Source organism: Stieleria sedimenti (assembly GCF_025060895.1).
Lineage (GTDB): Bacteria > Planctomycetota > Planctomycetia > Pirellulales > Pirellulaceae > Stieleria > Stieleria sedimenti.
The window spans coordinates 1-54,516 of the sequence record NZ_JANZKV010000184.1 but is presented as its reverse complement, the minus strand read 5'-3'; the positions used below and the strand labels follow the sequence as shown (position 1 = coordinate 54,516).

The window sequence follows — 54,516 nt, the reverse complement described above, 5'->3', positions numbered from 1 at the left end:
GAGAGGACTAAACTGTTACGCCAGGAAATGATTCAAACGCGTCGACATCTTATCGGACGCGATGCTTTCCGAAGAAGCTTACGCCAGCTTCTGAAGTCTCCTGCACGCAGTTCATCCCCGTCCCGTGGCAATCGGCGTCTTGATCTCACGGGGTCTTTTCGAAACGCCACTGCCGCACGACTCCCAAACAATGGCGCGTCGTGCGTTCAACGATTTCGGTCTTTTAGTAAAAGAAAAAACGATTCGATCACGCAACGCCGGTCACATGGGAGGCGTGGGGCTGATGATCAACGCGTGGGCCACACGAGATCAAAACGCTGCAACGGGTTCGGCGCGGATGACCTGCGGCCAGAACATCTCAGAAGCTGGCGTTAGCCTCCGCTGTCCATCCGGCCGATCAGGTTCGCTGCAAACAGGAGCACCGGTTGCTATCATCTCATGCTCGCGCGACGCAAACGCCGGGCCGAACACTATTGCTCCTGACCCTTTTTATCGTCCTCAGCCATTCGGCGAGCCCGGATGGGTCGAAACGACGGCCCGAAAATACAACCTCGAGTCGACCCTGAGAAAGCGAGGTCGACCACGCAAGTTTCCCCAAACTGCCAAATAGGCTCCTGACCCTTTTTATCGTTCGCTACTTTTCTTGATCGACCCCGATTTTTGCTTATTGCTGAATAACAAACGCAAACTCAAGTTCTCCGTTTTCCGTTTCTCGAAAGAAGACATGAAGAATACCTGGGTCCCATGGATAGCTGTTAACAAAATCCACCCGCATTAGATCAGGTGTGTCAAACTGCAAAAGTTGCTTGTAACCTTTAGCGACAAGATCCGAGAATAAGTCTTCGCAAACACTACCGAGGCTTACTGCGGGACGACCGCCTATTTTTATTCCGAATTTCGCACCGCCTTCATCGCTGACATCTTCCCCTCTTCGGGCATGAGCTAATTTGTGGCAACTGACGACCGATGGGGTAATGTTGGGCATTGGTGCTTGGCCCTGATCGTGAACTACGGCGTGTATTAATTCGGAGGATGGCAAGATCCGGTTGTTCCAATCGAGCATATCTTTCTCCGCATCGGTTCCGGTTGGGTCAAGGCTGTAAAAAATCGACACTGCTAAACGGCCATCTATTTCGACCGTTGCAAAATACTTTTGGTCTGGGGTAGCGTACGACGGAAGCGGAGCAACTGGTGGCGTTCCACCAATCTTACTGCCTAGCTCGCTAGGAGCTTCATTCAAAATCAGGTCTACTGAGTATTCTTGATGGATGTCCTCAAATTTCATGTCGTTCCTTTTCCTATCTTTCTTGCATGTGTCAACGCGGCTCTGCGTATGGCTTGAACTGCCTCTTCAGCGACCCCGGCCTCTCTCAACACCTGGAGGTTTTTCACAATGATTTTAGTTCGGGAGAGTTTTCTCAAGTCTTTTGCAAACCAGACTCCATGCTTTCTTTGCAACTTCTGGATTAACGACGAGTGCAGTGATCGTGGAAGAGCAATCGCAGCGTTCCAACGAGAAGCTTCGCCGGCCCCTCGTCGGGAGGCAAGTCCCCGCAGTATCAGCGAGTTATTGTTGAGAACCTCATGGCCTGGAAGATCACTTGTAAATCTACCGATTTTGTACGGGAGAATGTCGAATGGCTTGATCGGAAGACCTTTTGCATGCCGAACAAGCGACCTGACTGGATAGCCTAGATCTTGCAGTTCCTTGACGACCGCTTTTCCTGCAGCATTGAGTCTTCCATTCGATTCAACGTAGGACGAAGAGTTGTGAACAAGTGTCCCAAGCTCCCCAACCTGAAACACGTGCTCGCCGTGGACTTCCAGGTTGAAAACCAAACAGGAGATTGAGTTTAGTGCGACCCGCTTTGGCCTCAATAGTCCACTCTGGGAACTTAAACGTGATGCGTAGGTCAGAGTTTCCGCGCGTACAAATACGCCTGAACGTTCATCCCAGAACGGGTGATCGGGGGTGGTTTGGATGGGGGTGGGTTCTCCTTCGATGGTGAGGGAGAGAATTTCAGTTGCGGTGTGGCGGAAGGTGGAGAGGATGACTCGGCCGGGGCCGGGTTGGATGTCGGGGTTGGGGTGGATCGCCGTGATCAGGGCTTCGTTGTGGGTGTCGGCGACCGGGATGTCCATCAGGGTGCGTTTGCCGACTCGGACGTCGTTGGTCCTCAGCCAGATGTCGGGCTTGAGCGTCGTCAGCTCCAGGACGTCTCCGTCGCGTTTGAAGACTTTGGCGGTCACTGCGACGTACTGGGACCAGTCGGGTTCTAACAAACACGCATCGGCGCGATCGATCAGCGGGTTCTCGCCCAACACCCGCTCGCCGACACGCAGTTGCTCGATCGGCTTGGTGGCCGATGCTTGCTGCGGGTCGTTCGAGGGGATGTGCACCGGCGTGCCGGCGACGAAACACTTGACCGTCAACGCCCCGATCGTGCCGCCGACCATTTGGCCGTAGAACGCGTATTGCAGACTGGTGCTGAAGTCTTGCCCGGTCAGCTGGCCATAGGCAAACCCGATTCCCGCGCCGCCGGCGTCGTGGGCCATCGCTCGGGCTGCATACAGGATCGACCCGCCGCGACCGGCCGCGGCGACTCCCGTCCCGGCGATCCCGCCGATCAGGCTGCCGAGCATGTAGGCTTCTGCGCCAGACAAACCGAGTGCATCCGCACCCGCGTAACCGATCACACCGCCGGCCAGACCTCCCACCGCCCCGATCGGGTCCAGCCAACCGAACGTCGCCCCGAGCGCGATCTCGGCGAACCCGGCCCGCTGACCACTCAATTCGCCTTGGATGTAGACATCGATCGCTCCGGCCCACATGCCCGCGACCAGCGGCAACGCCGTCCCGCCACTGGCGACCAACGCGGCCGCCGAACCGACCACCAACGCACCGGTCGCCACAACGACTTCGACGTCGATGTTGCTGAGCGTGTCCGCGACGGCGTTCGTTTGGCCGGCATACGTCAGTGCGCCACCAAGCTGAAACAGTCCGTTTTGAATCGCCAGGTTACCGACGTCGATCAACAGATGGTTGGTCGCGTCGGCGAGCTGTGTTCCGACCGCTCTGGCCACGCCGCTGGCGCTCGCCCCGACATCGGACGCGAACGACAGCAACGATCCGCCGAGCGAGCTTAACCACTGAGGCGACGAAACCTGAATCGACGAGACGGCACTCTCCAGCTGCGACAAATACGGTGAAGCGGCGTCGTGGGCGGCGTCGAACAGTCCGCTCGCATACTCCATCAGCTCCCCAAGGGCACTGTTGCCGTAGGCCTCTTGGGCCTCGGGGACCGGTTCTAATCCGTAGGTGAATGTGCCGAAGGATTCGTTGTGGACGAGAACAAAATGGTCGGTGCCTGGTACGCGGACGTGATAGTTGTGATGCTCGGCGACGCAGAAGTTGTAGACGGGAACGGGCGGGGATGGATCGCGGGTGATCGCGGTGATGGTCAGGGCAACGTTGTCGGCGGTGGTGAGCTGGTCGCCGGGGGTGAGGTCGGCGGCGAGTTTCCAAGTGCCGGGAGGGGAGCTGCAAGTTTCTGGTTTCAGGTTCCAAGTTGTTGCGGGGGACTGCGGGGACGCGGTGGGACGGTTGATGACGAAGAAGGGGTGGCCGGCGGTCGTGGCGATTTCCGTGTCGCCGATGTGGACGTGCAGGAGTTGCTGCGGGGCGTTGTGGTAGGTTTCGGTGACCGTGCCGGGGGTGGTGGAGGGGGAAGCATGGGAGACCCCCACCTCGCTCCGCTCGACCCTCCCGTACAGAGGTCGTGCGGTTTCAGAGCGTTGAAAATAAAGGGGTTTCGTCACTCTCCTCCTGGGAGAGTCGAGCGCAGCGAGGAGAGGGTTTGCCTTGGTGCGTTGACGGGGTCGAGGATCACTGAAGGGAACCTGGCGATTTACCGTTCGACCTCCCCTCGCTTCGCTCGACCCTCCTGCCAGGAGGGTGACTGTAAAACTGCACGACCTCTTCACGGGAGAGTAACGAAGCGGTGGGAATGTTGGTTGGGGGCGGGAGGCGACGCGGTCGCCGGGGGCGATGGATTGAATCGGTTTGGTGCGACCGTCGGCGAGGAGGATCTCGGTTCCGGCCGGGAAACAATATTGCTCGATCGCCTGGGCGCCTTGGGAGGCATAGCCGGCGATGATCGAGCTGCCGGACCACTCGCTGCCTGCGGCCACGCCGGCGACACCCGTGGACTGGACATCGCGGAATGCGGCGCCGGCCAGTGTTTCGGTCGGCGCGGCGGCGGAAGAGCCGATCCGGGATGCGGATACTTCGCTGAGCGATTCAGCTGCTCCGCCGGTCGGAAGCGATGGCGCTTCGCCCATCACCGTCGGCACACCGGTCGGTGAATGATCCAGGTTGCCCGGCGTGCCACCGGCGGAATCGGAGGTGTCGACGAAGTCGATCAACGAATCGTAGCGGCCCGCGCCGCTGAACGTGATGTCGACGTCGCCATCGATGTAGTTGCCCGCTTGGGTGACCACTTGATCGACCAGGTCACTGAAGCTGCCGGTCACACCGTCGATGGTTCGCGAGCCGGTTGCGGTTCCATCGACGTCGTTGGACCGCTGGAAGACGCCGGTTTCACCGTTGGCCGTTTCTGTTTCAGTGAACGTGTCTTGCCCCGTCAAGTCGACTTCGAACACACCGCCGGCATCGGAACCGGTTTGCAACAATGAATACGTCTCGGTTCCCGTGGTGATCTGCAACGCATCGCCGGTCAACGTGTTTTCATCGCGGTCGCTTGAGTAGGTTTGGACGCCGTTGCCGGACAAACTCGAATGTCCCGCGGCACCTCGATCGATGTCTTGGGTGAACGACCAGGTTGCTGCGCCGGTGCTCGTGACGTCGAACACCCCGGTGACCGTGTTGCCGTTTGAGTCGGTGTTGGCGATGTCGGTCGTGGTGGCGTCGTAGTCGACCGAGAGGCCGCCGACGGTTCCGTCTTGGGCCAGCGAAGTCACAACGCTTGAATCCGTCTTCGAAGCGATCACGCCGGTGATCGAGTTCCCGCTGCCGGTCGAAGCGGTGTCCGTCGAAACTCGATGGACGGCGCTGTGGTCGTGCACACCGTCGGCGGACAGGACCGTTTGAGTCGTCGTCTTGATGCCGTCGGATTCACTTGCGCCGGTGAAGACGCCTGTGATTTGGTTGCCGACTTGCGTGCCGGTTGAATCGTTACTGGCGGTTTCGGTGATCGACAATGTGGTGCCGTCGGCGTCGGTCAAGGTTCGCGACACCGAAGTGCTGACTTCGGAGCTGAATTCGGACTCAAACGCTGCGGTGACCGAATTACCCGAGTCGGTGGATTCCGTCGCGGATTGAACCTCGGACGTCGCGGAATACGATTCGCTGCGGATTCCGTTTTCAGTGATCGCGGTCGTGGTTGAACCGGTTGAAGATGACGCGTAGATGCCGGTGATGGAGTTGCCGGTCGCCGCAGAGGTATGGGTTGCCGTTCTCGTGATCGTTTTTTCGTCGCTGCCGTCGGCGTAGGTGGTGTTTTTGCTGTATCGGTAGGTCTCGCTGGAGGAGGAGTTGCTGGAATCGGCCGTTGTGATCGCGTTTCCGGTGGAAGCGGAGTCGCTGCTGGTCGACCTGGTTTCTTGGGAAGTAAACGATCGATCGCCGATGGTGCCGGATTGGTTTCGCGTGGACTGGCCGGTCGATTCGACGGTGTCGCTGTAGTCTCCGGTGATCGCGTTGCCGCTGCCGCTGCGGGTGATCGTGGCGGTGGAAGACGACGCGTCGGCGACGTTGCGATTCGTGTTGGTTTCGGTCAGCTCTTGGTTGGACGTCGATGTGGTCGTGGAGGTGATGTTGTAGAGGCCGGTGATGTCGTTGCCGATTTGCCGAAACACTTCTTCCAGCGCATCGGACGTTTCGCTGGAGGAAGACAGGGTTTGATTGGAGGAAGATCCGTTCGCAGAGGAGGTCACGGCCCGCGTCGCGTCTTCGGTGTATTCGCCGCTGGTTCGATTGCCGCTGCGGGTGGACGCCGTCACTGTGGTCGAACTGGCATTGGCAGAAGTCGAGCGGGTTTGATTGATCGATGCCTGGTTGGTGGCGACGGTGCGTGTCGAAGTCGTCTCGGTTTCATACACGTCGAAGCGAGTGTTGCCCGTTTCGTTTGTCCTCGACGAGGCGGTTTCGGTATGCGAGGTCGTGGTGACCGACAGCGTTTGGTTGACGCTGGTGCCGGTCACATCGGCCGAAGACTCCGTCACCGCTGTCGACGTGTAGTCGCCCGTGAGTTGATTGCCGGATTCGGTCGATGTGGTCGTTGAGTTTCCGGTTCGCTCCAGCGTGGTTGTCGAGGTTTGATTGGTCGTGGTTTCCTGGAGTTCGGATTGCCGCTCACTCGTTGACGTCGATTGGTAGGTGCCGGTGATGGAGTTGGCGGTTCCGCTGCTGGTGGAGCTTGACGTTTGTGTTTCCTCGAGCGTCACGGTCTGCAATTGATTCGTGTCGGTTTGCGAGGTGGTTGCCGACGTTGTGCCGGAGGATTCAAACGTCGACGCCCCGGTGAAATCGTTTCCGGAGGTGCTGGATGCGGCGGTCCCGCTGGCCGTCACCTCGATGATGCTGGAAAGTGTTTGGTTGGTGGTCGATTCGTTGCTGGTTGTCGAAGACGTTGAGGTGACCGATTCGGTGAACGTTCCGGTGACACGGTTGCCGCTTCGCGTCGTCGTCGCGGAGGACTGGGACGATGCGGTTGTGGCGAGTGCGAGCGATTGATTGCTGCTGGTTTCACTGGCCGACGCGTTGGACGTCGACGTTGTTGAACTGGAGTAAATTCCCGTCAGTGCATTGGAGACCTCCGTCGTGTCGCTGACGGAGGAACTGGAGAACGTGGTGGCGACGGTGACGATGTCTTGATTGTTCTCGGCCGTGGTGCCGGCCGACTCCGATTCGGAATGCGTGGTCCGGGAACGGTCGCCGTTGATCGTGTTGCCCGACGTGGTCTCGGAGATTTCGGTCGTGGAACTGGACGAGTTTGTTGCGGTCAAATCCAGATAGGCGTACGTTTCGGAGAACGTCGCAGCGGATTCGGACGAAATCGAAGACGTGTAGGATCCAGTCAAATGGTCGCCCGCCGTCGTCGCCGTCGACGTGGTGTTGTTGGTCGAGGCGTTGGTCGAACGGGGATCAATTTGGTTCGATTCGCTGTGTTGCTCGGTCGAGGTCGCGGTGACCGTCGATTGGTAGGTGCCCTCGACACGGTTTCCCGATTCCTGGTTTCGGGAGGTCGAAGTGCTTTTGAGGGTTGAATCGACGACGAGCACCTGATTTTCATCGCGGCCGGTTCCGGAGGCGGTGGTGTTGGTCGTGGCGTCGGACTGATAGGTGCCCGTGATCGAGTTGCCGGATTCGGTTGCATCGGTTGCCGACGTGCTTGTTGAATTTCCGCGGACAAGGAGTGTTTGGTTGGTTAGCGAATGCGTGACGTCCTGCGTTGACGTGTCGAAGGATTCAGTGTCGTAGGTTCCGGTCACCGAATTCGACGTGATATGGGATGAGGACGTTGTCGTGGTCGTCGTCGTCTCCGTCGTCGTCTCGGTTTGCACGTTCTCCGACGCGGTGGTTGTCGACTGGGTGGAGGCACTGTCGGACGAAGTCGCAGTCCCGGTGATGGAGTTGCCCGAGTGGTTCGACGTGGAACTGGACGAGTAAACGTCGGTGACCGTGGACGTGTAGCCTTGGTTGCTGGACGATTCGTCGCGTGTCCCGCTGGCGGTTGTTTGGCTGGACGAGGTGAACGCACCGGTGAATTGTGATTGGCTCGATTCGGTCGTCGTTTCAGACGTCTCAGCGGCCTGGATCGTGACCGTCAAGTCTTGGTTGGTATCGGTTTGCTCCAGGCTGCGGGTGATCTGGATCACCAGTTCCGACTGGCTGGTGCCCGCGATCGAGTTGCCGAGCAATGTTTCGTCAGCGGTTTCGCGGGTGATGTCGGTTGCGTGGATCGACAGCGGCCCGTTGGTGGATGTCGAGGCGCGAGTCGAGGTAGACGAACCGGCGGAGGTGCTGTTGAACTCGCCGGCGATCACGTTTCCATTGGAACGGTTTTCGTAGCTGCTGACTTCGGTGGTGGTGTAATCGACGGCGAGTGATTTGTTGGAATCCGATCCTACGATCGTCGAGACTTGTGAGCCGGAGTTTGAATCGTCGTAGATGCCGGTGATCGCGTTGTCGGTGCGTGTGCGATTGGACGAGAACGTTGTGGTTTCGTCGGCCGACGCTTGCAGCGTGCCGTTGGAGTGCGTTTCGGATCGTGTTCGTGTGCCGCTGGTTTCCGCGGTGCTGGTGGTGGAACCGGCGATCGAATCGCCGGTGAAGACTGAGGTTTGGGTGACCGATTCGACGATGGTCGACTGGACGTCCAGTGTTTGATTGTCCAGGGTGGTCGCCATCGACGTTTCGGTCGTGCTTTCGGAGGTTCCCGATCGCAGTCCGGAGATTCGATTGCCGGTGATTTGGTCCGAAGTGGTGACGGATTCGGTCGCCACGACGGTTTCGGTGCGGGTTTGATTGGTCGTGGTCTCGTCGGTATCGGCGGTGGCTGTCGAGTCGCTTTGTTGCCGGAAATCGCCGAGGATTTGGTTTCCCGTTGCGGTGACGGTTACCGAAGACGTCGTCGTGGTGGCGTTCTCGGTGGTTTCGGTTTGGTTGGTCGAGGTCGTCGTGCGGGTGGAGGTCACGGCAGAGGTCGACGTGTCGGAATACAGCCCCGTGACCTGGTTTTCGTCGCGTCGGTTGGTGGTCGTCGACGCGGCGGTGATGGAGATCAGAGCCGAGTCGAACGCGTTGGCGGAGGTGTCGGTTTGGGTGGAGGATTCGGCGACGGTGTTGGAGGTCGAAGCGGTTGTCAAAATCGCATTGCCGACCGATTCGACGGTGCTGGAACGGGTGACCGTGAGCGCTGACGTGGTCGTCAGTGGTCCGTTGACCGTGGTTTCGTTCCGGGTGACGGTCTGTTCGTCGTTAGCGGATTCGATGTAGTCGCCGGAGAGACGATTGCCGGAGAGGGACCCGGTGGAATTCGCCTGGACGAGGCTTGCGATTTCGGTGGTGCGCGACTGGTTGGTGATCGTTTGCCTTTGATTTGACGTCGATTCCGAAGACTCAGAATCGGTGAAGTTTCCCGTGACCGAATTGCCGCTCCGCTGGGTCGTCGAATCGATGGTCGTCGTCGAGGTGGTTGCATCGGTCAACGACTGGTTCGATTCGGTATTGGAATCTGTGATCGATTGATGGAGTGATTCCGATCCGTCGTAAACGCCGGTGACCGAGTTGCCGGTGTTGGAACTGGAGGACGTAGTTTCGGTCCGCGTGGTGCTCGACCGACTGAGCGTGCGATTGCTTGCGGTCGCAGCCGTTTCCAGGGTGCTGGTGGCGGATCGCGATTCGGAAAAGTCACCGGTGTTTTGATTCCCGGTATTGATGATGGTGACTTGTCCGCTGGACGTCGTCGTTTCGCTGGTCGTGAGTGTTCGGTTGACCGCGGTCGATGACGTGTTTGAAGACTGCTCGGTGGTCTTGGTCGAATCGTTCTCGCCGGTGATCTGATTGTGGTGTGCGGTGACGTGGCTGGTTGAAGTGGACCGGCTGTGTCGGGTTTGCGTCAGAGTTTGATTGGTGGTCGACGCATCCGAGACCGTCTCACGGGTGGAATCGGAGGTTTGGTCGACGATTCCCGTGATCGTGTTGCCGGCGACTTCCGTGGTTTCGTTCACCGTCGTGGTGTTGGTTTGGGCTCTGGTGATCGTTTGGTTGGTGTGGGTTGAACTGTCGGTCGAGCTGGAGGTCTGGGTGTTGGTTCCCGAAAAATCTCCGGCGATCGAGTTCCCACTGGAGTCCGAAACGGTCGTGGACGTCGATTGGGTTTCGACCGACGTCACCGAGCCTTGGTTTTCTCGCCTGGACCGCGTTTGCACCGTGCTGGACGTCGTTGACGATTCTTCGAACAGGCCGCTGATGGAGTTGGACGTGGTTGTCGATGATCCGTTGCTGGTGGTGCTGGAGGCATTGACGTGTTGTTCGGTCAAGCCGACAAGTCGGCCGGCGTCGATGATGATGGTTTGATGGTCGGCGAGCGTCGCGATGGGGGAGTCCGGATCGGCGGGAAAGACGATGGGCTCGGTGGTCGTGACCAACTGCTGGCCGTTGAGTGACACGCCCAGCGACGTCGAGTTGCGGGTGAAGTGATTGGTTTCGGAGTGATCGCCGATGATGGAGTTGCCGCTGGCGGTCGAGGATTGTGTAGAAGTTCCGCGTCTGGAGTTGATGGCGGTGGACGATTGATTCGTCGTGGTCGATTGTTGGTCGACCTCGCTGATCGTCGACTGGCTGGTTTGGAAGGCGCCGGTGACCGAGTTGTGTTCCGATGAAGCGGTGGTGCGTGAAGTGGAAGTCCCGATCGTCGTGGAGGTTTGAGTCAGCAATTTCGACGAGTCTTCGGTTTGCGAGATGGAGACGGAGTCGGACAGGCTGGTGGATTTGCCGGAGATGCGGTTCCCCTCGGTCGTCGAAACCGTGCTGCTTTCGGAGAACACTTCGGACCGGGACGAAACGTCTTGATTGGTCACAACCGTCTGGGCGTCGGATCGGATTCGACTTTCGTTCTCGCGGGTGTAGTCGCCGGTGAGTGTGTTGGTGATCGAGTGGGTGTTCCCGAAGGATTCGCTGGTCGAGGTCCGTGTCGACTGGAGTGTTTGGTTGGTCGTGGTTTGGGTTGAGGAAACGTTGGAGCGGTTTTGTTCGTCCTTGACGACCTGTGCGGTCTTTGCGCTGCCGGATCCTGAGTAGGACGACTCGCTGGTCTGCGATTCATCGGTTTCGATGCGTTGGATTTGACCGGACGGTTGGGTGTTGGTTTGAACTTGGTGGGTCGTCGTCAGGCTGAACCCGTAGCCTTCGAAGGAGAAGTCGCCTTGTTTGGCGTTGCCCCATTTTTCGGCATCGGATTCGGATTCCGCGTGTACGTTGGACTCGTTTCGACGGGTCTGGTTGTTTTCGACGATTTGGGTGTCGCTGATCGAACTTGATTTGGATTCGATCAAAAAGTCGCCGGTCTTCTTGTTTCCCTGGCTTTGTTTTTCGCTATCGGTGGTCCCGGTTGAATGGGCGGATGACGTGACGGGTCCGTTGGTCGTGACGGATTGCGACGTCGTGGTTTGGTGGGAGCGTTCGTCATAGGCATAGTTGCCGCTGTACAGATCGCCGGTCTGGACGACGACGACCGATGTGGTGCCGCTTTGGGACGTGGTGGACAGGAAGTCCGAGTCGACGGAGTTGGTGGTTGTGGTGGTGGATTGAGAGGCCGAAAGGAGCTGGTTGGTGAAGTTGAAATCGCCATCGAGATCGTGGCCGCTGCCGGTCAGCGTGGAGGTCGACGTCGTTTGGCTACTGGATTCGTTCGTTTGCGTTTGGTTGGTGTCGGTCTGTTCGCCGCTGGATTGGCTGGTCGAAGCACTGGAAAGTTGAAATCGTCCGCTGGCGACGTCGTAGGTTTTGTGTGCGTTGGTGGTGACCGTCGAGGAACCGCTGGAGACGGACCGCAGCGTTCCGTTGGTTTGTGATCGCTCGATGATGGTCGACGTGGCGACGGTTTCGATCTGCAACGAGTAGTCGCCGAACTTCGGGATCAGGCCGTGGACGTGGTAGTCGCTGGTCGACTCGGTCACGTCGGTGAACTGAAACTGTTGTCGTCCGCCGCGGTGATCGACTCGACTGGACGTGACGACCCTCAGGTCCTTGGTCACATCGTAGGTTTCGTTGCCGAACTCGTGCAGCGTTTCGGTCGTCGATTGACTGCCTTGCAAGGTAAAGTCACCGACGAACGAGTTGCCGCCGCCACCGACCAGGCTGTCAATCTGGCCTGCTAAATCCCCGTCGATAAAGCGTTCTCCGACGGTCGAGTAGCGGGTGTTTTTTTCTGAGGAGCGTTTCCAGTCGAAATACGGGTCGGAAACCGCGTCATCGAGATCTCCCAGATCGTAAACGACGGTTTTCTGGTCGACGAAGAAGCTGGTCACGGAAGCTTCGGTCACGGAGGATTCGGCGAAGGAGTTGGTTTCGCTGGTGAAGGTGTTATCGAGTTTTCCGTCGAAGGTGGTTTGGTAATCGGCAACATAAAATCCGCCGGCGGCAAAGCTGACGGTATTGATCAGGCCTCGCGCGACGACATGGCGGATCTTGATCTCGGATCCGTCACCTTGTTGGGTGAAGTTCGGCTCGCCCTGGCCGTCGCTGCCGGCGGTCTCCAGCCCGAACGAATAGGTGAATCCCGCGCTGCCGACCGCGGCGACTTCGAAGGAGCCGCTGTTGTGGTCGATCGCGACGAAGGTTTTCAGGCCCAGCGAGGAAGGCGTCGGTTCGACCGCTTGTCGCGGTTCATTCACGGTCGAAGGATCGTCGGTCTGGGCGTCGTCTTCGTCGTCGGGAGATTCAAAGTCGATGAATGGGAAGGCGAAACTTTGCACTGTCGGCTCGATCGCGTTTCCTTCCTCGTCCAGCAGCGCCAAACGTTCGATCTCTTCTTCGGTGGTGACATCGATGACGTTGGCAAGCGTGACCGCCAGACCGCCGTTCTCGTTTTTGGTGTCGGTGATCAGCACGGTGATCACGTAGGGACCTTCGCGGAGGTAGTGGTGTTCGGTCACGACTTCGAAGGTCAGCGGGACGGAACCGCCGCCGGCACTCGATTTTGGGATAACCAGTGCGGGGATCGGTTCGTGGCTCGCCGCGTCGCCGCGACCTTCGGTTGGATCGTGCAGCGGTTCATCGCCGAAGTAAACCGTCGCCTGGAATTGATCCGCGGAGGCATCGGGGTCACCGGCGATGAACGTGGCGACGGACGCTCCGACGAACAACCCGGATTCATCGGGTGTTTGGTTGCTGCTTCCGTCCGGTTCGGTGGGAACGGGTTGATCGACGAGGCGTCGGAAGACTTTGTTGTCGGTCAACGAGCGGCCTTCGAATGCGTAAACCACTTCGCCGGAAGTCAACGGTGGCGGGGTGGCACGCAGCACCTTGTCGTTGGTTGCAAACGCGATTTGTCCCGAGTTGTTGATGATGTCGAAGCCTTCGATGGCATCGATGCGGCCCGCTTTGGGCACCAGGTCTCCGATTTCGGCGACCACCGAATGCCCCAAAAATTGACTCGGCGGCAGCGGGGCCTGTTTCAAGTCGGGCGGGAAATAGAACCGTGCGGTGTGCAGGCCGGTCTTGCCGCCGCTGCCGATTGCCATGAAGGCGACGGTCAGGAACGGAGTTCCGGCAGCCGCACCGGACGTGCCGTCGATCGTCCCGACCAGTCCGCCGGCGACTGCGACCAGCGAGTCGTCGTGGTTTTCTTCGTCCTCGTCTTCGGTATCGGAATCACCGTCGCTGGAACCGGAGGCTTCGTCGAGTGATTCCAGTGTGACCAGTCCGTTGATTCCGATGGCACCTTCGACGATTTGTGAGACGCCGCCGATCCCAATCTCGTCCACGTTGACTTCGTTGGGGTCGATGTAGGCGTCTGCCGACTCGCCGACGACTTTGATCCAGTTGTTGTCTTGCGGGTTGATCGCATAGATCCCGCGTCCCATCGGCCCCTCAGCGGCCGCGGCGATGATGCCGGTGTCGCTGATGGCGACGCCCTTGTCGAGGGCTCGGAAGTTTTCGAGGCGTTGTGTGTTTCCGTCCAGGTCGATGGTGACGATGCGGCCGTCATCGACATAGACGCCCCAGCCGACGTCCGAAAGCTGAATGTTTTCGACGGGATCGTTGATCGGGATTCGGACGTAGGGCTGCGCGCGATCTTCGCTGTACGTGACCAGGCTCAGTTCCGCATCGACTTCCGAGTTGTTGGTTTCGGCGACGAAGATCGACTGGCCAAGATTGTTGACGGTGACACTGTCGGGATAGATCGACGTGAAGGGTGTCACATAAAGTTGTTCTTCGTAGATGGAGGCCAGTGATGTACCGAGGGCGACGCTACGGAACAGTGAAAAATCAAAGTTGTCGGGGTCTTGGAAAACGTTCCAAACGGGATTGGCCGGGGTGAAGTAGGTGCTGGACCAGACCGGGTCGAGCGTCCAGACGCGCGGGACCAGCGTTTGTTCGCCCAGCAGTGCCGTGCCGGAGATGGGGGGCAGGACGGCGGCGAAGCCTGAGAGTTGCAGGTCCAGCAACTTGGGGTCGCCCCATCGCAAACCCGAATTGGCCAAGCCCGAATCGCCGACTGCGTATTGTTTGGGCGTTCCATAGCTGTCGCCCGCCAAGACCCGTTCGGCGTTCCAGAGTTCCGCATAAGACAGCGCAACGTCGGCCAATTCGAGCAATGGATAACCGACCTGGATCACGCCGGAGACCGTGCGGGCGTTCAGCTGACGTTGGACCAGTAGACGATTGAAGTCGGTCAGCTGCACGCTGTCGCTGAATCGCAATGCGGGCGTGTCGGTTCCCGACCCGCGGGGCGGTGAAGAGACGGTGGCTTCGCCGAACAGGAACTGATCGGGGATCAGTGGTTTCGCCGCGCCACTCTGGTCGCTCCAGATGAACGGAGTGTCGCGTCCCGATAACGTTGCGGTGTAGGCGACGTTTCCGTGGTTGTTGATCGAGACGCCGGAACCGATTCGATCGTAACCCTTGCCGACGACGTCAAAGCTGTATGCAGAGGGACCGCTGCGCACGATGATCTCCACCACGCCTTCGCTTGTGGATTGGGTGGGCGCGGCGGGGCTTTGGATTTCGCTTGCGGCGGGTGCCGCCGACGACGAGACCTCCGTGAGCGTGTAGGTGAAGCTGTCGATGACGTCAACGCCGGCGGCTTGCAGATCGCGGAGTGTTTGACTGGACGTCGGGTCGTAGCTGAAACTGCCGTCGGGTCGGACGATCACCCGTGCGCCGTATTGGCTGAGTCCGTCGAAGGAGGCTGCTAATTCGGTGCCGCTGGACGCCGAGTCGGGATCGTAGTCGTTGGTCAAAACACCTTCGTCGGCGGGGACTTCGATCGTCTGTGACGCGACGGTCCAATAGCCGCGTTCGATGTCGTCGATCCCCGCGATGGGCGCGTCATCGACGCCGTGAATCTCGACGGTAACGGTCGCGGTCGACTCGGCACCCTGATCATCCGAGACGACGTAGGTGAACAAGTCCAATGCCGTTTCGCCGGCGGCAAGATGATCAAAAACACCCTGCGGGTCGTAGTCAAACGTGCCATCGGGACGTAAGGAGATGGCCGCGCCGCCGGCGGAACGCGATGCGGTTTGGCTGGGGTCGACGATCAGCGGCGGCGCTGAGTCGTGGTCGAAATCGTTGGCGAGCAAGCCGTTGCCGATGTTGGTCGTCAGCAGGCCGTCTGCCGGCACGCCGGCGTACACGTCATCGACCGCAGTGGGAGCGTCGTTGGTGCCGACGACGGTGAGCGTGATCGTTCGAGCAGCGGAGGCGTCCAATCTATCCGTGACGCGGAACAAGAACGTGTCGTCGGCGGTTTCGCCACTGGAAAGCGATTGAATCGCGACGACGTCGGAGGAGTCATAGGTGAACGTTCCGTCAGGCCAGATCGAGACCGTGGCGCCGAGCGAGCTGGTGACCACTTCCTCCACGGCGGCCAATTCGGGATCCGAGGGCAGATGATCGGTATCGACGGCACCGGCGAGTAGCGAATCGAAGGTCGCCGGCTCGATCACTCCGTCTTCGTCCAGGCGAGCCGTTCCCGACGCGGCGGTGGGGGCGAGGTTGATCGAGCTTTGAACCCAAACGCTCGCGGTCGAAGAATGAGTCACGCCGTTGGGGTCGACGATCGTGTAGGTGATCCGATCGATCCGATGGTCGCCGGCGGCCAGCGAATCCAACGCGGCGATGCCGCTCGGGTCGTAGACGATCGGGTCTGCAAACTGGCCGCTCCCTGACCGAGTGACGGCGGCACCAAGCAAACTGGTCGGTTCAACCGAGACGATCGCGAGTGTATCGTTGACATCGGGATCGATGTCGTTTCGCAGCAGATCCGCCGGGTCGATGGTCGACGACGTTCCGGCGCGGGTAAAAAGCGAAACCGTCGCGCCGGTTGGTTCGTCCTGGACGGCTATCGGCGGTTGGTTTTCGCCAGCGATCGTGATCCAAACCGTTGCGGTGTGCAGGCTGAAGTCGGCGGCGCGGACGGTGTAGGCGAACGAGTCCGTGATCGATTCCCCCAGGCCGATTCCGATGTACGTATCGGCCGGAACGAGTGCAAAGCTGCCATCGGCGGCGACCGTGATGCTTGCTCCCCAGCGCGTCGCATCGTCGGCGCTCAACACGCCGGTGATGCCCGAGGCATCGTTGGCGAGCAGACCCAGGGGAGCGTTGACCGAGAGCGTTTCGGATGCGTTGCCGCGGAAGTAATCCGTCACCGCGATGGCATCGGTTGCCGAGGGAAGTGCGAGCGACACGGGGGCGTGCCGCGTCGTAGCGCCGTTTGCCAGGTCCGCCATCGTCGCGGTGGCGGTCGTTTGGGTCGGCGCCGTCGTCGCGGTGAAGCTGAACGTCAACTCGCCGGTGCCCCTGAGTCCGTCGGCCGCGTCGGTGGGTGAAAACTCGATCGCGGAATCACCGAGTGAGTAGGCGACGGACCAGGACGCGGGGACGACGAAGTCACTTGCGACGACGCCCGTGGCCATCGGTAATGTGATCGCGTCGAGACGCTGACTGGTGTTGACGGCGGCGGTTGCGGTGATCACGTAACGGAAGTCATCGCCCAGCGGCGTGACCGAGCTGTACAGCACAGCTTGGTCAGCCGTGTCTCGGGACCAGACCAACGACGTCGGCTCACTCGTTCGGCCTTGATCGTCGGTCGCGCGAAAGTACAACGCGTGATCGCCGTCGACAAAGGGCGCGCCATGGATCGCTTCGACGTCGAACGGTGTCAACACGAACCGATCGGCGGTGGTGTACGCCGCCAAGTCAACGACGCGACCAGAAAAAGTCGGGTCGGTGCTGACTTCGGCGACGGCGATCGCCGTTTCGCTGCGGAGTCGCCCTTGAATCGTTGGCGGCGTGATCGCGTTCACATCGACACTGGTGAACGTGAACTCCGGCGGCAGAACGGCACCGCGTGTGAAGACAAAGGTATGTTCCGACCTGTTGCCGGCGGGATCTTCCGAACTGACCAGAAACTCATTCGAACCGACCGGCAGATCGGTGACGAAGAAGAACGTGCCGCCGGCATCGGCGATCGGTGTTTCTCGCTGCCCGGTCATCGTGATTCGGCTACCGGGTTCCGCGGTTCCGATCAAGCTGACTTGGGCATCGGTCGTGTGATTGGCCCGCACGGTGCTTTGGTGCAGCGGCATCAGTTCCAGCGTGACGTCCGCTGGCGGGATCGAGTCGATCGTCAAAACCAGTGGCTCAGACGGGCCGGCCACGTTTCCGGCGGCGTCTTCGATGGTGGTGGTAACGTTGTACGTTCCGCTGTCGAGACTCGGTAACGTGTACTGTGCCGCGCCGGTGGAATAAATTTCGCCGGACAGTGTTCCATCCACATAGAACTTGACGAGCGTTCCTCGCTGCGCAAACACACGTACCACGGGCTCGGTTTCCGACGTCAAGTTATCTTGATCGCTGTGGCCGAGATCGCTGGATGTCATCAGGTCCGGCGGGGTTTGCAACGGCGGGCCTTGACGGTCCAGGTCAAACTGAAACTCGGTGGAGGATTCGTTTCCGGCCGCATCGGTTGCCCACAGGGTCAGCAGATGGCGTCCGTCCGTTACGCTCTGGCCGGCAATGGATTCCAGTGTCGCCAAGTCGATCGTCAAGGCGTCTTCGACCAGGGTGGCTGTGATGTCGAGCGGCGGCGATCCGTTTAAAGATGCGAACAGCGACACGATCGCCGACGCGTCGCGGACCGTACCGGCGATCGTCGGATCTTGGGTGCGTCGATCGGTGGCGCTGCGCCCGGTATCGTTGACCAGATTCACGTCGAATGCGGGACCGTCGATGTCGACAAAGGTCAATTCGATTTCGACGTTTTGAACGTTGCCCGCGAAGTCCGTTGCCGTGACGACCAGCGGGTTGACGCCCGCGCCGAGACGGACATCATCAATCATGAAAGCCCCGAAGTCATCGGCATCGGCAAAGTTCGGTTTCCCCTGGATCTGCAATCGAGTTCCCGGTTCGGCGCGGCCGACCAGTGAAACGATGGATGAATCGGTATGGAAGGGACTGCCCAGGTCATCACGTCGCTGGGTTTCATTCAGCCCGATTGTCGGTGCGATGAAGTTGTCGTCAAAGGTGATGAAGCGGGCCGCGGTGAAGGGGCTGGCATTTCCAGCGGCGTCAACCGACTGGGCGACATAGCGGTGCCGACCCGGCAGGCTGCGGGTGTGAAGCGAAAGGGATTCGGCAGCATCGGCCCGATCGACGGCTTCTCCGTCGACATACAAGACGACTTCTGCATCCATCGCTCTCACGCCGGTGACGAACGTCAGTGTGTCACGATTGGTGATGCCGTCGCCGGGCGTTCCCGAATCGCTGGCCGCGTCCAGGACGAGTGGAGCCGGGACATCCGGGCGTGTGGTGTCCAGCTGAAACGTCAGCTCGGCGATTGCCGACGCATGCCCGAGCACGTCAGCCGCTCGCATCCGAACTCGCGTCTCACCGTCGCCCAGTCGGTGCCCGGCGATCGTCTCCAGAATGCTGCGAGAGAGCGTGAAGGCGTTGTCGCGCAGTGAACCGAGCGAATGGACAAACGGTCCATCGTCGACACTGATTTGGAAACTCGCGATCTGACTTGCGTCATCCACCATTCCCAAAACAGTCGGATCGTTGGTCAATCGATCGGTATCGGAAACTCCTGTGTCGCGTTTTAATGCCAACTGGATATCGGGCGGGGAAAGATCGGGTGCGTCGTATTGCGCCGTGACGTTGGTCTCGATGGCGTTGCCGGCGATGTCTTCGGCCACGACGCGAAACCGGTTGACGCCATCGGCAAAACGAATGCCATCGATCTGGAAGCCGCCGTCACTCGCTGCGATGGTTTCCGCGATGGCGGTTTGTGAGTCCAGCCCGCGGTAGACTCGCACCGTCGCATTGGCTTCCGTCGAACCCGAAATCACGCCGGAGTCCGAGTTCAGTGGCGGCAGTTGAAGATCAGCGGCGATCGAATCCGGCGGCGTCGTGTCGATGGTGACATCGAGTGCGACAGTGACAGGGCTGACGTTCCCGGCAACGTCGGTCACCGACGCGGTGATCGCGTGGTTCCCTTCCGGGACTCCCGCCAACGTGACTTCGCCGACGCCCCGGGGCAACAGGAATTCGGCATGCGGATTCCCATCGACGAAGAATGCTACGTTTGCCAGTTCGGGAACATCCAGCGAAACAACCAGCGAGGTTTCGCGGGTGATTCGATCGGTTGAATCGCGGCCGCGATCGCTGTCGGCAGAAAGCCGCAATTCCGGCGGGATGTCGGGTGCTGTGCGATCAAGGACAAACGAAGAGGATTCCGCTCCGGACGCGTTGTCGTATTGGTCGACCGCAACCAGGGTGAAGGTCACGTTGCCGTCGTCGAGTTCCGTTCCGATGGCGTCTTCGATCGCGGCGGCGGTGAGCTGAAACGTGTCGCCGCTGATCGCGCCGGAAACATCAGATGGTCCGGTTGTTTGTTGCGTCGAGTGTTCATCGGATGTCGATGCGACCGTCAAGAACAACCCCGTCACGTTCGATTCGTCACTCAAGGCGCCGCTGAGGGACGGTGAGGAGGTGACGGCGTCGGTTTGGTAACGCCCGGTATCATCGACCAATCTGAAAGCGATCGTTGGGGGATTGGATTCCAAGCGTGGACGAAACACGTTGATGCTGCGTGCTCGTTCATTGCCCAAAGCATCGGCTGCGCTGACGGTCAATCGATTGGAGCCGAAACGCAGCGGAATGCCATCGAGCTGAAAGGCACCGGTGGCATTGGCAAGGGAGGTTTGTGGACTGCCCGCGACCGAAATGACCGCGCCGGGTTCGGTTTTGCCGATCAGCGAAATAAAATCGCTGTCGGTCGTCCGATCACCCGGCGTTCCGGTGTCGCTTGCGGGATTTAGTTGCAGGGACTCGATCAGCGGAGCGGTGGTGTCGATGGTGATGGAGAGTGATGACGAGGTTGCGCTGCGATTGCCTGACGGGTCTTCCGCAGTGGCGGTGAACGAGAACGTTCCGTCGCCGAGCGATCCCAGATTCAGCGGGAAGTCGACGGGGCTTTGTGCGACGCCCAATCCGACTTCGCGACCGTCGCGGTACAACCGAACGATGCTGCCCGTCTCGCCGACCGAACGGATGACGACACGCGGATCCGCAACGGTCAGCGTTGACGTGACGTTGCCATCGGCGTCCAGCAACGCTGGGGTGATGGGACTCGCCGGTGCGGTTTCATCGATCAAGAATTCGACGTCCACCGGATTCGACACGTTGCCGTACTGATCGACCGCCGCGAAGGTCAGCGTGTGGTCAACCGGTGCGAGAGTGTGGCCGGCGATGGAATACAACTCCGTCAGTGGCAACCGCAGCGCATCTTCGTCAGACAGACGATCGACGAGTTCGATCGTCTGGGACCCATCAATGGAAACCGTCAACGAAACCACTTCGCTGACGTCATCGACGACCAACGACAACTCCGCATCGGTTCGAAAGGCGTTGGTCAGTGGCAATCGGTTGTTCGCAAGCGTGACGCCGGCCAGAATCTGCGGTGGGTCTTGATCGGTCGTGAACCCGAGTCGATTGCGCCAGACGACAAAATCATGCCGATCGATCATCCCTTCACCCGTCAGGTCGCGATGGCGTTCATAGCGTGGGGATTCGACGTTGGAGTTCAGGCTGATTCGGATGTCCCGCCAATCGTCGGTATCGACTTCGTTGTTACCGTTGACGTCCCCGAGCAGTCGGAAGAACGGCAGCGATAAGAACTCGCTGCCGAACTCTGGCCCACTGGCCATCGTTTGCAAGCGGTTTGCGTTGCTGGCGATGCCTGCATTGCGGAGCATCAGGTAGTATTGGTCGTCCTGGTGGATCAACCCGTCGACGTCGATCGTTAACGTGAACGTATCTGGGTCGTACGAAAAATTCTCGCTCGGGATCCTGATGACGTCGCCTTCGGTGTTGGAAATCGAAAGGTCTGCCGAGGCGTCGGCGATCCAGGCGTCCTGGTTGAAGGTCACCGCAAGGGTGTGGAGGCGAGAGCGTTGGACTTCACCGGCGTTGACTTCGAACCCGCTGATTGACATCGGGTTGACGAACACGCTGCCGACGTCCAACCGCAGTTGTTCTTTAGCGGACACGGGATCGGCGGATAGGTCGTTGGCCGTGACGGTGACGTCCAGCATCGCTTGCCCGCTCCAACCCGCCGAAGGCATCAACTGCAGCCCGTTCAGGTCTTCAATCGCCAACAGATACTGCCCGTCGGCGATGCGTGCGCCCTGATTGAGCGTTGCGCCGGGCGGCAAGGACGCGATCGTGACCGAGACGCGTTCACTGTCGTCAGCATCGGTTGCCGCGGCATCGATCTGCAACGGCAACGGCGTGTCTTGATCACCCCTGGCGGTGTGAACGACCAACGACGGCGTATCGGTGATCGGCGTCACGTTGATGCTGACGAAGGCTTCGTTGGAAACGTAGCCATCGAGGTCTTTGACGGTGTAGGTGAAGGAGTCGTTGCCGGAGTAGTCGGGATCGGGCGAATAGGTAACGATTCCCGATTGCGGACTGACGAACACTTTTCCGTGCTCAGGTGGCGTCACGATGGTCAACGATGAGGGAACCAGCGGCGATTCGTGATCGGAATCGTTGGCCAGCACGTCCAAGTTGACCGGCACGTCTTCTTCGGTCGCGGCCAAGTCGGTTCGGGCAACTGGCGCGCGCAGTCCTTCGGAAACCAGGAACACGTCGTCGATTCGTGCGTGACTGTTTGGCTGGGCAAACCCAATTAAATCGATCGACAACAAGGCCAGGGTTCCCGCCGGGACCGCACTGACGTCGATCTGCAGCAGCATTCTGTCGTCGGTGAAAACGCCGGTCAGGTCTTGCGAGGGATCTTGGGATCGGGTGTCGCCGACGGTGACGCCCGATGCGCTGCGGTAAGTCCCGTCGGCGGCAAAACCGAGTAATGCATCGGTCTGACCCAGTGAAATCACGCCGACCAGTGGGGCAAACGTATTGGCATCGAGCAGCGCGACTTCCAACGCATCGGGCGCGCGGTTGGGGTCCGCGGAGAGGTTCAGGTTGGAAATCGACAGTCGCAGGATGGAGGCATTGTCGGGAACGTAAAACGTTTGGCGAAGTGACGTTCGCTCGGCGGGGGATTCCGAGAGTTCGGCGGCGCCGTTTTCAAAATCGACGTTTCCGGTCGTCGTCCAGGACTCGCCGTCGGCATCGAACCATCCGTTGCGAATGTTAAACGTCGCCCCGGCCGACGGCGCCAGCGCAGTCGGCGTCACGGTTGGTGGAGCGACGGTCCGCGGCAATTCGGGGGCAGGCGTGATCCGAGTCTCATCGCCGCTGGAGGGATCAATGGGGGGATCGAACGGTGGCTGTGAACTGTCGCCCTGTGGCGGTGTGGTGGTTGGAAAGTCGGTGGCGGTGACGAAGCGGTCGTGCCATGCAATTTCGGTAAAGTCTGACGTGAACCCGAAATTCGCAGCGAGTAGTTGCGAGTCGGCGATCGTGATCGCGCCGTCGGCATTGAAATCCGCGTCCGCGTCGTAGGTTCGGTCGCCGATGAACGTTCCAATCGAACTTGCCAACGCCACGCTATCGAGTCCATCGACGACGCCGTCGCGATTGATGTCACCCACCACACTCAAAGACAACCGGTAGCGCCCCGCATCATCGGCGGATGCCCCTGCGACGCTCAGCAGGTATTGATCGGCACGCCGAATCGCAAACAGCGCGACGGTTCGATCGCCGTCGACGCTGCGGGCGATCGGATCGAGTCCGGCGATTCGTGGCGTGTCGGCGATGAAGGGGCTGCGATAACGCTCGATGATCGCACGCACCCAAACGACGTGTTGATCGGTGCTGTGCAACTGGGCGTCGTCGATGGTGAAGGCGTACTGATCGGTCTGGCCGGCGTCGAGTTTGCCGATGATGGACGATGCGGCGAAATCAACGGCGCGTCCAAGGTCCTCCGTCAGTGGTTCGTCCGCGGGATAGACGCGATGGTTTCCGTCGACGCTGACCGCGACTGACAGTGTTTCGCCGGTTGCGGATTCATAGCCATAGCGGTGCAACGACTGCGTGACATCGGACACGGAGGCGATTTCCACGAGTCGGCCGGCGTCGTCGTAGCGGTAGTGCAGATCCATCGTCGACGTGCGGAGCGATGCGATCATGCCATTGGCGTTGTGAACGATCGAAACAAACTCGCCCGAGGGAAGCAAAATGCCGCTGTCGCTGATCTGCACGATTTGGCCGCCGGGCCATTGCTGGCGCGTGGTCCTGCCCGCTGCGTCGATCCGGTCGACCCTGCCATCGGGATGCACCAACTCGTACACGTCATCGGCTGAAATAAAATTGGCGGGATGGTAGGGCTGGCCGGTGGCTTGGTCGTAATAGCGCTCTCCGCCGCGGACCAGCAAACGATCGATGGATCGCAGTTCGTAGTCGACACCGGCATCGGCGGTCCAATGCGGTTTGTAAAAGACCAGGGAGTCGCTGGCAGGCAAGTGCCGAATGAGTTGCGGTTCAAACGTGAACCCGACGCGTCGTCCGTCGGGCAAGCTCAAATAGACGCGATCGCCGACGGACAGAGCCGGATGGACGACTGCCGACGACGCGTCAGCCGATTCGGTGAAGGCTTGCAGGGCTACGTCTTGGAACGTGAAACGCCAGGACTTTCGGAGCGAATCGTATTGACGCGCGATCTGAAACGTCTGGTCGCCGAACGGGATTTCCGCGTCAACATCCGTCCTGACGAAGGCGTCGGTTTTCGCGTCCGAGTTGACCTCCACGTCCAATGTGGTCTGTGATCTGCGACCGCTGATGTCGCTGGCGGTTAAGCGAATCGTGTAGAAACCGTTGGCCAGCGATTTCGGATCGAGTGTCGCGAGCGCCAGATCATCGCCGGTCGATTGACCACTTGCCAGCGTTTCAAACTTGCCCGATCCGTGAGCGGCGATTTCCAGCGTCCAATGGTCCAGGTTGACGTCGTTGATCTCGGCGAGCAACTCGGTCGAATCGGTGATTCGTTGGGAAGCATCAAGCGACAGGGCCACTCGGGGGGCGTCCTTGTCAGTAGCCGTTCGGACTCTGACCGTTTCGGTGACGGTCGCGACAAAGCCGTCGACGTCCGTCGCCGTGGCAACCAGCGATGTTTTGCCGTGGGAGCCGGCGATGATTTCTGCGCGACCATGCTCGTCCAGCGTGACTTCGCGTCCGTCGTAGGCCAGTGATAGCGACTCGATCGGCGCAACGCCGTCGGCGATCACATCGACGCGAATCGTCTGTCCCGGCAGCGCGGGAAAGCTGGGCGTGGTGACAATCCGAACATCGGGCAACCGAGGTGTCGCCACCGATTCCAGCACCAGATTGTGTTTCGTTTCGGCCAACCCGTCGCTCGCCCGGACGTCGATCACATAGCTGCCGAGTTGGCCGGGGTTAGGAATCCACGTGATCCGGCCGGTGGATGGATCCAACGCCGCCCCAGCGGGTAATCCGTAGGCGGCAAACGTCAGCGTGTCATCGAGATCAGGGTCAGACGCGGCCAAATCGAAATCAAGCAACTCGCCGACAAGCACTTGATGGTGCCGGCTTTCGATGGTCGGCACTCGGTTGACATCGTCCACGACGATCGGGACGCGGATCGAATCGGAGGCGTGTTGCGCATCGGTCAGCGTGAAGACAACATCGTAGACGCCGGCCTGGTCGAACGCCGGTTGCCAGCGGAACAAGCCGCTGCTGGGATCGAACAAAGCTCCGTCGGGCAGCTCGTCGGCGGTCAACGTCAACGGTCCGCCATCCAAGTCGTCGCCGCTGATTCGAAATTCCATCCAGACGCCTTCACGGGCGTATTGCGGTGCGGGGAAAGCGAGTTGCGGGACGCGGTTGACGGGAATCACGTCGATGGAAAACGATCGGGTGTCGGATGCCGATCCATCGGTCGCAACGATGTCGACGGCGTACGAACCGGAATCGTCAAACGAGGGTATCCAATCCAACACGCCGCGGATCGGATCCAGGGTCGCGCCCGCGGGCAAGTTCGACGACGTGTACCAGATCGAATCGCCATCGAAATCGTTTGCGACGAATTCGAGCGTCAACGTATCGCCTTCGTCGATGACCGTATCGGGAATCAGCTCCAAGACCGGAGCGGTGTTGTGATCGCGGACGTCGATCAGGAAGCGTTGCGATGACGAAAGCGCTGCCGCCGCACCGTTGTTTCCCGAATCGGTGGCCGTGACGGTGACGTCGTAAGTCCCGATGTGGGCCGTTTTCGGATCCCAGTTCAACAACGCTTGGCCGTACGTGCCGGAGTCGACGATTCGTGCGTCCGCGGGTAGGCCGCTGAAGGTGTAGTGCAGCGGCTCTTGATCGATGTCGATGGTCCTCAGCGGCAGCCGAAGTAAATCACCGACCAAGACCACCGTCGACGGAATGGGCGAAAGTTGTGGCGGATCGTTGGCGGATTCGACCGTGACGACGAAATCGTATTGCGTCGTTTCGATCCGTCCGCGGCCGTGACCGTTGCCGTCGTCACGGGCGATGAGCGAAAGGGTGTAGTTGCCTCGGTCGGCAGTTCCCGGCGTGAAATGAAAGAATCCCGTTCCGTTGCCGTTGTCGCTGAACGTCACGAAGTCCGGCAGTGGCAACCCCGGCAACCCGCTGGCTGCGGTCAGCGTGATCGCATCACCGTCCCGGTCAATCGCGGCGACAGGAAGATCGACCATGTCACCGCGCGACAGGGTAACGTTTTCGATCGGGGCGATTTGCGGACGCCGGTTGACATCGCGGACGGAGATCGGAACCAGGGAACCAATCGTGAGGGGAATGCCGGTGCCGTCGCCGTCATCGGTCGCTTCGAAGTGAACGGTGTATTTGCCCGCTTGGTCATGATTCGGCGTCCACGTCAGTGTCGCGGTTTCGGGATCAAACGACGCCCCGTCGGGCAAATCGACCACGCGATAATCAACCGGTGAGACCAGATCCGGCGGAAGCAGCGCGCCGTCATCGGAACGGACCGGCAATCGAAACTCGGGATGGTCGGGATCAAACGCGAACACTTCAATCACCAGCGTTTGGCCTTCGTCGACCGACCAGCCGTGCATCGATTCGAACACCGGTGCTCCGTTTGCATTGAGCACGTCGACGACGATCTGGTCGCTGACGGATTGGCCGCCCGCGGTGACCGTGATCGGAATGTTTCGGGTTCCCGCCTGATCAAATCCGACGGTCCAACGCAACGTTCCGGTATCGGCGTCCAGCGTCGCGCCGTCGGGCAGGTCATCGCTGGTGAACGAGAGTGGGTCGCCATCGGGGTCGCTTGCCGAAACACGATAGGTCCACTGGTCGCCTTGGCGGAGTGTGAAGGGCTGCGGCGAGTCGATCCGCGGCGGTCGGTCGGCATCGGCGACGACGAGGTCAAACGTGTGCCGGGTCGTGTTGACGCCGTCGCTGGCGAGGAGCGTCAGATCGCGATAAATCCCCGCCGCGTTTTCAGCGGGCGACCAACGCAACGTCCTCTGGGAAGCATCAAAGAACGCGCCCGGGGGAAGGTTGTCGGCCCAAACATCGATCACTGCGTCGTCGCGGTCGAGCACGTTGACGGGAACGACCAGAGTTTCGTTCTCCGTCATCGAGGCGTCCGTCGGGGGCAAGATGAACTCCGGTGCCTGATTGCCGCCGGCAACCGTGATCGTCCACGGCTGAGACGTAAACCCGCCGCGCGAGTCGAAGGCATATAAAACGACGCGATTCTGCTCGGCGGTCTCGGTGCCGGTTTGCCAATCGATGACTCCGCTGTCCGGATCGACATGCATCCCAGCCGGTGCTTCATGCAACCAATACGCGACCGAGTTGGAATCCGGATCATTGGCCCGGGCGTCGTATCGATAGATGGACCCCGCGACGACGTGTTCCGGCGGTGCGGAATCGAATTGCGGACGCCGGTTCGGCGGTGCGCTGGCGAGAAAACTGGGGGCGAAGTCCGCGGTGATGTCTCCCGGTGTCAACCAGCGAATGGTTTTGGCCGTGGTCGACTCACCGGAACGCAGTCGAACGCCATCGGGAACGTTGGCGGCCAGATCAAAGAACCAGCGCCCGTCGGCCGACGGCGTCGCGGTTTGCCCAGGAACCGCCTCAATGGACGACGCACCGCTATTTCTACTGTCCGGAGTGAGCACCAGGTGGGCTGGCAGAATCAGCTCCTGATCGCCGCGGTTGGTGATCACGACGTCATAAGTGATCGATTGCGATTGTCGATCCAGCCGTGTGCCGGAGAGTTCGATATCGACGATAGCAGAGAACTCGCTGATCGTGGTGAAGTGGATTTCGTAGCCCGCGGCGAGTGAAAATCCACCAACGCTCTCGATGCCTTTGCCGACGTACAACGTTTGCTCGCCGACGGAGAATCCTTGGGCAGACAGGTAGGCCGTACGCGATGCCGCGTCGTAGCGGACTTCGGTAATTTGCGGATGCTCGCTTCCGTCGGTGCGAATTGCGTAGTTGCCGGGGTTCAAGACCGAATGCGGTTCCGTCCCCAACCCCGTGAACATGTCTTCGCTGAATGTCACACGGACCCATCCCAACGGCAGGGCGACGACCGTTTGCTGGGCGGGGTGGGTTGCGATGAGTTCGGGGACCGCGATCGGACTGAGCACGTCCACCGCATCGGATTGGCTGATCAACACGCGGCCGTCCCGCGTCGTCACGATGACATCGCCGCGGCTGCCACCGTTGGCCAACGCGACACGACGCAGGGTGGCGACGTCGACCATCGTCAATTCGCTGCCGGCGTTTGTAGTGCCGGCAGGTGCGGGACCGGCGTTGTGAGAGACGAACAACAGGCCGGCAAGTGGCGAGTCGCTTTGCCCAAACGCCAGCGAATCGATCGGCGTCGTGAACGACAGCAGCGTTTCGGCCCGACCCGTCGGCGAAAATTTCAAAACGGCGTTTCGCTCCGGCCATTGCACGCCATAGAGCGTCCCGTCGTCGGCAAACGCGAGACTGCCGACACGCAGGTTTCGATCTCGACTGAATCGTGAGAACGTCCCGCTGTCCGGATCGAATCGCTCGACGCCGTAGCGTGAACCGACGAGGATGTCACCCGATGCCGGATCGATGGCCAGTCCCAACGTCAGCCCGTCGCCGTACTCGGCCAACAGACTGCCGTCGCTCGGGTCCAGTTCCAGCAGTGGACCGCCGCCGGTCGTGGCCCAAAGTCGTCCGGTCGCGTCGAAGCTGACATTGAAGATCGGATGATCCAGTTCGGCCCAAACACCGCCGGCAGTTCCGCCATCGGAGGTGAAGCGATAGAGTTGATTCCGGGCCGGGCCGCCGCTGACGAAGATGTCTCCTGCGGGCGTTTCGGCCAGCGCCATCGGGCCGATCCCCGAAGCCGCCGCGGCGCCGACCGCCAGATCAAAACCGTCGGCGAAACGTGCCGCCGTGAACGGTTGCAGGACCGCGTCAAAGGTCGCGGGGTTGTCGCGTTGAGTTGGTGTCGGAACCTGCCGTTCGGCGGATGCAAACAGCGGGTGAATCGACGGCGTGGACGATGGTTCGGCGGGTTGTCCGAAATTCGGAATCGTCGTTTCTTCGACGGCGGGCAAGACGCCCAGCGACGTGGTCGAACCATCGTCGTCGGCGGTCGCTCCCGATGGCGGTGTTTCCCGATTGCCGGCGCGGTCACTGGCCAATGCCAGGAATTCGTAGGTCGTGCCGACGCGGCCGATCCACACCTCCTCGCCGCCGGCGCTCTGCAGTTGCCGTTTCCAAAGCTTAAATGCGCCGCCGTCTTCGGCCACGTACAAGCTGACATGTTTGAAACCGCTGCCTGCTTCGTCATCGACAACATTCCAGCGGACGACGAAATCGTTCTGATCGTTCAGCGGGGTGACGTCGATGTGACTGGTCGGGGCAATGGCATCGACCTGGTACACCAGATCGTCGGCATCTTCCGGTGGGGCGTTGTCCAGGATGACGCGGGCCTGCGACGTCATGATGTCGCCGGTTTCGGCCGTATCGGACAACTGGACGCTGTAAGAGACGAACCCCGCGCCTTGACCGCGGGCATTGTTCGGTGGCAGCAATCCGCCGTCGGGATCCGAACGCACTTCGCCGGTCAACAGATCGATCGCCTGGATCAACCACGTCGCGGTACTCGATTTGATGTCGACTCCACCGCTGACCCGTACGTTGAATCCAAGCGTCTCGCTGAAATCAAAATCACCTTGGTACAGTGACCGTCCGCCGGGCATTCCAATCGTGATGTCGCCGATCTGAATGTCGCCGAGTCGAAAGCTGCGGGGGTCGACGGCGTCGTCCAGCGGCACGACGACTCGCACTTCGTTGGCGTCGCGGGTTGTGTTGGGATCGTTTTGAAAGTTGACGGTGTACGGAAGCGGCTCATCGGCGGGCACGAACCCGCCTGTTTCCAACGTAAACGGGCCGGTCTGCGAGACGGTCCCCGAGTGCGCGTCGGCTTGTTCGTAATAGCCCTGCAGATTGAGCGGAAAGAAAACGTTTTCATCGTTGGGCGTGATCCCCGTGATCTGATACTCCGGCGGAATTCCCGCGCCGCGATTGGCGAACGGCACCCAGGGCACATAGACACGCATCGTTTGGAAGTGCGTGTTGGCATCGAGCATCAAGTCATCGTCGTCCAAGTTCGGCAGCGCGGCGACCGGATTGGGACTTTGCAAGATGCCCAGAAAGGAGAGCGAATCCGAAGTGAAGTTGACTTGGCCGGGTTCGCTGGGGGCTTTCAGCGATGCGTCATGTCCGTACCATCGTCGCACGTCGTCAAAGAAGTCCGACAGGTCTCCGCTGGCGATGATCCGGTCGCCTCCGGGACCGGTCAACACGCCTCCGGCAAGGGTCGCCATCAAACTGGCCAGTTCCTGATCGCGGCGCGTCGGCGGGATGGCGTCGACGGCGCGCAGACGTCCGCTTTCAGTTAAATGGCTGACATACAGCGATTGCCAGGCTTGCCGATCGCCGGCCAGATTGACCAGTGCCGCATCGGCGTCGTTATCGTCCAATATCCCTTGACGCAATCGATCCGCTTCGTCGAGCGCGTGCTGCAGGAATTCGTCGCGGGTCATCGTGGTCGCCGATGCGACGACGTGAAATTGGAACGGGATCAGCGGCTGAATCAACAAGTCCGGGACGGCGCCGAAGGCTTCCCAGACCAGAGCCAGGCCGGGCGAGAGCTTGTCGAGCGACGACGGCCCTTCCGCTAAGAAATCGATCGCCGCGTATTCCGGAATTGCGTCGTAGAGCTTTGCCTTGAACGCCTCCCACGCATGATCATGCAATTCGCGCAGGCCCGGATAGGTTTGGACTTGGAAGGTGAATCCGGCGAAGCCATCGGCAGGTTGGTCGAACAGATACCCGCTGGCGGTCAGGTGTCCGTTGGTGTTGACCGCCGAATCGAGTTCAGCCCAAGGCAGATCGGCAAGCGATCCTTCGGGGCCGCCGCGCAGGTTGGACGTGAAATGGTTGTAGGGCAGGTTGTAGACGTTTTGATTGATACCCAGTTCGGGAATGCCGACGTTGTAAAACACGTACGGGGCGTCGACGTTGCCTGTGTTTTGCAGCGAAACGCCGTAGGTGCCATTGTCGCCGGCCAGCACAAAGCGTGGACCGCCGACGCCGATCGTCAACTCGGGCTCGATGGTGCGTTCGACCTGGAATCGATACGGGACGACAGCGACGTCGCCGCCGGGGTTGATCACCTGGACGTCATAGAGTCCATGCGGCGCGTCTTGCAGGTCAAACGTGACGATTAACTGCGACGCAGAAACGTAGTTCTGACCGGCAGGAATGATTTCGGCAAAACCGGGACGGACCAGTTTGACGATTGCGTCAGGATGAAACCTCGCACCGGAAATCACCGTCGTTACAAAACCAGAGTCGCCGCCGATGTCCGTTTGAATGTCGGTGATCGCCAGCGGCAACAACTCCGCCAAAACCTCCACGGCCGGGTCCCCGTCCTGGGGCGCAAACGCATGGACCAGAACGTAATAGGTTCCCGCGTCGGTCGAGGGAATGATCGCGGCAGGCGTGTCGGTGAGGGCGCCGCCGGAACTAGCGTCAAAGGAGCCTGGCGTCGGCGACTGATTGTGTCGAAGGAAGACTTCATAGGTCGAATCGTCGTCGGCAGTGATCGTGACTCGCAGTGCGCGATCGGCCGGCACGTCGACGGCGAACAATTTTTGTCGGCCGGTTCCCAGCGTCGTTTCCAGCGGAACGCCCAACGTCAACGCAGGCGCGGTCAGTTGCATCGTGGATGCCGACGCGGTCTGATTGTTGCTTTCGCCGACGTCCTCATCGACTTGATCAAAGATGTCGGGGCGGACGATGACTCGATAGCTGCCCGGCGTCAGCGGCGGCGTGACGACTTCCAGGCTCGAGGTGTAGCTTTCACCGGGGGCTAGCGTTCCGCGAAATTCGGTGCGTCCGGCCGCCGTGTCATGAATGTCCCACGTCGCGTCGCTGCTGAAAAACAGGCTGTCGGACCAACGCCCTGAAATCGTCGCGTCGCTGGTGTTGGTCACCGTCCATTCGACTTGCGTCGGCGCGCCGGCGGTGACATCGTGCGGGGCGGCGATCTCGGTGACTTGCAAGTCCACCGGATCAGGCAATTCGATGACCATCGGCGTCGCCGGGGCGGCGGCATTGTTGCGCTCGTTTAGGCCTTCGAACACGACACCGGTCGCACCGAATCGATCGGGATCGCTGATGACGAACACGTAGTAGGAACCGGTCAGTCCAGCCGGCAACGAAACGGACGTGCTGTTCTGATAGGATGCGCCGGCCGCCAAGCCACCTTCGTGTTCTGACGACCCCAGGTAGATGTCGCTGGCCAGATCCAAGAAGGTGTCGCGCGAAAGGTACAGCAGGTCTGTCCAGCCGTTTTGCCCCTCGACCGTGTCGCCGCCGCGGTTGGTGACGGTGTAGTTGACGTCGATTTCTTGTCCACGATCCGCCCGCACCGGGGCGGTGATCGACGAGACCTGCAAGTCCGGCAGATCGGACAGGCTGACCGATAACGCTCGTACGGCGATGTTGTTGCCTTCGCCTTGATATTCCGAGATTTCACCACGGGCCGATTCGCGGGTGGCCGACGACGCCAGATCCCACGGCGCGAGTACGCCGGGCAGTTCAAACTCGATCCCGACCCTTCGGAATCCGATGTCGCTCGGTCGTCGCGAACGGTCTTGCTCGGCCGCCGAATCGGTGAACAGCAGCAAATTGAAATCGCCCTCGATGCCTGCGGGGATTTGGAAGGACAGGCGTCCGGTGTAGGACTCGCCCGGTTTCAGTGAACCGAGGTGCGACGTCGATGCGAGTTGCGTATCGAAATTATCCAGCGACGCGTCACGGGAAAGAAACACACGGTCCGACCAGGAATCGACGCGTGTTTCTCGGGAACCGATGTTCTGGACCGTGTAGACCAGTTCCACGGTTTCGCCGGAGGTTGCGGATGTGGCGACTTGAAGATCCGTGATCGACAGATCTGCTTCTTCGTACCGGATCGGAAAGTCGGCGCGGGCGAGGTTGTCGGTGGGATTTTCATAGGCCCAGTGCCCGAAATGCGATTTCCAAACCTCGTTGTCACCTTCGACGGCCGGATACCAATCGGTCAACAGCAACCGCGATTGATAGGGAAACAGCAGCGGCGATCGGTCGTTGTTGGCATTCAAATGAACCCACAGCGAATAATCACCGCCGGTGCCTTCGGGCAGGGTCGTGGTGAAGCTGACGGTGTATCGGTCGCCCGGATGGATCATTTCGGCGGGCGCATGAATCGACGCCCCCAAGTACGATGCCCGCTCGCGAATGAACGTGCCGTCGGGTGAAAGCCACAAAAAATCTTTCCAGTAGCTCGTGCCGCTCCAGACGGGATGCTCGCCGATGTTTTCGACGGTGTATCGAAACGTCACCTCTTCGCCAGACTTGGCGTCGGTCGGCAAGTCAAATCCGACGACTTTCAAGTTTGCCGCGGCGGAATGGATGCTCGTTGCCACCGCCGCGACGTTGTTCGTTTCGTCGACCTCGTCGACGGGGACGTACGACTCGGTTCCGGTTGCCGAACCGGGGAAGAAACCCGAAAGATCGATCGATGGCTGAGGCGGCAAATCGTCATCGGTGATGACAACGATGTAGTGCCCGCTGGAGGCCGGCGACAGGTCGACATCGATCGACGTGGTGTAAGAGGCTCCCTTGGCGAGCGGCAAGCTGCGTTTCTTTTCGCCCAACAGCAACGTCCGGGCGCCTTCGGCCTTGGGGTCGGGATGGTCGCTCAGGTAAACGCGATCGAGCCAAGCTCCCGTGTCGGCATCTGCCAACCCACGGTTGTCGACGGTCCAGCTGATCGTGACGGAGTCGCCTCCGGTGGCAACCGCCGGTGCCTTGAGTTCGCTGACGACCAGATCCGGCTGCGCCCCGAGCACCTGGATCGCGCGAGCCTTGTAATTGTTGTTGTCAACGTTGTCGGGGTCGTCCGGATTGTTGTTCGACGCCAACGTGTCTTCGGGAACCACGTCCAACGGGTCGACCCAAGGCGTCACGTACCACGTGCCTGATTCGAGTTGCCGAGGGATTCGTATCGTGATTGAAGTTTCGTAGCCGGACAAACGGTCCAGCGATCCGGTGTGGGTGGTCGTCTGCAACAGCAGGTCGCCCTGTCCGGGATGCGGTCGATTTTGGTCACGCGTCAGCCAGAGGTTTTCGGTCCAGGTGTCACCGTGGGTCGCGCCGCTGCCACGATTGGTCACCGTGTATCGCACGGGGATCTCTGCTCCGGCAACGACTTGCCCCGGCGCAATGACATCGCTGACCACCAGATCGGCCAGCGGTTCGGGTTCGATGAAGATCGACTGATACGTGATGTTGTTCTGATTGTTGGGCCATTCGGCGATGTTGTCCGTCGCGTCGGTTTGCACGATCACGTAGACGTCGCCGCGGTAGCGGATGGGGATCACCACGCTGCCGGCTTCGCTGCTGTAACGCTCACCGGTCGCCAAGGCCGAACCGTTGTCGAGCTCACCGATCAAAATGTCCGCCTGGTCGACCACCGTATCGAGCGACAGATAGACGCGGTCGATCCAGGTGTTTCCGACCGTGCCGACGGCGCCTTGATTGACCACCGTGAATTGCGGTGACAGTGTCGTGCCCGCAGTCAGCCGCTCGGGGATGGTGATCGAGTCGACTTGCAGATCGGGTCGAGGACGCACGTTGACGATGATCGGCTCAGACGCAGTGTTGTTGACAATACCGCTGCCCTCGTAAAGGAACTCTTCGAAATTCGTGCGAACGAACAGATTGAAGACGCCCGTGGATTGGACCGGAATGCGAATCGCTTCGTGGCGCGTGTAGCTTTTCCCGGGTATGATGGGATCAATGAACGGAAACGTTCCCAACTGAATGACCTGGCCATCTGGATCACCGGCCGGTTGCAAATAAACGCGGTCGATCCAGCCACCCGACGCGGAACCGATTCCGCTGTTGGTGACCGTCCAGCTGACATCCAATAGCGTCCCTTCTTCGGCTACGCCGGGCACCACGACTTCACTGACAACCAAATCCGGTGGCGGCAACAACGTGACCGGAAAAGGCACGCTTGCCGCACGGTTGTTGTCGTCGAAAATAAATTCAAACGGTCCGCTCTCTTTCGCCGCGTGGACGATCAAGTAGTGATCACCGGACAAACCGTCGGGCACGATGAAATGGCCGGTCCGGGTATAGTTGTCGCCCGGTGCGATTTGTCCGAAGTGTTGGAACCGAACTTCGCTGCCTTCGATCGGCTGTGTCCCCGCGGCGTCCTCAGCCAAGTAGATCACGTCGTACCAATCACCGCGGTTGGTGATCCCGATCCCCGCGTTGTCGACCGTCCACGTGACGCTGGCGATGGATCCGGCGTTGACGGGTTGCAGCACGTCAATGTTGCCGACGACCAGATCGGCGAAGTCGGTCGGCATGATGTCAAGCAAGTCAGCGTGCGCGACATCGTTGTTTGATTCATGACCGTTTTCGAAAACATTGCCGCCCAAGTCACTTTCCGAATAGTCACTGCGCACCCACAACGTGAATCGCCCGCTGATTCCGGGCGGCAACGGGATCGATTCGCTGCGCGAGTAGGAGCTGCCCGCTTCCAGGCCATCCGAATAATCAAACGTCGCGATCACCAGGTCATCATCGTCGCCGATGGTCGCGTCGCGACTGAGCACGATCGCATCGGTCCACCGATCGGTCAGTCCACGGCCGGTGCCGACGTTGGCAACGGTCCAGTCGACGGTCAGCTGTGTGGGATCGCCGATCACCTGCGTCGGCGCGCTGACGTCGGTCACGGTCAGGTCTGCGTAGGGCGACAGCGTCAACTCGATCGATGCGGTCTGCAAGTTGTTCGCTTCACCGGCCGCACGCTCTCCCAGTTGCTCCAACGCATCGGTCACGAGCAACACATATTTCGCACCTTGAGAGTCGATCGGCATCACCAGATCTCGGGTCACCTCGCGGGTATGCTGGGGATCGAGCGGCTGGATGATTTCAAATTGGTCGATCAGACGATCGTCTGCGGAAACCGATGGATCGTCGGACAGATAGATGCGTTGTTGCCAGGCCGAAGCGACGCCGCTGCCTTGATTGACGAATTCGAAGCTGAGGGGAAGTGATTGACCCGAGTTGGCGGTGGCGGAGACGGTGAGGTCTTGGACGACGACATCGGGATGGTCGATCCGGATCGTGCCGCCGACCAAGGTATTGTTCGACTCATACGGGCCTTCGAACAATCGATCGGTGTCGTCGGATGTCAGGATGATTTGGTAGTCGCCGTCCGGCAAGTCCGGCAAGTCGACCGTCATCATCGACAGATAGCTCTCACCCGGTGCGACGGGGTCGGCTTGAAAGACGCCGCCGACCAGGTGCGGAAATCCGCCGCCCGAGGTCGACTGCAAATAAATTCGATCAAACCAGCGATCGGGCGTCGCCGCGTCGCCTTGATTGATCGCGGTCCAGGTGAACACACTCGGCGTTCTGGGTTGACCGGTCGCTGGACCGCTGACCGAGGTCGGCAGCAAGTCGACCAGTGGCGGAACTGTCAATTGCAGCGGCGCCGAGACGAACGTGTTGGTTTCATCGGTCTCATGGATCTGGTTCCCGTCATCGATCGATGCGATCAAGTAATAGGTGCCGGTCGACAACGACGGGGCCAGCGGCAGCGAAACATTGATCTGGGTCGCGTAAGAATCGCCGGCAGCGAGCGGTGTGTGACGAATCGATTCGTTGAGCAGTAGATCGCCGGGGTCGAAAACGCTGTCGGTGGAAAGATAGATGCGATCGGTCCATGAACCGCCACCGGCGGCCGCAGCACTGACGTTCTTGACGTCGAACAACAAGGGGACTTCATCGCCGAAGTCGAATTCAGTGGTGGGGGTCTGCAAAACGCCGCCGACCAGCGTCAGATCCGGCAGCGCCCAATGAATGTTGCCGGACCATCGGTCGTCGTCGGGTTCCCCGTTGATTTCGTCGCCGTCTTGATTCATCGGGTTGCCGACCCAGTCGAGCACATTCGGCCCGATGGCGAGCGAGTAGTTTCCGTCGGCGTATTGATCCATCACCGGGCGGACGATGAATCGAGCGTTCGAAGCGTCCAGCGGAAAGATCGATTCGATCGCGACCGATGCGTTGTTCGGACCGACGAGTGCCATGTCATCGGCGGACAACGAATCGCGTTCGATCGGCTCACTGAATTCGATGACGAAGAACGGTCCATCGGGATCAACGGCACTGTCCGAGGGACGGATCGAGAGGACTGCGGCGCCGCTGGAAAATCCGGTCACAAATTCCAGCGAGGTAGGTGACAGTTCTGGCGAAAGGATTTGGCTGCCGAAATCGAGGCCCCCGTAACTGGGCGAACCGCTGCGTGATGCGTGTGTCATCACGACGTAGCTGTCACCCGGTTGTGGGGCGTAGTCGTTGACGCGGTTGGTTCGGATGATGCCGTCGAGCGTCGCAGAGCCGGTGATTTCTAGAACGTCATGCTGCTCGGTCGGTATCAATCCGCCGACGTCGAAGTTCAACCGGCCACCGCTGAGCAGCGTCAACGAACCGTCCACGACCAGATGTCTCTCGGGATCAACGATTCCGCCGACAACGAGATCCGCTTGCACGACACCGTTGCCGGTGAGAACCGAATCCGAGTCGAGTGTGAACTTGCCGACGAGAATCCCGGCTTCGCCCGCCGTCACGTGGACGCCGCCGAGCGATGCGCCCGACGTCTCGTTGCTGCCCAGATCGACGGTCGCTCCGTAACGGGAAAGCACGCTGGAAAATCGATTCGAGCCGGTCAGCGTGCCGGAGGAATGGTCGGTGAAGGATTGCAGGTTGCCCAGATCGATCAGACTGCCAACGCCTTCGCCGAGCAGTTCGATCCGCCGCTGAGATGTGTTACCGGCATCGGGGTCTTCGATGGTCTGCACACCCGACAAATCAACAACCGCGCCAGACAACGCTTCGATGAAGACACGTGAGTTGTAATCGTCACCGTTTTGGATCGACCTAACCGCGGGCAGATCGAGGCGACTGCCAAACCCTTCGGCACGCAGCGTCGCGATTTGATTTGGCGCCGTCGTCTCGTGTTTGATCGAAGTGACCGCGGGCAACGAAAGCGTCACGCCATCACGGATGATCAGCGTTGCCGAGTCGATATTGCCCAACAGTGGTACGATCGCGGTGCCGCCACCCTGGACGAAAAGCGATCCGGCGGATAGATCCGATAGCGCGGGAAGTGATGCAGCGTGTCCGTCGATCCGAATGGCGGTGCCCACGGCAGAGGCGAGAGATGCGAAGGAAAGCGTCCCGTTGCCGGCGGCCTGCAAGATGCTGTTGGTGGCATCGGCGATCGATTGAAACGAAAAATCACTTCCTGAATCGGCGACGACGTGTACACCGGTAGTCGTCGATAGCACAGGTGCCGCGATGGTTCCGCCGCGAGAAACGATCAATGAAGAGTGCCCACCGGCGGTGCCGTGAGAAGCCGGAGACTCGCCGATGTCGGTGAAGGTCGTCAGGGATGAGAAATCGAGGACGCTGCCGAACACGTCGGCGGTGAGGTGAACACCGCGGCTGGTCGTGTTTCCGGTCGCGGGTTCAGAGATTTGCGAGACGCGCGACAAGTCGATCGCGCCGCCGTCGCGGGCTTCGATCGCTAACGACGATCGAAAGTGTGTGCCCCCGTCGATCTGTGTCAGGTTGGGGAGTTCGAGGCGACTGCCGAGGCCGGATGCGACCAGCGTTCGAGTCTGGTCATTGTCGGTCGACGCGTGCGAATAGGATGTCACCAAGGGCAGCGACAGCGTGATCCCGTCGGCGACACGGATGCTGCTTCCATCGATCGTCGCAAGCAGCGTCGTGTTGATCCGCCCGCCGGACCGCAATTCCAATCCCCCACCGGTCAAGGTCGTCAGTGCGTTGCTGTCGATGAAGCCGTTGTCGGCGGTGAAGAGGGTTTCGTTGGCGGACGCCAGTGCGGGCAAGGCGACGGATCGATCGGTGACTTGCAAACGGCCATGATCGAAACTCGATACCGTCTCAAGCGGCACGTCACTCAGGGCGTCGACGAAAACGGCGACGCCGTCGAGGGTGGTGAGTGAATCGAGTCTGATGACGCCCCCGTCGCGGGCGACGAGATCGGAATAGGACGCCGCGTCGTCGGCAACCGTCTCTCGATCTTGAAACGAGTTTAATGACCGCAGGTCGATCGTACTGCCGGTGTCTTGAGCCGAAATTGAAATGCCGCGGCGTGCGGTGTTCCCGCCGGCGCCGTCGGCGATCTGCGTCACGGCAGCGAGGTCGATGTGCCCACCGGAATGGGCTTCGATCATTAGCCGGTTGCCGTAGTTTGTTCCTCCGTTGATCGACTGCAACGACTCGAACACCAAGCGGCTGCCGCTGCCTTGGACGATCCAGTTTCGCTGCGTGTTGTTGGACGTTGCGTCGTGGTCGTAACGGGTCACGTGTTTGAAGACCAACTCGGCACCTTCGTCGACACGCAAGTTGCCACCGTCGATCGATTGCGGGCCATCCACGATCAATGAGGCATTCGGGCCTTCAACGGCCAGCGTGCCGCCGTCGCCTAGATTGAATGGTCCGGTCAGTGTGGACTCGGCAGCGACAGTCAATGACCCGCCGATGATGTTCAAACCGCCGGGGCCATGGATGCTGCGAACGAGGTGGTCACCGCTGATGGTGACGGTGGCACCGGAGACCGAGAGTTCGACATCATCGTAGATGCCGGGGACGATGCCGGCGTTCCAGTTGGCCGGGTCGTGCCAATGCCCGTCGTCGCCGATCCAGGTGATCGTTCGAGAGGACGGAATGGATTCGGGCGGGGATGGCGGGACGTCATCGGCAAACGCAGCGGCCCGTAGGCTCGCGTCAAACGACTGATGCTCGTTTGATATCAGCCGGTTCGCGCCAGCGTCCGGGCCCCTGTGCTCGGGTGGCTGTTGGCTCGCGGCAGGCGGCGGACCGATCAATTCCGACGTCACCGTTGTGTTGATCGCGGTGGCCAACTCGGACGCAGTGATCTGGCCGCCTGCGGTTTCGGTCAGTGCCGACAGGGCGTTTCCATTTCGATCGATCACGTTTGCCAGCGCGTCGAGTTGGATTTGCGATCCCAAACCGTCGGCGGTGAACGTCATGCGACGACCACCCGTGTTTCCGTTGATCGGGTCGACGACTTGCATCACGTTTCGCAAATTCACCGATCCGCCCAGCACCGCTTCAACATCCAGCCCCGTTCCCGATTCCGTCCCGCCGCGGATCCAGCGCAAACCGGAAAGATCGATCTGGCTGCCCGTTCCCTCTGCGATCCAAGAGCGAATTGAATGGATTTGCGTGGTGGCAAGATCGTAGGATTCGATTTGCGGAAATGCGATTCGAGTTCCGCCGTAGGCTTGGAGACTTGAACCATCGATGCTGCGAACATTTGGCATTGCGACCGCGGCGGCGGAATCGGTGACTAGCGTGTTGTGTTCGAACCGCGTGATTTGGTTGAGCCGTGCATCGGTCGCTGACAGAACGAGTCGCGTGCCGGCGATCGTTTGCAAGGCATCAAAGTCACTCGGTCGGGCATCGATCGTGATGGCACTGTCTTCGATGGTCACCAGCTTGGCGACGTCGATATCGCCGGGGGAATCGACCGTGGCCTCCGTACCACGCAGATTCGCGAGTTTTGGTGCGATGATCTCACCGCCGCCGCCGGCGTCGATGCTTGAATATTGACCGGGGCCGTTGCCATTGCGATCGATGATCGAAATCAATGCATCCAGTTCGATGCGACTGTTTGCCCCCGACGCGGTGATTTCGAACGAGCGAAAATTGAGGTCACCGTAGGGTTCGTCGATCAACTGTTGGACGGCGGGAAGTGCAATCACGGCCCCGCCGTCGGCTTGGATCACGTGATCGTTGTTGTATCCCCAGCCGCCGGTGATCGACAACACGTTGGGCAGTTCGAGTCGTGAGCCCGCACCGCTAGCTGACCAGGAGCGATCAATGCTTGACGCATCGCCGAGGTGTCGATAGCCGGTGACGCCGGGCAGGGAAAGCGTCGCGCCACCGCGAACTTGCAAATCGGTTCCGTCGATGTTCGTCAACTGAGACGCGGCAAAGTCGCCGCCGCTGCCGACGGCGATCGCTCCGTCACGCAGGCTATCGATCAGCGGTAAAGCAAGCTGGGCACCCGCGATGTCGAACTCGGACCGACTGGCCGACGCAAGTTGCGACAGCGTCAGATCGTTGTCCCGGAGGATCAATCGTGAATCGATCAACGTTTGCAATTGAATCGCCGCAAGACTTCCCGAACCGTCAAGCCGGAACTGGGTCGCTCGGGCATCGGTCAGGGAGGCGATCTGGATCGAAGCGCCGTCGGTTGCGGAGAAGCTTGTTCGCTGGTCGGCGTTCTGGTCCGTCACCGTCACGAGCGCGGACAGGTCGATTCGGCTGCCGGCATCTTTGGCGATGAAGGAAAACGATCGGCGGCGCGTGTCACCTTCGACCGGGTCGATCACGGCTTGGACGCCGGACAGATCGATCACGCCGCCGTCGGCGACTTGAAACAGGGTGCCGGAGTTGTAGTGCGTCGCGCCGGTCAGCGAACGCAGGCCGCCGAGTTCGAGCCGGCTGCCGGTCCCGGTGGCGAGGAATTGTCGCGATTGATTGTTCGCCGTCGCTTGGTGCCGGAAACGCTCAACCGAGGGCATGGAGATCACGCCTCCGCCGCTGGCGGTTAAACTCGCCTGGTCCAGGTTCACGCCGCCGTCGACCCGCAGCTTGGCATCGGTTCCGTCGGCGACGAGTGTCATCGGAGACCGGAGCAGCAAATCACCTTGGACGTGCAGGTTGCCCAAGATCAGGAATTGGCTGGCGGCAGCGTCAATGGTCAGGCGATCGGCGATGGTCGCGGCAAGCGAAGACTCCTCCGGCGGACGCAGGGTGGCATCGTCGAGGATCAATTCGTCGACCACCAGCGACGTGGTCTTCAGTTCCGCTCCCACCAGATGGAGTGGTTCGCTGGAAAGGACCGTCGCGACGGTGGTGTCGGCATCAATTCGAACGAACAGGTCATTCGAAACGCCTTCAATCGTGACGTCGTCGAATGCGGTCGGCACCGCGTCGCTGTCCCAATTCAAGGGATCGTGCCAACGGGTTCCGTCGCCGCCGCCGTCCCACTGGACGGTCGCCAGCAGGTGACGGTCTTCGAGTTTTTCAAACGGTGATGGAATCAACCGCTGGCTGATTCGCTTGCGGGCCAACCGTGCCGCTTTGATGCGACGTCGGTTGCGCAACTGGTGTCCAAACCCCGGCCGCGTCTGCGACCGATCCTTTTTCCGTGCCATCCGAGATGCCTATCAATTCGATTCGGCACTGGAACGAGGAAAGGCGACGTCATTCGCTGTCGCGATCCAAGCGAGACGTTCGCTACGCGATCTGCAAAACGTGGCCCTTATTCCGTTCCCAACCGAGAAACGTGGGAATAGGATCGCAAAGAACGCGACGCGAAACCGAAAGGAAACGCCTGTCCCTCCCTGCGACCCCCAAAGGTTAGTGGTCTCGGACCCAATTGCAAGCTTGCTTTTGATCCCCGCTCGATTTAGCATTGAGGCATTCAAATCCTCAAGGCTCACTCGGACCCATGTTCCATCGATTGCTTGATCGTCGATCCGTCTGGCCATCGCTGATCGGCATCGTTGCGTTTGGCTGGTTCGGATGTTTGAGCGTCCAGCCTTGCCCGGCGGACGTCGTCGCTTATTTGACGCCGTCTCGGGCCGCCACCGGGGAACGTTTTGAGACCGATCTGGTGTTTTCCGGTACGGCCGATGCCGTCGGCGACATAGTCGAATGGATCAATTTGGATATCGTCAAGAGTACCATCAATGCGGTCCCGCTGACCGATTACGGGCGGGTCCGATTCGATGCGACTGCCCGGTTTGCGTCCTGGTTCGACGGACGGCAATTCGGCAGCGGTTCACCGGGTTTCGAATCGCAAATTGTGTTGGAGTCCTTTCTGCCGGACCCGCCAGTTCCGTTTGAGATCACCAGCACTGACGCGTTTGAAATCGGAACGCTGACGTTTGATTACAGCGGGCTCGGCTTGCAACCCGGCGACACGATCACGTTGGACATCTTCGGCGGAAACGACGGGTCATCGACCCGGACGACATCGGTCGCGATCCGGCCTTCGGGAGCTCAACAGACGATGCTGGTCGATCCCCTGTTTTCATCGCCGCTGGGATCGGAAAGGAGTGTCTTCACGATCCCGACCGCGATCCCGGAACCCAGTGCCACACTGTTCTTGTCATTGACACTGCTGGGCGTTTGTGTGCGGCGATCTCGTCGAGGTGGCAAAATCGGTTAGAATCGAGCAGCGCGCGAGACGTGATCTTCGTCGCTGCGCTAGATGTAAACCTGTACGCAAACCTGACCAGTTGAACCCAACCGTCAAGTCTTGATTGATGTCATCGTCGACACCACCTTCGCCGTCATCCGATGCAGCCCCCGCCTGGGAATTGGCGAGGTTGTTTCCGCTTCAGGGGCAATGGACAGACGAGGACTATTTTCGACTTCCGACCGACCGCTTGGTCGAATTGTCCGAAGGATGCCTGGAGGTGTTGCCGATGCCGACATGGATGCATCAAATGATCGTGGATTTCGTCGCCGGACTGATGCGATCGGCGAGCGCTGCAGTCGGCGATGGCGCGCGCGTCCTACAGGCACCGCTGCCGGTGACGCTGTTTGCCGGGACCATTCGTGAACCCGATCTGTTGTATTTGACGCCGCCCTGCTTTCCCAGTTCACCGACGGATTATCCCAGTCGATTAGACATCGCGGTGGAGGTGGTCAGTGAAGGTGCCGAAGCGAGGCATCGTGACTATGTTGCCAAACGATCCGATTACGCTCGAGGCGGTGTCCAAGAGTACTGGATCATTGACCCCTTCGATCGCACCGTGACGGTGTTGAGACTCAACGGTGACGCCTACGACGAAGTCGGGGTCTTTCGAGCCGGTGAAACCGCGCGTGGATCGTTCCTGCCGTCGTTCGAGGTGCCCGTGAACCAGGTGATGCGGTTGGCGGACGAAGTGGTCTGACAAAGGTGGACGCGAGTGAGTGAAAAAGGGTCAGGAGCCGTTTTTACTCCGACCCTTTTTTGCTCCACCATTTGCTGATGGGTGCGGATGGGCTTTTTTCTTGCCGGCGCTCTCGGCGAACCGAGTGAATTGATTCTCTCCGGCTGAGATGTGGTAGACTGATTGGCGATGAGTCGTGCCGCTGACGCGACTTGTTCCCCGCCCACCAGCCTCCCCCCACCGCGCCAGGCACCTCTATGACTCGCTCGCGCGTCATTGTGATCTTTGCGATTGTCATCGGCAGCATGGCAGTTCACTCACAAACGCTCCAGGCCGGCGACTCGCTGCATGTCCAGGTCGATGCCCTGGTTTCGACGCATTCCGATTTCCAAAAGCCGTCCGCGATCACCGACGACGCGTCTTTTCTGCGACGAGTTTCTCTAGATCTGGCGGGCACCATTCCGACCGCCAAAGAAGTGCGTGAGTTTCTCGCGGATTCGGCACCCGACAAGCGGACAAGACTCGTCGACCGACTGCTCGGTTCGCCGCAATACGCGAGACGGATGCAATACGTGTTCGACACCATGTTGATGGAACGTCGCCCGAACAAACACGTCACCGCTGAGCAATGGCACGCGTATCTGAAGGATTCGTTTTTGCAAAACAAGTCCTGGCGACAGCTTTCTCAGGAACTGTTGTCGGCCGATGGAGCGGACGAACAATCGCGTGCCGCCGCCCGATTTCTGCTCGATCGCGAATTGAATGTCGACCAGGTAACACGCGACATCGGACGCATCTTCTTGGGCAGGGATTTGGAGTGCGCCCAATGCCATGACCATCCGGCGCTCGACGACTATCTGCAACGACATTACTACGGTCTGGCCGCGTTCATCAAGCGGAGCTATCTGGTTCAAGATCCCAAAACAAAAAAATCGTCGATCGGCGAAAAAGCAGAAGGCGATGTCGAGTTCACATCCGTGTTCACGTCGGAAACGGACCAGACGGCGCCACGAATGTTGGACGCACCTCCCATCATCGACCCGCCACCGGGCGAACAGCTTTACACGGTCAAACCCGAGAAAAATGTACGGGCGATTCCGGTCTACAGCCGACGACTCCAACTCGCCAAATCGATAACAGACGACGCCAACCGAGCGTTTCGAGAAAATATTGCAAACCGAATGTGGGCGTTGATGATGGGACGTGGGTTGGTGGATCCCGTCGACATGTGGCATGCCCAAAATCCGCCGACACATCCAAAACTGCTCAATCTGCTCGCCGATTCGCTGCTGGAACACGACTATGATCTGCGGTACTTGCTTCGCGAACTCGCTCTGACGGACACCTATCAACGGAGCAGCAGACACGACACGCCGGATCATGACCTAAGCTCCAACCGTGCAACGACCTTTTCGGTCGCGTTGCTCAAACCGCTTTCGCCGGAGCAACTGGCATTTTCAATGATGCATGCGACAGGCGTTGCCGAGCAACAGTTGGCCGTCGCGATTGCCAAGCAAGAAAAGACCAATGATCCACAGTTGGCGCTCGATCCGATCTGGCAAGAAGAAGCACTGAACAAGGCGCTGGCAAATGACACGAAGGTGTTTGTTAACCTCTTTGGTTTCGAAGGAGTTCAGAACACAGCGTTTGACGCGTCGGCAGATCAAGCTCTGTTTCTTCGCAATGGCGCGTTGGTTCAACGTTGGGTGACGCAAAAGAATGGGCTGGCGGATCGCCTGAATGCACTCGATGACAACGCGGTTGCCGAAGAGCTGTACGTGTCGGTTTTCTCGCGACTTCCCGACGCGGATGAAACCATGTTTATCGACGAGATGCTCGACGCGACCACCGACCGCAAAACGGATCTCCAGCAATTGGTATGGGCAGCGCTCGTTTCCACCGAGTTTCGATTCAACCACTAACCGTTCACGATTCGACGGAGAACATCCATGCGACGAAATCAAGACTGCAACGGCATCGATCACTTGATCGCCCGGCGAGACTTTTTGTGGGGCTCCGCCGCCGGTGCGATCGGATTGGGAGCGCTCTCCAGTCCTTTGAACGCCGCCGCTCTACAGCGACAACAAAAGCGGGTGTTGCAGATCTATCTGCAAGGCGGGGTGAGCCAGTTGGAATCCTGGGATCCCAAGCCGGGCACGCAGTACGGTGGCCCGTTCCAAGCAATCCCGACGTCGGTTCCCGGCATCCACATCTCCGAATTACTGCCGCACACGGCCAGTCGGATGCATATGCTTTCGCTGGTCCGGGGCATCAATTCGAAGATCGGCGATCACCGACAGGGCATGTTGTTCATGGAAAAGGGACGGCGCGCCGGCGACTATCCCTACCTCGGTTCGGTTGTCTCAAAATATCTGGCTCCGGCCGATGCCGAGCTACCCGGCTACATTCACATCAGCAAACGCGGCATCGTTGATTCGACGGCTGCGTTTTTGGGGGCACGGCACGCCGAACTGAAACTGTTGGGCGATCAGGCACCGGCAAACCTCGCCTCTCCCAACACGATCGACGAAACGGCTGACGAGGCTCGCCAACGGCTGCGTGTTCAATTTGACCGTCGGTTTTCCCAGCAACGCTCACGTGCGCTGACGGATGTCTACAACAGTTCGTTCGAACAAGCTGAGAAACTGATGAAACGCAAGGCGATGTTTGAGGGCGCGGTCGGCGAGCAAGACCTGGACCGTTACGGCCGCCACGATTTCGGTCGTCATTGCATCCTGGCGCGTGACTTGCTGGAGAACGGAGCGACGTGCGTTAAAGTCACGCATCATGGATACGATACGCACGCCGAGAATTTTAATTTCCACCTGGAGCAACTCGGCGAATTCGACAAAACGTTTTCGATGCTGCTCGACGATCTCCACGATCGCGGAATGCTCGACAGTACATTGGTGATCGTCTATTCCGAGATGGGCCGCACGCCGAAAATCAACACGAAATACGGTCGTGATCATTGGGGAACGGCGTGGTCCGTTGCGATGGGCGGGTGTGGCATCCAGCCCGCTGCCGTGATTGGCAAAACCAACGATGAGGGGACCGAAGTCGTCGAACGCGAAGTCGACGGCGGACATCTGTTTCATACGTATCTGTCCGCGCTCGGGCTTGATTCCACGACGGACCACGACGTTGCCGGAAAATCGATTCCGATCGGCGACCCCGCCGCCGCGCCGATTGAGGAGCTGTTGGCATGAATTCAAACGCAACCATCGATCCGGTTCAGACGCACCTTATCAGCGAATTGAAGCATTCCCGGCCACTCACCACGCTGCGCGTCGATCCGGAGTCTCGTTATGTCGCCGCGGGCGCGCAAGACCTGGATGTTCAACTCTGGGATCTTGAGGACGGCAGACTCAGAACGTTGAGTGGGCATCAAAGCTGGGTTCGATCCATCGATTTTTCAGCCGACTCGAAACAGCTCTACACGGCTTGCTGGGGCGGAGTCGTCAATATTTGGGACCTCACCCAGGACGCTGCTCCGATCATCCGCAGCATCCCCGCTCATCAGGGCGCCGCCCGCTGGGTGCGAGTCAGCCCAGACGGCACGCGTCTGGCGACGTGCGGCAACGATTTGCTCGTCAAACTGTGGAACATCGAAACCGGAGAGCAAGAGCTGGAGCTGAAAGGGCACGAGCGACACGTCTACGGTGTCGACTTTCACCCCGACGGCGGGCACTTGGTTTCCCAAGATCTGATGGGCGCCATCTTCATTTGGGATCTCAAAACGGGTGGTCAGCAACGCAAAATCGATGCCGGCATGATGACGGGCTACGACAAGAAATTTGCGGCGGACATGGGTGGCGCACGAGACATGCAATTCAATGCCTGTGGAAGCCGATGGGCCAGCGCGGGGATCACCAAGGTGGTGAACTCGTTCGCCGGGATTCAGGATCCGATCATCGTGGTCTTTGACTGGGAAACCGGTGAAGCGACGCGGCAGCTTCGAGCGGCCGAGAATTTTAAAGGAGTTGCGTGGGCGGTACGGTTTCATCCCCAGGGCTTCCTGGTCGGCGGCGGTGCGGACAAATCAGGCAAAGGCGAACTTTGGTTTTACAACGATGGCAGTGACGAGGCATTTCACACCTTCAAAATGAAAAGCGCAGCCCGCGGCGTTGATCTTGTCGGAGCCGACCGACTGGCCGTCGCCCATGCCGATGGCCATGTCCGGCTGTACCAGATGACCGCCGAAGCCACCGAGCCGGACGACATCGGGTCGATACCAGCTGTTGATCGTGACATCGCTGACTCCGACGATTTGGATTCGGGTTTGCCGGCAGAGCGAAGTGTCTTAGGCCCGGAGGGTCGGTAGAGTGTCTGCCGGCCCTTCGGGCCCAGCGACCCTCTTACCGGACACGATGAATACCGCACCTAGATTTAGCTTCAGGAAAACTCAAAGCTGACAAAGCACTACCGCTCGACCAGGTCCGCCAGCTGTTTGGCGGCGGCGGCGATGGAGTGCTTTTCGTCGACGCCGCGCCGGCCGGCTTCGGCCAACACGCGTCGTCGGTTCGGATCCGCCTTCAGCTCTTTGATCGCGGCGGATAGGGCGTCGATGCTGTCCGGGGCAACCAATACGCCGCCACCGGTGGACCGAACCAGCTCGCCGAAGGCGCCGTGGTCGGGCATCACCACCGGTGTTCCAGCCGCCAACGACTCCAACACAAACAATCCTTTCGGGTCTTCGTATTCGGTGGGCACGCTCAACAGATCGATGCTTTGCAGGAAACGCACCTTGCCGGCCAGATCGGGACTGCCGTGATAGGTGAACCGGTCGGCCAGTCCCGCATCGTGCAAACGTTTTTGGAGCGAGCGCAAGTAGGATTCGTTTCCGTTGCCCAGCCAACCGGCCGCGTGCAGTGTGATGGTCGGGTCCTCGGCGGCGATGCGTTCAAAGGCTTCGACCAAGCGATGCAATCCTTTCTCCGGTGCGATGCGGGCCAGGTATCCCAACCGAAATTCGCCCTCGGCAGAATCGTCGCGTCGTTGGCCGGCGGTAAACGGTGTCGGATCGATCGAGAGCGGCGTGACGACCAGTTTCTCGTCGGGAATCTCGAACAGCGCGGCCATTTTTTGCGCGTAAAACTGGCTGTGGACGCAAAAGTAATCCACAAACTGAACCAGGTGGGTGCAGAGTTCGATCGCCGCACTGCGGGCCGCTTGGGGGAGATGATCGAGAAAGATGTCATCGCCCTGCAGCATCACGATCAACTTGGCGTCGGGTAACCGTTCGCGCAGTTGCGGCAGTCCGCCGCCGATCAAAAGATTCGTCAGGACGACGGCATCGGGTTGAAGTTCCGTGGCGATCCAGTCGGTCAAACGTTTGAATTCTTCGGCTTGGCGGCCGTCGGCTCCTCGCAACATCGAAACAGACAGCTCGCCGAGTTTGGCCGGATCGATGCCGCCGGCACGCCGCGTCGCCCAGCGGATCAGCGTTGGAGAATCCAACAGACCGCGCACCGGGCGGGGCAGAAACCGCAACCAGGGCATCTGCTGCAACAAATAGACGTGAATGCCGCCAAGAAACACCTTCCCATCGGCAACACTTTCTTCGTCCGTGCGAATCGGCGTGTACACCGGCTGCAGAATGCACTCGACATCGATGGAGGCCAATGCCCGGGCAATCGCATTGTCGTGCATGCAACTGCCGCAAAACATTCCTGCAGCTCCAGCGGTCAAATACACAACTTTCATGGGGGGGGTACGGATTGGGGGGAAACTGTGGGAAAACGCTCGTTGTGACTATAGCGGACCGTTTCTATACTCCGCCCTGTCAGATCCACTACTGTCAGATCCGATCAACCGGCAAATCCAATCAACTGGCTACCGCGATGAAGCGGCCGCCGCGATCCGCCGGCGGCAACCGTAACCCACTCGAAACTCTGGGGGCGATGCGTCGGACCGTTTCTCAACCAAAAACGCAACTATGAGTCTTTCCAGCGACCCGGCGCCCGTCACGTCGTCTCAAATCCACCCCATTGAGCTGTCGAGTGCACCGTACTATTGGGGCATCGACATTGGCGGCACTGGGATCAAACTCGGTTTGGTCGACGAACAGGGCTACACGGTCGCTTATGAGAAAATCCCGACCCGTGAAGGCGAAGGGGCTCCGGCGGCGATGCAGCGAATCGCCGACGTGGTTTCAGAGGTCGAGAGCCGTCTGGAGGTCGTGGGACAGGTTCCACACATCGGCTTGGGCGCCCCCGGGCCGATGGACCTTGCCAACGGACTTTTGGTCGCCCCACCGCAGTTGCCTTCCTGGTGGGGATTTGCGATTGTCGATGCACTCGAGGAGTTGCTCGGACGTCCGATTTCGTTCTTGAACGACGCCAACGCGGCGGCATTCGGGGAATTTTGGATCGGGACGGGACGGGATTCGAATTCGATGATTCTATTGACCCTGGGGACGGGCGTCGGCGGAGGGATCATCGTGGATGGCGAGTTGGTCAACGGCGTGAACAGTTTCGGCAGCGAATGTGGACACATCCTGGTGGATCCTTCGCCGACGGCACGGTTGTGTGTCTGGGGCGGAGGCCGCGGCCAATTGGAGGCCTATGCCAGCGCCAGTGCCGTGGTCGACCGCACCCGCGAACGGCTGACCGCCGGTGCCGAGAGTTCGCTCAGCGGCCTGCTGGGGGGCAGCAATACCGAATTGACGGCCAAAAAGGTCTACGAGGCCGCCGACGAAGGAGACGCCGTGGCACTTGAAATCGTGGACGAAACGGCAAAATGGCTGGGGATCGGGATCACGTCGCTGGTGCATGCATTGGACCCCGGAGTGGTCACGCTGGGCGGCGCGATGAACTTTGGCGGCAGCGGATGCCCGATCGGAGAACGATTTTTGTCCGGCATTCTCCAAGAATTCAAAAGCCGGACGTTTGAAAACGTATTTGACGGCACCTCGATCGCCTTCGCGAACTTGGGTGCCGACGCGGGATACCTCGGCCTGGCCGGGTACGCGCGGAAACAAGCAATGAAACAATCATGACCAAACAGATTCGAAATTTCTGCATCATCGCCCACATCGATCACGGCAAGAGCACGCTCGCCGACCGACTGCTCGAGGAGACGGGGACGGTCAGCACGCGGCAGATGAAAGAGCAACTGCTCGACGATCTGGAACTGGAACGTCAGCGCGGCATCACCATCAAAGCCCGCGCGGTCGCAATGCGCTACAAACGCGGTAACGTGGACTATGAGTTAAACCTGATCGACACGCCCGGCCACGTCGACTTTCAATACGAAGTGTCTCGATCGTTGGCCTGTTGCGAAGGCGCCTTGCTGTTGGTCGACGCCTTTCAGGGCGTCGAGGCTCAGACGGTCGCCAACGCCTACGCGGCGATGGAACATGACCTGCACATCATCCCGGTGATCAACAAAATTGATCTGACGCACGCGCGGCCGGACGAAGTCGCCGAGGAGATGATGCACTCGCTGGGAACCGACCCGGACGACTGCGTTCGGGTGAGTGCCAAGACCGGCGAAGGTGTCTCGGCGTTGGTCGATGCGATCGTCGATCGGATTCCCGCCCCGACCGGTGACCCGCAGGCAACGCTGCAAGCGATGGTCTTTGATTCCAACTACGACGACTACCGCGGCGCGATCACCTACGTCCGCGTGATGCAGGGAACGGTACGCAAGGGCCAGAAGATCAAATTCCTCCGCGCCGGAACGACTCATGACGTCGTCGAATTGGGCCAGTTCGCACCCCAGCGTGTCGCGTGCGACGAATTGGTGGCCGGACAAGTCGGCTATCTGATCTGCAACATCAAAAGCATCGGTGACGTGCACATCGGTGACACCGTTAGCATCGCCGGTGACAATCCCGCCCCGGCGCTGCCCGGCTACGCGCGTCCCAAACGGATGGTTTACTGCGGGCTGTTCCCCAGCGACGGACAAAACTTTAGCGACCTCCGCGACGCCTTGGAGCGGTTGGCGGTCAATGACCCCAGTTTCGAATTCGAGCCCGAGACCAGTGACGCCTTGGGGTTCGGGTTTCGCTGCGGATTCCTGGGGCTGTTGCACATGGAGATCATCCAGCAACGGCTGGAGAACGAATCGGATATCGACCTGGTGCAAACCGCACCCAACGTCACCTACGAGATCGTCAACAAGCGTGGCGAGACGAAGACCGTTCACAAACCTCAGGATGTCCCGGACCCGGGTGACATCGAAGAGTTTCGTCAACCGATCGTGCGTTGCAACATCATCGTCCCGACCGACTTCATCGGCGCGGTAATGAAACTGTGTCAGGAACGGCGCGGCATTCAGAAGTCTCAAGAATACCTGGGTGCCCAGCGGGCGATGTTGACCTACGACATCCCGTTGGCCGAAGTCGTCTATGACCTGCACGATAAAATCAAAAGCTGCACCCGCGGTTATGGCACGTTGGACTACGAGATGGTCGGATACGAAGCCGCCGATTTGTGCCGCTTGGACTTTTTGGTCAACGGCAACCGGGTCGATGCGTTGAGTATCGTTTGCAACCGGGCCGATGCCGACCGTCGCGGACGCGCGGTCGCCAAGAAGTTGAAAAGCGAAATCGACCGGCACATGTTCGAAGTCGCGGTCCAAGCCGCTGTCGGCAGTCGCGTCATCGCCCGAGAAACCGTGCCGGCGATGCGAAAGAATGTGACGGCCAAATGCTACGGCGGTGACATCACGCGGAAACGCAAGCTGTTGCAGAAACAAAAAGAAGGCAAGAAACGCATGAAGGCGGTCGGCAACGTGGAGATCAGCCAAAAAGCGTTCATGGCCGTGCTGAGCGAAGCCGAGGGCGGTTGATCCGCGGTCGCTTTTCGGCGGATCGGGTAAGAAGATTTCGGGGGTAGGAAAATTGTGAAAAACACCCTCCATTGAACGAAGCGAATCTTCCTGCCTCCAAAATTTTCCTACCTCACCATCCAGCCGCGGTGTCCAATTGCGTCGGTGGGAGCCAGTGCCCGCTTTGCCTCCGCTTCGTCTTTGACGAAACCGTTTTCGTAGACCGCAACGACCACGCCACCGATCCCCAGCAGGAAGATCTGCACCATCGGGATGATGGTCATGTTGTGGAACATGGCGTTAGGAAAGTAGCACGCCAGAATCCCGATCGTCAGCAGTCCGACGCGGCGGCGGTCCAGCGGCAAGGAACCATCGGTCGCCATCCGCCATCCATAGCCGGCCAGCGTCACGATGACCACCAGGAACAGTCCCAGTCCGATCAGTCCCGAATCGACCAGGAACGCCAGGAAGACGTTGTGGTGGCTGTAGGATCGAACGCGTTCGAGCGGCAGACCATAATCCCGAATCGTGTGGTACGCATCGTGACGCTGGAAGTACTGTCCGTATCCGTGACCGGTCAGCGGTTTGTCTTTAAACATCTCCCAAGCGACAGTGGCCAACAACGGTCGAAGCTCGATCGACTTGGCGGCATCGGCCGCGGAGAGCGCCTTGTCACGTTTGAACGCCATCAGCTGTTCTTTCAATCCCATCGTCATCGCACCGGCCAGCAACACGGTGGCGGCCAAGCCGATCACTCGCACCCAGCGGGGACTGTGGACCAAGCCGACAATGGCCACCGCGCCGGCAACCCCCAGCCAGCAACTGCGCGTCAGCGTCGCGTACCCGCCGACCAATAGGATCACGCCGATCGCGGCATAGATCGCCTTGGTCCGGCGGTCGCTGCCGACGAAGCAGGCGGCCACCGCCGCCATGGCGACGCCGATGATGAATCCATTGCCCGCCGGGTTCAACAACGGCCCACGGCCGCGGCCGAGGAACATCCAGACTTCCGGGTTGAGGATGTGTTTGGGAAACACAAACGCGTGCCACCCTTTGACTTCACAAACCGCGGTGAAGGAAAGATAGATCCCCAGTCCGATCAGCGCGTGCAACAACCACCACAAGTCGCTGCGACGGAACGGTGTCACCCGCGCGACGCAGTAGACGGTGATCGGCATGAAGATATAAAACAGCCAGCGAGCGGTCGGGTCGACCAGCGTCTCGCTCAGCTCACCACCGCGACTGCGCTGGAACAGGTAGACGACGAACACCAGCAAGCAGACGTCGACACGATTAACAGGCGACAGTTTCAGTTTGCCGAGTCGCCACTGGACGGCGGCCAAACCGATCAGGAAAGCCCACAGCATGCGGTCCAAGCTGACCTGGATCGGCCCGTCGAAAGCCAGGAAGGGGGGCCCGAAGACGGTCCCGGTCAGCAACAGCAGCGTCAACATGCCGGCCAAGCGTCCGTCTTTGACGAGCGGGACCAGCCAGACGACGACGGCGAGTGCGAACAGGAGGGCCAGTAAGTTCATCGGAAACACGAATGAAGCGGGCGTTTGTCGCTCGGCTGTGATCGCCGAGAGCTCGCTTGGGACAAACGAGCGACAACGGGGTCCCAAAACATAGGTGCCAGATGCATCTCGCCCGGCGGAAATTCGAACGCAATCCCGTGCGGCCGAGGGTGCCCCAAAGCGTTTCGCCGGCGCATCGGGAACAACCGCTACCAAGTCACCTTGGCCGGCAAGCCAGAACGCGATTCGGCCGCCAACGGTCCGGGTACCAAACCGCACGCGCCATGAGTGTTGGTGTGCAGGCTTCAGCCCAATACCGCTAAGTTAACATGAATGAGGGGGCCCGGACGCTGGCGCGAACCGGCTGATGTCAAACGAATATCAGCCGTTTGGCGCGAGCCTACGGGCCCTCATCTGAAGA

General features: G+C 60.0%; 11 protein-coding genes. 7 read left to right on the top strand and 4 right to left on the bottom strand.

Going from position 1 to position 54,516, the window contains the following annotated elements:
- Nucleotides 1–664: 664 nt before the first annotated feature.
- On the bottom strand, nucleotides 665–1,285 hold the full coding sequence (locus tag NZK35_RS23450) for a hypothetical protein (RefSeq protein WP_259634956.1): 621 nt from the start codon (nucleotides 1,283–1,285) through the stop codon (nucleotides 665–667).
- The gene (locus NZK35_RS23445) at nucleotides 1,282–42,078 is read right to left on the bottom strand and encodes a CARDB domain-containing protein (protein WP_259634955.1); all 40,797 of its coding nucleotides are present in this window, start codon (nucleotides 42,076–42,078) and stop codon (nucleotides 1,282–1,284) included. Before NZK35_RS23445 ends, NZK35_RS23450 begins: the two co-directional genes overlap by 4 nt.
- 296 nt (nucleotides 42,079–42,374) lie before the next feature.
- Between NZK35_RS23445 and NZK35_RS23440 the strand changes: the two genes are divergently transcribed.
- From NZK35_RS23440 to NZK35_RS23420, 5 genes are all read left to right on the top strand, one after another.
- Nucleotides 42,375–43,097, top strand: coding sequence for a hypothetical protein (locus tag NZK35_RS23440; RefSeq protein WP_259634954.1), 723 nt, complete (start codon nucleotides 42,375–42,377; stop codon nucleotides 43,095–43,097).
- Between the two features lie 97 nt (nucleotides 43,098–43,194).
- Nucleotides 43,195–43,827, top strand: a complete 633-nt coding sequence (locus NZK35_RS23435) for a Uma2 family endonuclease (protein WP_259634953.1) — start codon at nucleotides 43,195–43,197, stop codon at nucleotides 43,825–43,827.
- A gap of 236 nt (nucleotides 43,828–44,063) precedes the next feature.
- A complete protein-coding gene (locus NZK35_RS23430; RefSeq protein ID WP_259634952.1) occupies nucleotides 44,064–45,728 on the top strand; it encodes a DUF1549 and DUF1553 domain-containing protein in 1,665 nt (554 codons plus the stop codon).
- A gap of 27 nt (nucleotides 45,729–45,755) precedes the next feature.
- The gene (locus NZK35_RS23425) at nucleotides 45,756–47,015 is read left to right on the top strand and encodes a DUF1501 domain-containing protein (protein ID WP_259634951.1); all 1,260 of its coding nucleotides are present in this window, start codon (nucleotides 45,756–45,758) and stop codon (nucleotides 47,013–47,015) included.
- A complete protein-coding gene (locus NZK35_RS23420) occupies nucleotides 47,012–48,130 on the top strand; it encodes a WD40 repeat domain-containing protein (RefSeq protein ID WP_259634950.1) in 1,119 nt (372 codons plus the stop codon). The genes NZK35_RS23425 and NZK35_RS23420 overlap by 4 nt, the downstream gene beginning before the upstream one ends.
- Nucleotides 48,131–48,228: 98 nt before the next feature.
- On the opposite strand, the gene NZK35_RS23415 is transcribed toward NZK35_RS23420, so the two are convergent.
- Complete coding sequence (locus NZK35_RS23415; protein WP_259634949.1) at nucleotides 48,229–49,512, bottom strand: glycosyltransferase family 4 protein; 1,284 nt, start codon at nucleotides 49,510–49,512, stop codon at nucleotides 48,229–48,231.
- 232 nt (nucleotides 49,513–49,744) lie between these two features.
- Here NZK35_RS23415 and NZK35_RS23410 point away from each other — a divergent pair, with 232 nt between their 5' ends.
- A complete protein-coding gene (locus NZK35_RS23410) occupies nucleotides 49,745–50,806 on the top strand; it encodes an ROK family protein (RefSeq protein ID WP_259634948.1) in 1,062 nt (353 codons plus the stop codon).
- Nucleotides 50,803–52,602 carry a translation elongation factor 4 gene (lepA, locus tag NZK35_RS23405; protein ID WP_259634947.1) on the top strand — a complete coding sequence of 600 codons (1,800 nt, stop codon included), beginning with the start codon at nucleotides 50,803–50,805 and terminating at the stop codon, nucleotides 52,600–52,602. Before NZK35_RS23410 ends, lepA begins: the two co-directional genes overlap by 4 nt.
- A 107-nt stretch (nucleotides 52,603–52,709) precedes the next feature.
- On the opposite strand, the gene NZK35_RS23400 is transcribed toward lepA, so the two are convergent.
- Nucleotides 52,710–54,116, bottom strand: a complete 1,407-nt coding sequence (locus NZK35_RS23400; RefSeq protein ID WP_259634946.1) for an O-antigen ligase family protein — start codon at nucleotides 54,114–54,116, stop codon at nucleotides 52,710–52,712.
- Between the last annotated feature and the right edge of the window lie 400 nt (nucleotides 54,117–54,516).

Bases quoted from the DNA above. Each gene is read 5' to 3' on its own strand.
- NZK35_RS23450 (WP_259634956.1), bottom strand. From the start codon at position 1,285: ATGAAATTTGAGGACATCCATCAAGAATACTCAGTAGACCTGATTTTG.
- NZK35_RS23445 (WP_259634955.1), bottom strand. From the start codon at position 42,078: ATGGCACGGAAAAAGGATCGGTCGCAGACGCGGCCGGGGTTTGGACAC.
- NZK35_RS23440 (WP_259634954.1), top strand. From the start codon at position 42,375: ATGTTCCATCGATTGCTTGATCGTCGATCCGTCTGGCCATCGCTGATC.
- NZK35_RS23435 (WP_259634953.1), top strand. From the start codon at position 43,195: ATGTCATCGTCGACACCACCTTCGCCGTCATCCGATGCAGCCCCCGCC.
- NZK35_RS23430 (WP_259634952.1), top strand. From the start codon at position 44,064: ATGACTCGCTCGCGCGTCATTGTGATCTTTGCGATTGTCATCGGCAGC.
- NZK35_RS23425 (WP_259634951.1), top strand. From the start codon at position 45,756: ATGCGACGAAATCAAGACTGCAACGGCATCGATCACTTGATCGCCCGG.
- NZK35_RS23420 (WP_259634950.1), top strand. From the start codon at position 47,012: ATGAATTCAAACGCAACCATCGATCCGGTTCAGACGCACCTTATCAGC.
- NZK35_RS23415 (WP_259634949.1), bottom strand. From the start codon at position 49,512: ATGAAAGTTGTGTATTTGACCGCTGGAGCTGCAGGAATGTTTTGCGGC.
- NZK35_RS23410 (WP_259634948.1), top strand. From the start codon at position 49,745: ATGAGTCTTTCCAGCGACCCGGCGCCCGTCACGTCGTCTCAAATCCAC.
- lepA (WP_259634947.1), top strand. From the start codon at position 50,803: ATGACCAAACAGATTCGAAATTTCTGCATCATCGCCCACATCGATCAC.
- NZK35_RS23400 (WP_259634946.1), bottom strand. From the start codon at position 54,116: ATGAACTTACTGGCCCTCCTGTTCGCACTCGCCGTCGTCGTCTGGCTG.